Here is a 57671-nt window from a genome sequence, read left to right as displayed (position 1 = left end):
ACTAACAACCGTGGTGGTCGTAACCAACGTGGTCGTGGCGGTAAAGGTAAACTGGCTAAACCAACTTCAATGCAGCAAGGCTTCGATAAGACAGCATCTGTAGCGAAAGCTGACGTTGTTATCGGTGAAACTATCGTTGTTTCTGAGCTTGCGAGCAAAATGGCTGTTAAAGCAACAGAAGTTATCAAAGTAATGATGAAGATGGGCGCTATGGCGACTATCAACCAAGTGATCGACCAAGAAACAGCACAACTTGTTGCTGAAGAGATGGGTCACAAGGTAATCCTACGTAAAGAGAACGAGCTAGAAGAAGCGGTACTAAATGACCGTGACAACAACGCTGAAGCGGTTCCTCGTGCTCCTGTTGTAACTATCATGGGTCACGTTGACCACGGTAAAACGTCTACCCTTGACTACATCCGTAAAGCTCACGTTGCTTCAGGCGAAGCGGGTGGTATCACGCAGCACATCGGTGCATACCACGTTGAAACTGAAAACGGCATGATTACCTTCCTTGATACTCCTGGACACGCGGCGTTTACTGCTATGCGTGCTCGTGGTGCTCAAGCGACAGATATCGTAGTTCTAGTGGTAGCGGCAGACGATGGCGTAATGCCACAAACAATCGAAGCGATCCAGCACGCGAAAGCGGCAGGCGTTCCTTTGATTGTTGCTGTGAACAAGATCGATAAAGAAGACGCGAACCCAGATAACGTTAAGAACGAGCTAGCTCAGTACGACGTTATTCCTGAAGAGTGGGGCGGTGAGAACATGTTCGTTCACATCTCTGCGAAACAGGGCACAAACATCGACGGTCTTCTAGAGACTATCCTTCTACAATCTGAAGTTCTAGAACTGACTGCGGTTGAAGAAGGCATGGCATCTGGTGTTGTTGTTGAATCTCGTCTAGATAAAGGTCGTGGTCCAGTTGCAACAGTACTTGTTCAGTCAGGTACTCTAAACAAAGGCGACATCGTTCTTTGTGGTCAAGAGTACGGCCGTGTTCGTGCGATGCGCGATGAGAACGGTCAAGAAGTGACATCTGCTGGCCCATCAATTCCTGTAGAGATCCTAGGTCTTTCTGGTGTACCAGCATCTGGTGATGAAGCGACAGTGGTACGTGATGAGCGTAAAGCTCGTGAAGTAGCGAACTACCGTCAAGGTAAATTCCGTGAAGTGAAACTGGCTCGTCAGCAGAAAGCGAAACTAGAGAACATGTTCTCTAACATGGCTGCGGGTGAAGTTGCAGAGCTGAACGTTGTTCTTAAAGCTGACGTACAAGGTTCTGTAGAAGCAATCTCTGATTCTCTACTGAAACTTTCTACTGATGAAGTGAAAGTGAACATCGTTGGTTCTGGTGTTGGTGGTATTACTGAAACTGATGCAGTACTTGCAGCAGCGTCTAACGCTATCATCCTTGGCTTTAACGTTCGCGCTGATGCAACTGCACGTCGTACAGTTGAGAACGAAAACCTAGACCTACGTTACTACTCAATCATTTACCAATTGATTGACGAAGTTAAACAAGCAATGGGCGGTATGCTAGCTCCAGAATTCAAGCAAGAGATCATTGGTCTTGCTGAAGTACGTGACGTATTTAAGTCACCGAAGCTAGGTGCAATCGCTGGTTGTATGGTTACAGAAGGCACCATCAAGCGTAACAACCCAATCCGCGTACTACGCGATAACGTTGTTATCTACGAAGGTGAACTAGAGTCACTTCGTCGCTTTAAAGATGATGTTCAAGAAGTTAAGAACGGCTACGAATGTGGTATCGGCGTTAAGAACTATAATGATGTTCGCGTTGGTGACCAGATCGAAGTATTCGAAATCGTAGAAGTTAAACGTACTCTTGATTAATTGACTAGCATTACTGACTTACTCATTGATGAGTAAGTAGTAATTGGTTGTTGAATACGCCATGGGGGGCTGGAATTAATCCATCCCCCCATTCTTTCTAATAAGAGAAAAGATATGTCAAAAGAATTTAGCCGTACGCAGCGCGTTTCTCAGCAGCTGCAAAAAGAACTCGCGATGATCCTGCAGCGTGAAGTTCGTGATTCTCGCCTAGGCATGGTGACAATTTCTGATGTAGAAGTGTCACGTGACCTTGCATACGCAAAAGTGTTTGTTACTTTCCTATGTGTGGGTGAGCAAACGCCTGAGTCTTGCCTTGAAGCGCTTCGTGAGCATGAAGCTCACATCCGTATGATGCTAGGTAAGCGCATTCGTCTACGTCTAACACCTGAAGTTCGCTTCCATTACGACAATACCTTGGTTGAAGGTATGCGTATGTCGAACCTAGTTTCAGAAGTCGTGAGCGAAGATAAGCGTAAGCAGCAAGAATCTGGTCGCGAAGACGATCAAGCAGGGGAAGAGTAATGGCTCGTCGTCGTAAAGGTCGTCCAATTAATGGTGTTGTCCTTCTGGATAAACCAACAGGCATTTCATCTAATGATGCGCTGCAAAAAGTAAAACGCATTTACTTTGCAGAGAAAGCAGGTCATACCGGTGCTCTGGATCCCCTAGCGACGGGTATGCTGCCAATCTGTCTTGGTGAAGCAACCAAGTTCTCTCAGTTCCTATTGGATTCTGATAAGCGTTACCGAGTGATCGCTAAGCTGGGTGAGCGGACCGACACCTCTGATTCTGATGGTGAAGTAGTTGAAACGCGCCCGGTGGATGTGAACCTTAAAAAGCTGGAAGCGTGTATTGATAAGTTCCGTGGTGAGTCTGATCAAGTACCTTCAATGTTTTCAGCGTTGAAGTATCAGGGGAAGCCGCTGTATGAGTACGCACGTAAAGGCATCGAAGTACCGCGTGAGTCACGTAAAATCACGGTGTACGAAATTGTACTGCATCGCTTCGAAGGTGATGAAGTCGAGATGGAAGTTCACTGCTCGAAAGGCACTTACATCCGCACTATCGTTGATGATCTTGGCGAGATGCTTGGCTGTGGTGCTCACGTGACGATGCTTCGTCGTACTGGTGTTGCAAAATATCCTTACGAGAAAATGGTAACGCTTGAGCAACTCAATGAATTACTTGAGCAAGCACACCGTGATGAAGTGGCACCAAAAGAGTTGCTTGATCCGCTGCTATTACCAATGGACACTGCGGTAGAAGACCTACCAGAAGTGAACCTGAATGCTGAGCTAACTAATCTTGTTCAGCATGGTATGCCAGTGCAAGTGTTTGGCGCACCAGAGGGGACACCCCTTCGTATGACTTCCGGTGAAGAGAAACTGTTCATTGGCGTTGCTGAAGTGAATGACGATGGCAAGGTGGCTCCTAAGCGTCTTGTTGTTTTTCGCGAAGAAGCTGAGCAGTAATCTGCTTTCCAACTAAGAAAAAACCGAAGCCCAGTGTTTCGGTTTTTTGTTTTTTGAACCCTATGGCTATTGGATCAGATTATCCGCTTTTAGGAGTTCTCTTAGCTGCTCAGCACGTTTACGGTTGACGCCAAAGTCTGAATATCCAACGCGAGATTCAGATCGAACGAGCAGTCTATCGCCTTCGATTCTTAACTCTAAATCATCGACAAAGCGCATGATCTTAGAAGTGCACTCGATTCGTAGATAGTTGTCTTGTTTGACGGCAGTTTTTGCGCCCGAGAGTCGGAGTGCAGCAGCTTCAATTGAGTCTACGCTAGCGTTGCTTGTAATAACAAATAGCGACAGCTGATACTTTTCGCGATTGTCTTGCGTTGACACGCAGTTAGGTTTATCACCACAAGGTGAGGCAGTGCGATCCGTCATGGTTTGAACTCCTTGGCTACAGGCGGTTAAACCCAACATAGCAATGGAAAGGAGAGCGGCTTTCTTCATGTTGAATTCCTACTTTTTTATTTTGAGCTAATTATATGTAGAGAAAGAAAAAAGGATCCAGCAATTGGACCCTTTTGTGATATTGATAGAGCTTTGTGAGTTTCTTAAACCTCTAAGAAGTCCAAGATTCCCTCTGCGGCTTTACGGCCCTCATCGATAGCTGTCACGACGAGATCAGAGCCGCGAACGGCATCGCCACCGGCAAAGATCTTTTTGTTGCTCGTTTGGAACATAAACTCTTGATCGGATGGTGCTTTGATTCGCCCCCATTGATCAAGATCTACGCCGTAAGGTTCTAACCAACTCATTTGATGAGGTTGGAAGCCAAATGCCATGATGACTGCATCTGCTTCAAGAACGTGTTCGCTCCCTTCTACTGGCTGCGGACGACGACGTCCCGCTTCATCAGGCTCACCTAATGCCGTTTTCACCACTTTCACGCCTGACACGTTACCTGAACTATCCAGTTCAAGACCAAGAGGCTGAAGGTTGAACATGAAGTTAACCCCTTCCTCTTTGGCATTTTTTACTTCACGGCGTGAGCCCGGCATATTGGCTTCGTCACGGCGATAAGCACAGATGACATGGTCAGCATTTTGACGAATAGAAGTGCGAACACAGTCCATAGCGGTATCACCACCACCAAGCACTACGACTTTCTTACCTTTCATATCAATGAATGGCTTGTCGTCCTCTAAATCCATCACTTTATAGGTATTGGAAATGAGGAAAGGAAGCGCGTCGTAGACACCCGGTGCATCTTCGTTTTCGAGGCCGGCGCGCATATTCTTATAGGTTCCCACGCCAAGGAAGACCGCATCGTAGTCATCGATGAGTTGCTGCATTTGGATATCTTGACCGACTTCAGTATTAAGGCGGAACTCGACACCCATTTCGGAAAAGACTTTACGGCGGTTTTCCATCACCCCTTTTTCGAGCTTGAATGATGGAATACCGAAGGTGAGTAGGCCACCGATCTCTGGATAGCGATCAAATACCACGGGCTTAACGCCATTGCGGACAAGGATATCAGCAGCCGCTAACCCAGCAGGACCCGATCCAATGATCGCGACCTTTTTTTCCGTCCATTCAACCTTCGACATGTCTGGTTTCCAGCCCATTTCGAACGCTTTGTCGGTGATGTATTTTTCAATATTCCCAATCGTGACAGCGCCAAAGTCGTCGTTAAGCGTACAAGAGCCCTCACACAGTCGGTCTTGCGGACATACTCGTCCACAGACTTCAGGTAGGCTGTTGGTTTGGTGAGAAAGCTCTGCCGCTTCGATGATTCGACCTTCATTGGCTAGCTTTAACCACTGAGGGATATAGTTGTGAACTGGGCACTTCCATTCACAGTAAGGGTTACCACAATCTAAACAGCGATCCGCTTGGGCCGTTGCTTGTTGTTTGGTAAAAGGCTCGTAGATTTCAACAAACTCTATTTTACGAATCTTAATTGGCTTTTTCGCAGGGTCGACGCGTTGAACATCAATAAATTGGTATACGTTCTGGCTCATGATCTATACATCCTCCATGATTATTGGGCTTGAACGCGCAATTCTGCAGCGCTGCGACTTTGGTGGCCAAGGAGCGTGTTTAAATCCGCTGACTTTGGTTTCACCAAGTAGAACTTTGGAATCCATTCATCAAAGTTCGCCAAAATATCTTCAGCATGCGCTGAGCTGGTTTCTTCTAGGTGTTCGGCAATTAGACCACGTAGATGCTCTTGGTGAATATTGAGATCTGACAATGCGACAGCTTCGACAGACTCTTCGTTGACACGGCCTTGGAAGTCATCATTCTTATCGAGGACATAGGCGAAACCACCAGTCATGCCCGCACCAAAGTTAACGCCAGTAGCTCCAAGTATCGCAACAATACCACCGGTCATGTACTCACACGCGTTATCGCCAGCGCCTTCAATTACGGCAATCGTGCCTGAGTTACGTACACCGAAACGCTCACCAGCGGTACCTGAGGCAAATAACTTACCTCCGGTTGCACCGTATAGACAGGTGTTACCAATGATGGTCGCTTCATTACATTTAAACGTCGTGCCTTGGTGTGGCTTGATGACGATCTTGCCACCAGCCATACCTTTACCGACGTAGTCGTTTGCATCCCCAGTCAAGTAGAGCTCAACGCCTCCGGCGTTCCATACACCGAAAGATTGGCCTGCTGTGCCATCAAGGTGGAGCTTAATTGGTTTGGCAGCCATGCCTTGGTTGCCATAACGCTTGGCGATTTCACCAGATAGGCGAGCGCCAATTGAACGGTCGGTATTGATGACGTTATAGAAGAAGTCTGCGGATTGCTTCGCTTCCACAGCGGCTAGCGCGTCTTCAATAATCTGTTGGTTGAGCTCTGCTTTATCAAACGGTGCATTCGGCTCTGTCCAGTAAACGGGGTGGCCTTGCGGAGACACTGGTGCTTCCAAGATATTTGAAAGGTCGAGTTTACTTTGTTTAGCAGTCATCCCTTCTACCGCTTCTAGTAGATCGGTACGGCCAATCAGATCAGTGAGCTTTTCTACGCCCAGTTCAGCAAGGAGTTCACGCACTTCATCAGCAAGGCCGATAAAGTAGTTCATCACCATTTCAGGTAGGCCTTTGAAGTATTCTCTACGTAGAGTGTCATCTTGGGTTGCAACACCTGTCGCACAGTTATTTAGGTGACAGATACGTAAGAACTTACAGCCCATTGCCACCATGGGTGCCGTACCAAAGCCGAAGCTTTCCGCACCTAAAATAGCGGCTTTTACCACATCTAGACCGGTCTTTAAGCCGCCATCGACTTGCAGGCGAATCTTATGACGAAGCCCATTCGCGACTAGTGCTTGTTGAGTTTCCGCTAGGCCGAGCTCCCAAGGACTACCGGCATACTTGACTGAAGTGAGCGGGCTTGCCGCAGTACCGCCGTCATAACCTGAGATAGTAATCAAGTCGGCGTAGGCTTTGGCAACGCCAGTGGCTATGGTACCAACGCCCGGCTCAGAGACCAGTTTTACTGAGACGAGTGCTTTTGGATTGACTTGTTTAAGATCGAAGATTAGCTGGGCCAAATCCTCAATCGAATAGATATCATGGTGAGGAGGAGGGGAGATTAGTGTTACTCCTTGCACCGAATAACGCAGCTTAGCAATCTCAGCAGTCACTTTATGCCCCGGTAGCTGACCACCTTCACCAGGTTTAGCCCCTTGCGCCACTTTAATTTGCAGCACATCGGCATTGGTTAGGTAATGCGGTGTAACACCAAAGCGACCCGAAGCAATCTGCTTAATGCGTGAGTTGCGCTCGGTACCGAAGCGACGTGGGTCTTCGCCCCCTTCACCTGAGTTTGAGTAGCCACCTAAACGGTTCATCGCAGTAGCCAATGCTTCATGTGCCTCTGGGCTGAGGGCACCAATCGACATGGCTGCCGAGTCAAAACGCTTAAACAATTCTGTGCTCGGCTCAATCTTCTCAAGTGGAAGAGCTGTGTCAGCCTTTTTCAGTTGCATTAAGTCCCGCAGCATCGCAGTAGGACGTTCATTGACCTGCTTAGCAAAGCTCTTATAGTCTGATGACTCGCCCGACTTGACTGCTTGTTGCAGTGTACCGACGACGTCTGGGTTGTAGGCATGGTACTCGCCACCGTGCACATACTTAAGTAAACCGCCATGCTCGATAGGTTTGCGTTTTGCCCATGCTTTGCGTGACAGGTTGTAGATATCTTGCTCAAAGTCTTCGAAGTTGGCGCCTTGAATGCGTGTTGTGACACCTTTGAAGCATAGGTCAACAACGTCTTGGCTTAGACCGACCGCTTCGAATAGTTGCGAGCATCGGTAAGAGGCTACCGTCGAAATGCCCATTTTCGACATGATTTTGAACAGGCCTTTATTGATACCGTACTGGTAGTTTTGCATCACCTCACGGTAGCTTTTATCAATTGCGCCATCGTCGATTACTTTGCCAAGTGCTTCATAAGCGAGGTATGGGTAGACTGCCGTAGCACCAAACCCAAGCAGAACCGCAAATTGGTGAGGGTCACGTACAGTGCCTGTTTCGGCGATGATGTTTGCATCACAGCGCAAGTTCGCATCAATTAGGCGACTTTGTACCGCGCCCACTGCCATCGCTGCCGGAATGGGGAGCAAGCCTTTGGTCAAGTTTCTGTCCGAAAGTATGACAAGTACGGTTCCATCTTTGACGGCGTCAACGGCTTGCTCACACAGATCTTGGATCGCTTTTTCTAACCCTTTTTCTTCCGGATCGTAATTGATATCAATTGTGGTACTGCGGTAGTACTCGTCATTGAGCTCAAGCAGTTGCTGCATATCAGAGTAGAGTAGAACGGGTGACCCAAAGGTAACTCGGTGGGCGTGACCATCGGTCTCACAGAAGACATTCATCTCTTGGCCGATGCTGGTTGCAAGCGACATTACATGCTTCTCACGCAGTGGGTCGATTGGCGGGTTAGTGACCTGAGCAAACTTTTGGCGGAAATAATCAGTGATCAAACGCTCTTTTGAAGAGAGCACGGCCATTGGCGTATCATCCCCCATTGAACCTACCGCTTCTTGGCCCATATCACCTAGAACACGTAGCACTTGATCAACTTCTTCATTGCTCATTGCAAACTGTTTTTGATACGTTTTCAGTTGGTCGTCATCGAAGCTACGCTCGCCAACTTGATCATCCGGCAAATCGGAAAATGGGGTGAGTTTATGGACATTGTTTTCCATCCATTCTCGATATGGGTGGCGACCTTTTAGATCGTTATCAATTTCGCTCGATTGCCACAGTTTACCGCGGCGAGTATCGACAACGAGTAGTTCCCCAGGACCTACGCGGCCTTTTTCAGCCACTTCATCTGGCGCGTAATCCCAAATGCCCACTTCAGAGGCAAGCGTAATTAGCTTATCTTTAGTAATGACGTATCGAGCCGGACGTAAACCGTTTCGGTCTAGGTTACACGCTGCGTAGCGACCATCAGATAGAACAATGCCCGCAGGGCCGTCCCACGGTTCCATATGTTTGGAGTTAAAGTCGTAGAAGGCACGAAGATCTGGGTCCATATCTGGGTGATTCTGCCATGCTGGCGGAACCAACATACGCATTGCGCGGAAGATATCCATGCCTCCAGCCAAGAACAGATCCAGCATATTATCTAAGCTGGAAGAGTCCGAACCTGTTTCATTCACAAATGGCGCAGCTGTCTGTAAGTCTGGTAGTAGCGGTGAAGAAAACTTGTATGCGCGCGCACGAGCCCATTGGCGGTTGCCCTCGATGGTGTTGATCTCTCCGTTGTGAGCCAGATAACGGAATGGCTGAGCGAGAGGCCAACGTGGCTGAGTGTTTGTTGAAAAACGCTGGTGGAACAAACAGATTGCTGACTCCATACGAAGATCGGCTAGATCTAAGTAGAAGCGCGGAAGGTCGGCGGGCATACATAAGCCTTTGTAGACCATGACTTGGGTCGACAAACTACAAATATAGAAGTCACTATCATCAGTGATCTGTTTTTCAATACGTCGACGGGCAATATAAAGGCGGCGCTCGATATCTCGCTCGCGCCAGCCCGCAGGAGCTGAGATAAAGACTTGCTGAATGCTTGGCAGTGAATCTGCGGCAATTGGGCCTAATACTGCTGAGTTGGTTGGGACTTCTCGCCAACCTGAAACAGTAAGGGTTTCACGGGCAAGTTCTTGGTTTATAACATCTTTGGCTAATTGAGCTTTAGCCGGGTCTTGGTTGAAGAAAATCATACCTACGGCATATTGTTTGCCAAGGTTAAAGCCACTTTCTTTCGCGATTAAACGTAGGTAAGAGTCCGGCTTTTGTAGCAATAGGCCACAGCCATCACCGGTTTTACCATCTGCGGCAATACCGCCGCGGTGAGTCATTCGGTCTAGTGCTGAAATCGCGGTACGCACCAATTTATGGCTTGGTTCACCTTCCATGTGTGCAATCAAGCCAAATCCGCAGTTGTCTTTCTCAAGACTTGGATCATATAGAGCCATTGCAATTCTCCCTTTGCTTCACCTGTCTTCCCGACAGAACTACCAACATTTAAAGGGTTGGTATATATGACTAACTATGCGTTCTAATTGTTATATATCGAATAGATATGCGTTAAATGCCTATGGAGTATTTAACAAAAATTGAGGAATTCATTTTCATCGACTTCACAACGTATAGGTTATTATGAAAAAGGTCAAGTTCCTGGTGGAAAATCATGTCAATGTGCGATTTACCACGTAATACGCTGTGATTGTCTATATAATTCAGGAGGTTAAGGTTTTAGTTGTTACAATTTTGCAACAAGGCCCGTTTGGGGAAAATAAAAAAGACCAGCACAATGTACTGGTCAAATCATAAAGTTTGGAAGGAATGATTGTTTAATTAAGGCCACCTAGCATCTACTAAAACGCGTCACTAGGTGGTTTTACTTATGCTGATAGCATCAGCGAGTTGGCTTTTGCCTCTAAATTAGAGTTGCCCATGAGGTAGTTGTCGATCGCAATCGCACACTCACGGCCTTCGTTGATACAGCGTACGACCAAGGATTGACCCGTTCGCATATCACCTGCTGCAAAGACACCTTTTTGGTTAGTTGCGAAACCATCAGTCGCCACGTTACCACGCTCATCAAGTTTAATATCTAGCTGAGCAAGGACACCAGTTGGCTCAGGGTGTAAGAAGCCCATTGCTAGAAATGCCATATCACAAGGAATGACACGTTCGCTGCCTTCAACTTCTTTGAAGCTCGGTCGCTCACCTGGTTTCGCATCTTCCCATACGATATCAGCCAAACGTAGACCTGTGACTTCACCTTTATCGTTGCCGATGAACTCTTTAGTCAAGATATTCCAATGGCGATCAACCCCTTCTTCGTGAGATGTTGAGGTGCGCAGAATCATCGGGTACTGAGGCCAAGGCATATTAGCAGGGCGTTTTTCTGGTGGAATCGGCATGATTTCCACTTGAGTTACGCTTGCTGCCTTGTGGCGGTTTGATGTACCCACACAGTCAGAACCTGTATCACCACCACCGATAACCACAACATGTTTACCTTTAGCGTGAATCTCTTCAGTTTTAAGGTCCATGTTGTTTGCGCGGCGGTTGTTTTGACCTAGGAATTCCATTGCAAAGTGAACGCCTTTTAGCTCACGTCCTGGAACGGGTAGGTCACGAGGAACCGTTGAGCCGCCAGTCAGAAGTACCACATCAAACTCTTGACGAAGCTGCTGAGCATTTACATCCACACCGATGTGTTGATTCACTTTGAACTCAACACCCGCTTCAGCCATTAGGTTGATCTTACGATCAATCACATCCATACCCAGTTTGAAATCAGGAATACCGAAACGCAGTAGGCCACCGACCTTTTCATCACGTTCAAACACAGTCACAGAGTGACCAGCGCTGTTTAGCTGCTCAGCAGCTGCCAGACCTGCCGGGCCGCTGCCGATGATTGCAACCGTTTTACCTGTGCGAGAGCGAGGTGTTTTCGGTTTTGCGTACCCTTCACGGTACGCAGTTTCGACAATCGTTTTCTCGATGTTACAGATAGTGATTGGATCTTGGTTGATACCTAGCACACATGCGCTTTCACAAGGAGCAGGACAAACGCGACCTGTGAACTCTGGGAAGTTATTGGTTGAACTTAGGATGTTCCACGCTTCTTCCCAACTGTCGCGGTAAACCGCGTCGTTGAACTCAGGAATGATGTTACCAATCGGACAACCGTTGTGACAGAAAGGTACGCCACAGTCCATACAACGAGAAGCCTGAGTATTGATCTTCTCACCAAACTCTTCGTTCAGAACGAATTCTTTGTTGTTTTCAATACGAACGGATGGATCGATCTTCTGAGGAAGCTCGCGACCATGTTCTAAAAATCCAGTAGGCTTACCCATTATACTGCCTCCACTTGTTCCGTTTGTGCTTGCTCTGCTTCTGCCTTACGCTTTTGAAGTACCGCTTTGTAGTCACGCGGCATAACCTTAACCATCGAGGCTAAGCTTGCTTCAAAGTTGTCTAGGAAAGACTTAGCGACTTCACTTCCTGTGAATTCAACTTGCTTGGTTAGCATCTCTTTCAGTAGTTCGCGGTCTTCTGCTTCGATTGGATCGAGGTCGACCAGTTCAGGGTTGAGCTTGGTTTCAAAGTCACCAGACTTATCCCAAACATACGCCACACCGCCACTCATACCTGCCGCAAAGTTACGACCTGTTGAGCCAAGGATTACGGCGACACCACCTGTCATGTATTCACAACCGTGGTCACCTACACCCTCTACAACGACTTTCGCGCCCGAGTTACGTACACAGAAACGCTCACCAGCCATACCGCGAATGTAAGACTCACCCGAAGTCGCACCGTAGAAACATACGTTACCAACAACGATGTTATCTTCAGCTACGATGGTTGATTTCGCATCTGGGTAAAGCACAAGCGTACCGCCAGACAGACCTTTACCCCAGTAGTCGTTAGCGTCACCTTCGACTTCGAACTTCATGCCCTTAGCAAGGAAAGCACCGAATGATTGGCCAGCAGAACCGTTGAACTTGACGTTCATTGGCTGAGGCAGACCTTGGTCTTTGTAAACCTTAGAAATTTCGTTCGATAGCATGGTACCCGCAGAGCGGTCGGTGTTGATGATCGGGAACTCAGCGTTGACTGCTTCACCTCTCTCAAGTGCTGGGATAGCCGCTTGAATCAACTTACGGTCGAGAACGTCTTCTAGGTTATGGTTTTGCTCTGTCTGGTTGTAAACGCCATCGTCTTCACGAGCCTGTTCAATATGAAGGACAGGAGACAGATCGAGGTTTTTGTATTTCCAGTGTTTGATGTCTTCACGAACTTTCAGTTTGTGAGATTGACCAACCATCTCATCGATAGTGCGGTAGCCAAGCTCAGCCATCACTTCACGTAGACCTTCAGCCATGTACTGGAAGAAAGTAACAACGTCTTCTACGCGGCCATCGAAGCGCTCACGTAGCGTCTTGTTCTGAGTAGCGATACCAACAGGACAGGTGTTCTTATGACACTTACGCATCATGATACAGCCTTCAACAACGAGAGCGGCTGTAGCCACACCCCATTCCTCTGCACCTAGTAGTGTAGCTACTGCAAGGTCGCGCGGTGTTTTCATCTGACCATCAGACTGAACCACGATACGGTTACGTAGGCCGTTCTTTAGTAGAGTTTGGTGCGTTTCTGCTAGACCAAGCTCCCAAGGCAAACCTGTGTGACGAATAGATGACATTGGTGATGCACCTGTACCACCATCGAAACCTGCGATAAGTACAACGTCAGCTTTAGCCTTTGCTACACCAGAGGCGATGGTACCAACACCCGCTTCTGATACGAGCTTGACGTTGACACGGCCAGCTCGGTTAGCGTTTTTCAAGTCGTAGATTAGCTGAGCCAAATCTTCGATTGAGTAGATATCGTGGTGCGGCGGTGGCGAGATTAGACCCACGCCCGGAGTCGAGTGACGCGTTGCACCGATCCAGTCATCAACCTTATCACCTGGTAGCTGACCACCTTCACCTGGTTTCGCACCTTGAGCCATCTTGATCTGTAGCTCATCTGCGTTAGTTAGGTAGTAAGACGTCACACCAAAGCGGCCTGAAGCCACCTGTTTGATTGCAGAGCGTTCCCAATCACCGTTTTCTTTACGTTCGAAACGAGTTGGGTCTTCACCACCTTCACCAGAGTTCGATTTCGCGCCGATGCGGTTCATCGCAACGGCTAGTGTTGAGTGCGCTTCGTAAGAGATAGAACCGAATGACATTGCACCTGTTGCGAAACGCTTAAGGATGTTTTCGATTGGTTCTACTTCTTCTAGCGGGATGGAACCTGCTGGGTTCTTAACAAAGTCTAGCTGGCTACGTAGTGTTGCAGCGTTATCGCCTTGGTCATCCACCGCTTTCGCATATTTCTTGAACTGAGCGTAGTCTTTGTTACGAGTTGACTCTTGTAGCAGTGAGATAGTTTCAGGGTTAAACAGGTGCTTCTCACCACGCTGTTTCCACTGGTAAACACCACCAACATCAAGAACTTGTACTGGAATTTCACGAGTTGGGAAACCAACACGGTGACGGACAAGTACTTCCTTCGCGATGTCATCAATCGTTAGACCTTGGATACGTGAAACGGTACCTGTGAAGTATTTATCAACGACAGACTTGCTGATACCCAGTGCTTCAAAGATCTGTGCACCGTGGTAAGACTGCAGCGTTGAGATACCCATCTTCGAGAAAATCTTCAGAAGGCCGCCGTTGATCGACTTACGGTAGTTCTCAAATAGGTCACGGATATTGGTTTCAGGGTCAAGCTTCTTAGTGCGTTGCAGTTCTACCATAGTTTCGATCACTAGGTATGGGTTCACTGCGTTTGCGCCGTAACCAACTAGGGTTGCAAAGTGGTGCGTCTCACGCGCGTCACCGGTCTCTACCACGATGTCACACTTCGCACGTAAACCTTTACGGATTAGGTGGTGGTGAACTGCGCCAACCGCCAACATTGCTGGGATAGCGGCGTGGTTAGAGTTAACAGCACGGTCAGTTAGAAGGATGATTGAGTAACCATCGATCACTGCGTCTTCTGCATACTGACAGATACGCTTCAGTGCTCGCTCTAGTTTGCCTTCGTCTTCGCTTGCTTGGAATACGATGTCTAGCGTCTTCGCTTGAAGGTGCTCGTTATCGATAGCACGCAGTTTCTCAAGCTCAGAGTTAGAAAGAACTGGCGACTCAAGCTCTACTTTTTGACAGTGTTCTGGAGATTCAGCAAGAAGGTTCTGGTCCTTACCTAGGTAAGTGTTCAGAGACATAACCATACGCTCACGAATCGGGTCGATTGGCGGGTTGGTTACCTGAGCAAACAGCTGCTTAAAGTAGTTGGATAGATGTTGTGACTGGTGCGAAAGAATCGCTAGTGGCCAGTCGGCACCCATTGCAGAAAGCGGCTCTTTACCATCTTTCGCCATAGGTACGATGATTTCGTTCACTTCTTCAGAGCTGACACCGAACGCTTGCTGCTTATGCAGTAGCTTCTCAGGTGAAGGCTGGCTGAATTCGTTGCTAGCATCTGGCAGTTTCTTCAGGCTTAGTAGGTTTTCTTCAACCCACTTCTCGTATGGCTGCGCTGATGCAATGCCATCTTTCACTTCTTCATCAGAAATGATGCGGCCTTGCTCTAGGTCAGCTACGAAGATACGACCTGGTTGCAGACGACCACGGTACTCAACGTTCTCAGGTTCAATCTCAACAACACCAGATTCTGAAGCCATGACTAGGAAGTCATCTTTGGTCACTGTGTAGCGAGAAGGGCGCAGACCGTTACGGTCTAGAGTGGCGCCTACTTGAACACCATCAGTGAAACATACGGAAGCAGGACCATCCCACGGTTCCATTACGTTCGCATGGTATTGGTAGAACGCACGACGAGTTGGGTCCATGTTTTTGTTTTCTTGCCATGCTTCAGGGATCATCATCATCAACGCATGTGGCAGGCTACGACCAGATAGAACTAGGAGCTCTAACGCCATGTCGAAGTTAGATGAATCAGATGCGCCTTCCTGACAGATAGGCAGTAGCATGTCGATCTCTGCTTGAGTAAACAAGTCAGATTCGATGATTGCTTCACGGGCTTTCATCCAGTTCAGGTTACCGCGAACTGTGTTGATTTCACCGTTGTGCGCAATGTAACGGAAAGGCTGAGCTAGACGCCAGCGTGGGAATGTATTGGTAGAGAAACGAGAGTGAACTAGCGCAAGCGCACTCACCATCGTTGGATTCTGTAGATCTAAGAAGTATTGAGGTACTTGCTCTGTTGTTAGCTGACCTTTGTACACCACTGTCTTGTAAGACATTGAGTTGATGTAGAAGTCATCGCCAATGTTAGAGACGCTTTCTAGACATACGCGAACGGTGTAGTTACGTAAGACATACAGTTTACGCTCTAATTCTTCCGGTGTAATACCAGGACCACCAGAAACAAACACGTGCTCAAACTGAGGCTCAGTGCTCAGTGGATCGGCACCAATCATCGAGTTGTCGGTTGGTAGAACACGATAGCCAATAACGTCTAGTTCAAGACGCTGGGCATTGCGTTCTAAAATATCGCGACACTGTGCACGCTTGTGTTCATCTTTAGGGAAAAGTACAACACCAACACCGTACTTCTCAAAAGAAGGCAGCTTAATACCAAGCTTGACCGCTTCTTCTAAGAGAAATTCGTGAGGCTTTTGTAGCAAAATACCAGCACCGTCACCCGAGCATGGGTCACAACCTTGGCCGCCACGGTGTTCCATTCGTGCAAGCATATCAAGTGCTTGAGTAACTACTGCGTGTGATTTGCGGTTTTTTAGGTGAGCAACAAAACCGATACCACAAGCGTCATGCTCCAGTTCTGGAGTATAAAGACCTTGTGATCTTTGCTCTCTATCTACCATGGATACATCCTTCCAGTTCAAACAGGCGCAATTTGGCTAGTCGAAACTAGTTCTACGTCCTGTCCTTTATTTTTATGATTCGAAGTCAACTTAGGTTGGTGACTTTGATTCCATTCCGTATCTCGCAGGAAAAATATTGCGAGAAAAACAATCCTTGGTGATTTCCCTGTTTTTTGTATCACTATTTAGTGATTTATATAGGTGGGAGTGGGGAAATACCGACGTTTTAGTAATTAATTGTGTAATTAAATACACAAAAAAAACTAAAATCTGAAAGTATCCTACAATTTTGTCAGCTCGAAATGCAATCAAAAATCGTCTTTGTTGCTCAATTTTTTCGTAGTTTAAATGAATAATATGTTTAACTTTTACGTAACATTCGGCTTGAGGCACGTGTTTTGTGCATGTTTATTGACTTTGCTTAACTTGCAGCCTGTTTGAAAGCGATACATTTCACACTTCAATATTTTCAAAACTGTAATTTAATTACATTAAATCGCAATGATATTTATTATCATTATTTTCAGGGGCAAACATGCAGTTACATGAGTTAGTTAATACCATTGGTCAGGATCTCCAACGTCGGTACGGAGAAAAGGTCCATAAGCTGACTTTGCATGGTGGATTTAGCTGCCCCAATCGCGATGGTACGATTGGTCGAGGAGGCTGTACCTTTTGTAATGTTGCGTCGTTTGCAGACGAAGACGCTCAAATAAAAAGTATCCATGAGCAGTTAACCGATCGCGCTGGAGAAATCAGCCGCGCCAAGAAGTATCTGGCGTACTTTCAAGCGTACACAAGCACTTATGCAGAAGTGCAAGTTCTAAAGAACATGTATGAGGAAGCCCTTAAAGCCGCCGATATCGTCGGTTTGTGTGTCGGCACTCGTCCAGATTGCGTACCCGAAGCGGTATTAGAACTGCTATCAAATTACGTTCAGCAGGGGTATGAGATTTGGTTGGAGCTTGGACTTCAGACGGCAAACAACGACACGTTGAAGCGCATTAATCGAGGCCATGATTTTGAGTGTTACGCCGAGATCACTCAGCGAGCTCGAGCGCTTGGCATTAAGGTATGTACTCACTTGATTGTTGGTCTACCTAAGGAATCGCGCGAGGATAATATCAGCACCTTAGATAAGGTGCTTCAGGTCGGCACCGATGGGATTAAGCTTCACGGATTGCATATCGTTGAAGGAAGCACTATGGCAAAGGCATGGAAAGCGGGCCGTTTGCAAGCGCCAGAATTGGATGAGTATGTAGCCATTACGAGTGAAATGATTCGCTTAACCCCTCCAAACGTGATTTACCATCGCGTATCCTCTGCGGCACGACGGCCAACATTACTCGCTCCTTTGTGGTGTGAGAATCGATGGTTAGCAATGACGGAAATTGGTCGTCAATTGAATCGTGAAGGTGCGCAAGGTTCATTATTAAATCAACCATTTATATATACAAAACCATTATTAAAGGCAGATTAACTGCCACGAAGCTGATATCTTAGTATCCTTATATAACAAGTGTTAAATGGAAATGAGAGATCAGATGGATCAGTTGTTGGTATGGTTGTGGGAAACCTCTCAAGGTCATGGCGTTGATTTCATAGTTATTATCGTCTCGATCTCTATTCTTTGGTCCGTTTACACTCGTTTTCAGCGTCAGCTGGAGCAATTGATTTTGCAAACGCCCACCGCCGCGATTTTGATTGACGCAGAAAATGCACAACTTGTCATGGCCAACTCGCTAGCCAAGCAACTGCTTGGGATTCGCAAAATCGGCAAGTCTTACTTTCTCCCACAGAATGAAACCCAGCAGGAACTGCGATCGTTAATTGATGGGCTTGGCAGCGATAGTAACAACCAAGCGTATATGATCGAGTGGAGCATCTCACAACACACGAAAGTTAAACTGGATGTCTGCGGAAAACAAACCACTTTCCGAGGTCGCTCGGTTTGGTTTGTCAGCTTAATTACCCACCAGTCGACTTCTCATGAAAAGTTAGAAGAACTGCAGTCTCTTCGTATGTACAAAAGTGCTTTTGATCACTTATCTGAATTGGTTTTTATCAAAAATATAGACGGAGAGTTAGTGGCTGCTAATCGAGCGTTCGAGCGATTTTGGCAAGGGCGAGTCGAAGAGGGAGCTGCGGATATCCACGGTATTATTGAAGGGCGAGCGAGCAAACGAAGATGGACCACTACACCGGATGGTCGTAGTTGTTTGTTAGAGACGAACCAAACGGTGTTGCTTTCGCCTGAAGGCGATAAAGTTGGGTCGTTGGGCATCAGCCATGATGTTACTGACTGGCACAATATGCAGCGTAATCTACGTGATGAAATGGAAAAGCGTAAAGATACGGAAATTGCCTTGGCCCAAAGAGACACCATTTTACAAAATATTCTTGAATCTTCCCCAGACTCAATCGGCATATTTAATGAAAATATGGTTTATCAGGCATGCAACAAACCATTTGTGAAAGCCTTGGGGATTTCGGACGTTGACGACTTGCTCGGCAAGCGTCTGCAAGATGTGATTCCGGATGAAAGTTACAGTCGCTTGTCTGAGACTGACAATAAAGTTCTCTATGAAGGGAAATCGCTGCGCTATATCGACCGCGTTGTGAGCAGTAATGGTGAATGCACGTGGTACGACGTAGTGAAGTCGCCATTTAGAGATCCAGCTTCCGGAACCAACGGCGTTCTAATCATGGCGCGTGACGTCTCAGAACGTTACCTTGCTGAGCAGAGGTTAGAAGAGGCGAACCTAGAACTTGAGCGTTTGAGCTTCATTGATGGCTTAACACAAATATCCAACCGTCGCCGTTTTGATGAACAGTTAAAAACGTTGTGGAGTATTCATATCCGCGAAAAGCAACCTTTGACTGTCATGCTATGTGATATCGACTACTTCAAAGGGTTTAACGACTATTATGGCCACTTACGTGGTGATGAAGTGTTGATCAAGGTTGCGGAGGTCTTTGAGCGAGCCTTACCTCGTTCGAGTGATTGTGTTGCAAGATATGGTGGTGAAGAGTTTGGTTTTATTCTTCCTAATACGACGGTGGAAGGAGCCATTAAAGTGGCAGAACGGATCCACCAAGGCGTCATTGAGTTAGCCATTGAGCACAAGGCCTCGCAAGTCTCCTCGGTTGTTACCGCGAGCATTGGTTTGGTTTCCATTGTCCCTCAACCACATGATCGCAGTGACACCATTGTCGCCTTGGCAGACAGTGCGTTGTATCAAGCGAAAGCAAATGGTCGCAATCAAACTTGTGTGCATCACACATCCAATAATTAACTACAATCCGTTTTGGAATCTTTTCGCGGAACGCTAGGAAAACGGGTACTATTATTGTTCATCTATTCAATCTATTGATTAGATTATAGTTTGCCTTGTGTCCGTTCGGAGCGTTTGATGAAGCCGATAAAAAACCTCGCCCAGTATTACGTTGATCTACTTGTAAAGCTGGGCATCCTTCGTTTCTCCATTCTACTCGCTTTAGCTTTAGTGGCTTTAGCGGTCGTTGTTCAAGTGGGTATTACGCTCGTGTTGAGCGGACATGTTGATGATATAGATATCGTTCGCTCGGTATTTTTTGGTCTGCTGATTACCCCGTGGGCGGTTTACTTTCTTTCTGTGGTGGTTGATCAGCTAGAAGAGTCACGTCAACGGTTATCCAAACTTGTCTCGAAGCTCAAAGACATGCGCTCACGAGACCAAGAACTCAACATCAAATTGCAGCAAAACATTGCTAAGTTGAATCAAGAGATCGAGGAACGGATTAAAGCGGAAGAAGCGCGTGAAGAGGCAATGAAAGACCTTGAGAATGAGGTGTATCAGCGTGAACGCACTCAGCTTGAACTGGCAGAACGCACGGCATTGTTGCGCTCGTTTATCGATGCGTCGCCGGACTTAATTTACTACCGAAATGCAGACGGGGTGTTCTCTGGATGTAACCGCGCAATGGAAGAGCTGACAGGCAAAAAAGAGAGCCAACTTGTTGGATTGACACCTTGGGACGTGTACAGCAAAGAAGTCGCTCAGCAAATTGTGGATACAGACCAAAAAGTCTTTTCTGATAATCAGGCGTTGACCTATGAGCAGTGGCTTGAATATCCCGATGGTCACAAAAACTACTTTGAGCTGCGTAAAGTGCCTTTCTACAGTAAAGATGGGCGCCACCTTGGTCTGGTTGGGTTTGGACGAGACATCACCGAGCGCAAACGTCACGAAGAATCCCTCGAAAAAGCCAGTCGAGATAAAACAACCTTCATCTCAACCATCAGCCATGAATTGCGAACGCCGCTCAACGGCATTGTCGGCTTGAGTCGTATGCTGCTTGATACCCAATTAACCGAAGAGCAGCGCCATCACATGCAAACTATTAATGTGAGTGCGATTACGCTCGGCAATATCTTTAATGACATCATTGACATGGACAAGTTTGACAGACGCAAACTTGAGCTATACCCATCCGAATTGAACTTTGAAAACTTCGTCGCTGAAATCGAAAGTATTTCAGCGTTGATGGCGACACAAAAAGGGCTGCGTTTCGATCTCGAGCGATTGAGCAGTTTGCCCTCTGAGATTGAAGTCGATGCGACTCGCTTACGCCAAGTGCTTTGGAATCTGATTAGCAACGCCATGAAATTTACCAAAGAAGGTGGGGTTGTGATGACAGTAAGCGCTGAGATGGAGGACGCGTTTGCCACCATAACCATGGAAGTGGAAGACAGTGGTATCGGCATTCCAGAAGCAGAGCTGGAAAAAATCTTTGCCATGTATTATCAGGTTAAATCGGGTAAAGATAACCTTCATGCCGTTGGGACGGGGATTGGTCTCGCGGTGTCGAAGCAGCTCATTAATATGATGGATGGCGATATTACCGTCACCAGTGAAGAAGGGTTTGGCAGTACTTTCACGGTAACGATTCGTGTCCCATTGGCGGCAGAACAAGAGTCAGTTCTTGAAGCGCCTGCAACGCAACCTGAGCTGAATATTTTCATGGTTGAAGACATCGAGCTTAACATCACGGTCGCTCGCTCCTTACTGGAGAGTATGGGACATGAAGTGTCGGTCGCCATGACAGGTCAAGATGCAATTGAAATGTTCGATCCGGAGATCTACGACCTTGCGTTTTTAGATATTCAGTTGCCTGATATGACAGGGTTCGATGTTGCCGACTTCTTCCGCAAAACATACAAAGACCTTCCACCTCTCGTCGCTCTGACGGCAAACGTGTTGAAGAATAAAACGGAATATCTCGAAAAAGGTATGGATGATGCGATCAGCAAACCATTGTCGGTGACTGACGTGCACAATGTGATCGCCAAATTTACCCAACAGCCAGGGCACGTCTTCGAAGCCACCTCTAAGAGCGTAGAGGAAGAGTCTTCAGAAACCAGTGAGATCTACTCTCGTCTGCTGGATCTCGATATGTTGGAGTCTTATGTTGGCATTGTTGGAGCCGATCCGGTGCTAGATAGTATTGCCATGTTTGAAGAGATGATGCCAGGTTACTTGGAACTGTTGGACTCCAATATGACGGCGAAACACCAAGAGGGGATTGTCTCTGAAGCGCACAAAATAAAAGGTGCAGCGGGTTCAATAGGCTTGAAGCATATCCAGCAAATCGCGCAAAAAGCGCAATCGCCCGATTTACCTGCTTGGTGGGAAAACATCGACGATTGGGTTGAAGAGATGAAAAATGAATACCTCAACGACATAGAGGTACTCAAAGAGTGGTTAGGTAATCAAACTCAGCAACAAGGAAAATAAGATGAAAAAATTCGCTTTGCTGTCGCTAAGTGCAGCGCTATTGGCAGGATGTGCAAATGAACCTGTTGTTTGGGAACAAACAAACACGATCGAAGTGGCTCAAACGAGCATCGCGCTTAAAAGTAATCTTTGGGTAAACAAAATGCCAACGATAGGTTCGGTTCAAGACAGTACACTGCATGGTGCGCTCTATTTAGAGTCAGATAAAGTGCTGCCTGCCCAGCTGGTGGTTGAATCACTATCAATCAAACAGGGTGATGAGAGTTGGCAAATTGATGGCGACTTACTGGATTTACGTACTCACAACCAGAATCAATGGGAGTTGGCGTTTGTATGGCAGTTTGAGCTAGATGCTGAGAAACCGGTTGATGTTGCGCTGCAAGTTCGAGTTGATGATAAAACAGAGTGGCTTGTAGAAACGGGCGTAGTGATTGATACCGTTTACTAGAAGCAGAAGGCTTCGTTCAAACAAAAAAGAGCAGGCACATCAGGTGCCTGCTCTTTTACTATGGTTTGAGATTATTTCTTCGCGGTACGTAGACCTGCGTTGATATCCATAATGTCTTGTTCGCTGAGTGTGCCAATCGCTTGGCGAAGCTGCAATTCGCTGAGGATGTAATCGTAGCGAGCGTTCGACAGGTTTTTATTGGCATCATACAAGCGACGAGTTGAATCTAATACGTCTACGATAGTACGTGTGCCTACATCGAAACCGGCTTCTGTTGCTTCAAGCGCTGATTCTGCTGATACAACAGTTTGCTCGTATGCACGCAGAGCACCGATTGACGCACTGATGTTATTGTTAAACGCGCGAACATCTTTGACGACGCTGCGGTATTGTGCTTCTAGATCTTGGCTCGCCGCAACATAGCTGTACTCAGCTTGCTTAGTTTGAGAGCTAATATTACCACCCGTGTAGAGCGGGACTTCTAGGTTGATGCCTACGTTGAAGTTGTCGGCGTCGTAATCGTTACTGCTATTTGACACATCGGATAGTGAATAGCCACCATCAAGCGTCAGAGATGGTAAGTGGCCAGAGCTAGCAAGAGAAATCTTGTCTTTGGCAACATCTTGAGCGATACGAGAAGATAGCAAACTTAGGTTTTTCTCTTGTGCTTCTTCAATCAACTGAGTAATTGGCGTTGAGTTGCGGCTTGCAGAAAAACGCTTCGTGTCTAACACGTCGAGTTGTGCGTGCTCTTGACCTGTAATTTCTCGTAGCCCTTCGTAGCTATTAATCAAGCTGTTTTCTGCCAGTACTTCATCAGCAAGTACTGCATCGTACTGAGCTTGCGCATCGTGTACGTCGGTAATTGCAGAAAGACCAACTTCAAAACGCTGTTTGGTCTGTTCAAGCTGGCGACCAACGGCTGCTTTTTCCGCTTGAACAAACTCTAGATTGTCTTGCGCACGTAAAACGTCAAAATAGGCTTGTGCGACACGAAGAATTAATGCTTGTTGAACTGCAGCATAAGAGGCATCCGCTTGGCGTGCTGTTTTCTCTGCGATGTCGAGTGTTACCCAGCTTGAACGCTTGTAAAGCTCTTGACTAAAGCCAATAGACGCGCCGAATTGATTGCTATCGGTGTCTACCTTACCGCCCGAATTCAAATCTTGTTCACCACGATTAATGTCGTAGCTCGCTTTTAATGAAATTTGAGGGAGTAGCGTCGAGCGACTAGAAGTTACTGCTTCGAAAGCTGCATCGCGTTGAGCAGCCGCACTGAGGAGTGTTGGATCGTTTTCTTTCGCTTGGTTGTAGATTTCAGCGAGCGTATCAGCAAAAGCACTGGTGCTCATACTTCCTAGAGCTGCACTGATAAATAGTGGAAGCAGTTTCTTCATAGGTCCTATTCCTGCCAAAAGATGAAAAGGGTTACTCGTCAAGAGTTTAACCCATACTGATGTAAATTCATGCAAAACTTTGCAACTTTTTACACTTAACTATCCACTTGTGCAATATATTTTATTATTCAATTTAACTCAGAATATAAAAATTATATAAAAAGTTGAGCCATGTCCTTGGAAGTTAAGCTTTTGTCTGAGTAAACTATAAGATTCACTCAGCGAGGTGCCAAATGCAACCATCTGAAAAGCGACACGGGGAGTTTACACCCCAAGATGTGGAAATAATCTCAAAAGAGACACTGTTCAAGGGTTTCTTTAGCATGGTCAAATACCGCTTTCGACATAAGCTGTTCGAAGGGGGGTGGAGTCAGCCACTTGAGCGCGAGATGTTTGAGCGCGGCCATGCAGCGGCCATGCTGCCTTACGACCCGATTACAGACCAGGTCGTTATCATTGAGCAAATCCGTGTTGGAGCATTAGAGCATCCATCACCATGGCAGATGGAGATAGTCGCAGGGATCATTGACCATGGAGAAACGGCAGAAGATGTCGTTCGTCGTGAGGCGGTTGAAGAGGCAGGGATTGACGTCACCTTGTTAGAGAAAGTGACGTCTTACTACCCATCTTCAGGTGGTTGCTCTGAAATGCTCGATGTTTACGTTGGAAAGGTTGACGCAACAACCGCACATGGCGTTCATGGTTTAGACTATGAGGGTGAAGATATACGCGTCCATGTCATTAGTCGTGAAGAGGCTTATGATTGGGTAACAAATGGTAAGTTTGAAAATGGTGCTTCGATCATTGCGCTGCAATGGTTACAACTGAACCACCAACGTTTAAGAAGCGAATGGCACAAGTAGCAGTAAAAAAGCCGTATCATGTTGATTTATCAGAGCTGATGCGCACCTATGAAACCAATTATGCCAAACTCAACGCACTCATTCCGAGTAACGCGAGTGTTGGCGACATTCGCTGTTATCAAGCTGCTAATATGACGTATCAAATTCTAGTGGGCGAAGTCACAAAGTACACAACTTTGGTCGATATTTGTCAAAGCGATGACGTTCCAGTATTTCCATTGCCGAGAATGTCTGTCAGGCTCTACCACGATGCTCGCGTAGCAGAAGTCTCGGAATGTGAGCACTTACGGCGTGTCAATGCACGTTACGAATACCCAAATGACAAGATGGTTCAACAAGATGAAAAAGCACAATTGAACCGTTTTTTAGGCGATTGGTTAACATTTTGTCTGCGGCATGGTATCAGTCGGACACCGATCAATATTTAGGTTTGAAATTTTGAAAGTTACGTCAAACTCATCAGATAGCAGCATTAAGCTGCTCCAAATTACAGACACTCATCTGTTCGAAGCAACAGATGGCAGCTTATTAAGTGTCAACACTGGTGAGAGTTTTAAAGCTGTCGTCAATGCAATTGTCGAGCAAGAATGTCGTTTTGATGCTCTTTTAGCGACGGGCGATATCTCTCAGGATCATAGTGAAGCGTCTTATCAATGCTTTGAGCGTGGCATTGAGCCATTGCTGAAACCCTGTTTTTGGTTGCCTGGCAATCATGACTATAAACCGAATATGACGTCGGTGATCCCATCGCCACAAATTCAGCAGGTCGACCATGTTTTGCTGGGCGAACACTGGCAGATGATCCTGCTGGATTCTCAAGTTGTTGGTGTGCCACATGGCCGCTTGAGCGATCAGCAGTTGGCTTTACTGGATGAAAAACTCGCGCAGTATGCCGATCGTCACACTCTCGTTTTGCTTCACCATCACCCAATTTTGGTGGGTAGTGCTTGGCTAGATCAGCACACACTTAAAGATGCGGATGATTTTTGGCAAGTGGTACAAAAGCACGATAACGTCAATGCTGTGTTATGTGGTCATGTACACCAAGATATGAATGTCATGCATCACGGCGTTCGCGTCATGGCAACGCCCTCGACTTGCGTTCAGTTTAAACCTAACTCGGATGACTTTGCGTTGGACACCACCTCACCAGGTTGGCGAGAGCTTGTGCTTAAAGCCGATGGGCAATTAGAGACTTACGTAAAGCGTCTTCCTGCAGGATGCTTTCAACCTGATTTCAGCTCTGCCGGATATTAAGAGGATCGCATGAAGCCATCACTACTTCTATATATTCATGGTTTTAACAGCTCACCACTTTCACACAAAGCGAATGTAATGAAAGCGTACTGTGAGCAGTATCGGCCTGATATTAAAGTTTTGGTTCCTCAATTGCCTTGTTTTCCAGAGCTTGCTGCGAACTTGTTGCTCGACATTGTTGAACAGCATAAAGAGGATTACCGTATTGGTTTGGTCGGCAGTTCGCTGGGTGGGTACATGTCTATGTGGCTGAACAACCAGTTTGGCTTTCGAGCCGTGGTGGTTAACCCTGCGGTGAAACCTTATGAGCTGTTGGCTGATTACTTGGGTGAACAAGTTAACCCTTACACCAATGAAACGTATATGCTTGAAGAGCAGCATATCGATGAACTGATTGCTCTTGATACGCCGACGATTCGTGACCCGTCTGATTTTTGGTTGCTTCAGCAAGAAGAAGATGAAGTACTCGATTATCGGCAAGCGGTGAGCAAGTTTGTTGGAGCAAAACAGACCGTAGAATCCGGTGGTGATCATAGTTTTGTCGACTTCGAACGCTATCCAGAAAAAATCATCAAATTCTTACAACTCTAAAACCTTGTTGCTCAGCTCCTTATCATCTTGAACACAATTTGATAGGTTGATGAGGGAAGAGTCATAAATTTACCTGTTACTTACTTATCTCGCTTGACATCAATACGTCTCTTCCAGACTATGTTTCACTTATGCTTGGCAGGATGCAAAGCGATTAGAGTTTGCTCGCTTTTTCGATTCTCAATCAATTGCTAGAGCTTAATGTCCCGCCTGCTTGGCTACCCTTTTATTCTTTATATAGATATTCCGTATTATGACTGAACAATATAATGCGAAAGACCTTTCGGTTCTTGAAGGTCTCGACCCAGTACGACACCGTCCTGGTATGTATACCGAAACGGAGCGACCAAACCATCTCGCCCAAGAAGTTATCGACAACTCGGTGGATGAAGCGCTTGCGGGTCATGCGAAAAAAATCAAAGTCATTCTTCATGCAGACCAATCGCTCGAAGTAATCGATGATGGTCGTGGCATGCCCGTTGATATTCACCCGGAGAAAGGTATTTCGGGTGTTGAACTTATCATGACCAAGCTGCACGCTGGCGGTAAGTTCTCCAATGACAACTACAAGTTCTCTGGTGGTTTGCATGGGGTTGGTATTTCGGTGGTTAACGCGTTATCCAAACGTGTGGAAGTCACCGTAAAACGCCAAGGTCAAGTGCATGAAATCGCTTTTGAACACGGTAACGCCGTGACAGAACTGACCGTGACCGGAACTTGTGGTCATCGCAATACCGGAACGTCAGTCCACTTCTGGCCAGATGCTAAATACTTCGACAGCTACAAGTTCTCAGCGCTACGTTTGGTGAACAACCTGCGTGCCAAAGCCGTGCTCTGCCCAGGATTAGAAATCACGTTTAGCGATAAAGTTAACGATGAAGAGCACAAGTGGTACTACGAAGATGGCTTAAAAGACTATCTTGCTGAGGGCGTGAAAGGCTATGAAGTACTGCCAGCCGAGCCTTACATCGGAGAGTTCACTGCAGAAACGGAAATGGCAACGTGGGCGGTGATCTGGCAGCCTGAAGGTGGCGAGATGATCACCGAAAGCTACGTTAACTTAGTTCCAACTAAGCAAGGTGGTACGCACGTTAACGGTCTTCGCCAAGGTCTACTTGATGCGATGCGCGAGTTCTGTGAGTTCCGTAACTTGCTTCCTCGTGGGGTTAAGTTAACGGGTGACGACATCTTCGATCGCTGTTCTTACGTGTTGTCGGTCAAGATGCAAGACCCTCAGTTTGCCGGTCAAACTAAAGAGCGTCTTTCATCTCGTCAAACAGCAGCATTTGTTTCAGGCGTAGTAAAAGATGCCTTCAGCTTGTGGTTAAACGAAAAACCGCAACTTGCTGAACAGCTGGCAGAAGTGTGTATTGCCAATGCGCACCGCCGCATGCGCGCAAGTAAGAAAGTTGTGCGTAAGAAGGTGGCATCAGGTCCGGCACTACCGGGTAAGTTAACCGATTGTTCTGTACAAGATTTAAATCGTACTGAAATCTTCTTTGTCGAGGGTGATTCGGCAGGCGGCTCAGCGAAACAAGCCCGCGATCGTGAGTTTCAAGCTGTGATGCCGCTGCGCGGTAAGATCTTGAACACGTGGGAAGTCTCTGCTGATCAAGTCCTTGCTTCTCAAGAAGTGCATGATATTTCAGTTGCGCTGGGTATTGACCCTGACAACGACAACCTCGACGGCCTACGTTACGGCAAAATCTGTATCCTTGCCGACGCGGACTCGGATGGTCTTCATATTGCAACGCTACTGTGTGCTCTGTTTACTCGTCACTTCCGTGCTCTAGTTGAAGCAGGCCATATCTATGTCGCAATGCCTCCTCTCTATCGTATCGACTGTGGTAAAGAAGTGTTCTATGCCCTTGATGATGATGAGAAAGAGGGCGTATTAGAGCGCCTATCGAAGAAAAAAGCCAAAATCAACGTACAGCGATTCAAAGGTCTGGGTGAGATGAACCCACTCCAACTTCGCGAAACAACCATGGATCCTAATACCCGTCGCTTGGTTCAGCTAACCATCGATGATAACGAGCAGACCATGGAAATGATGGATATGTTGTTAGGTAAGAAACGTGCGGATGACCGCCGTAGCTGGCTACAAACCAACGGCGATATGGCAGAGGTTTAACGAATGTCTACAGAGATTACATACGATGGCGTTGAACAGTTGCCGATGCGCAAGTTCACTGAAGACGCTTATCTGAATTACTCAATGTACGTAATTATGGACCGCGCGTTGCCATACATTGGCGATGGTTTGAAGCCGGTTCAACGACGTATTATTTACGCAATGTCGGAGCTTGGTCTCTCGGCTGCAGCAAAATATAAGAAATCAGCACGTACTGTTGGTGACGTGTTAGGTAAATACCATCCACACGGCGACTCGGCGTGTTATGAAGCGATGGTATTAATGGCACAGCCATTCTCTTACCGTTACCCATTGGTGGACGGTCAAGGTAACTGGGGGGCGCCAGATGATCCTAAATCGTTCGCTGCAATGCGTTATACCGAAGCGAAGCTGTCTAAGTTTGCGGAAGTCCTGTTAGGTGAACTTGGTCAAGGCACGGTCGAATGGCAGCCTAACTTTGACGGCACAATGAAAGAGCCGCAAATGCTACCTGCGCGGCTGCCACATATTCTATTGAATGGCGTTACTGGTATCGCGGTGGGTATGGCAACGGATATTCCGCCTCACAACGTCCGTGAAGTGGCAAATGCAGCGATTCACTTGATCGATCATCCAAAAGCAGAACTGCCGGATGTGATGAACTTTGTTCAAGGTCCTGATTACCCGACCGAAGCAGAAATCATTTCGCCAAAAGCGGATCTTGAGAAGATCTATCGCACTGGTCGCGGCAGTATTAAGATGCGTGCGGTTTGGCACAAAGAAGGCTCTGATATCGTGATTACAGCGTTGCCACACCAAGTGTCTGGCGCGAAATTGCTAGAGCAAATTGCTAACCAAATGCGTGCGAAAAAGCTGCCTATGGTTGACGATCTGCGCGATGAATCCGATCACGAGAACCCTACGCGAATCGTTGTCGTTCCGCGTTCAAATCGCGTTGATTGCGACCAGTTGATGAATCATCTGTTTGCCTCAACCGATCTAGAAAAGAATTTCCGCGTTAACCTCAATATGATTGGTCTAGACAATCGCCCGCAGGTTAAAGGTTTAGTTCAAATTCTGTCTGAATGGATCGAATTCCGCCGCACCACGGTTCGTCGTCGCCTACAGCACCGTCTTGATAAAGTGATGGCTCGTTTGCACATCCTTGAAGGTTTGTTGGTTGCCTACTTAAACCTTGATGAAGTTATTGAAATCATCCGTACCGAAGACGATCCTAAAGCGGTATTAATGGCGCGCTTTGGTATTACCGAAATTCAAGCAGATGCGATCTTAGATACCAAACTTCGTCATCTAGCCAAGCTAGAAGAGATGAAGATCCGCGGTGAGCAAGATGAGCTAGAGAAAGAGCGCGAGAAGTTAGAGTTGCTGCTAGGTTCTGAGCGTCGCATGAATACCTTGCTTAAGAAAGAGATCCAAGCGGACGCCGATAAATACGGTGATGAGCGCCGTTCACCGCTGGTGGAGCGTGCAGAAGCGAAAGCACTGACTGAACGTGACCTAGTACCAAGTGAGCCGATTACCGTTGTTCTGTCTGAGAAAGGTTGGATTCGTCACGCTAAAGGTCATGATGTCGACGCTGAGGGGCTAAACTACAAGTCTGGTGATAAGTATCTCGCTCATGCTCGAGGGAAGAGTAATCAACAGGCAGTCTTCCTAGGTAGCGATGGTCGCAGTTATTCACTCGAGTCTCACTCGCTGCCATCTGCAAGGAGTCAAGGCGAGCCGATTACTGGACGCTTGAACATCACAGCGGGCAGTGCGATTCGCCAAGTGATTATGGGTGAAGAAGAGCAATTATGGTTAGTGGGCTCTGATGCTGGCTACGGCTTTGTTTGTAAAGGCAGCGATCTGCTTTCTAAGAACAAAAGTGGTAAAGCATTGGTGACGTTGCCAGTGAACTCGGAAGTGATGACTCCTGATGCGATAGCGGATCTCGATTCAGACGAGATTGTTGCGATTACGAACCAAGGTCGAATGTTGCTGTTCCCGATTAAAGATCTGCCTCAGCTTGCAAAAGGTAAGGGCAACAAGATCATTAATATTCCTGCGGCAAAAGCCAAAGAGCGTGAAGAGATACTCTCTCACTTAATTGCGGTGCCTAAAGGCGCAACATTGACGCTTTATGCGGGCAAACGCAAGTTAGGCTTGAAGCCGAGTGATTTAGATAATTTCCGCGGTGAGCGTGGGCGACGAGGTAGTTTGCTGCCGCGTGGTTTGCAACGTGTCACTCGAATAGAGATTGAATCTGGCTCAGCCTCGGTTGAAGAGAACGCTGAATAACAAAAAATCCCATGCCAAGGCATGGGATTTTTTATTTCAGTGCAGAGATAATTAGCGTGTGTCTTCTGCTATGGTTACTTGAAGCGTTTTCTCTTCGCCTTTTCTAAGAATAAGTACATCAACCACAGTGCCGGGTCTTAGCTCGGTCACGATATCAAGTACGCTTTGACGGCCATTTATTTTCTTGTCGTCGATCTTCAAAATAATGTCTTGCGCTTCAAATCCTGCCGCTGCCCCTGGACCATTTGGATCAACCCCTAAGACAACAATACCACCTAGATGCTCATTGCCGAGCAATCTTGATGTGACGGAATTGATGTCTTGACCATCAATACCAATGTAGCCACGAATGACCCGTCCATCTGCGATGATCTTCTGCATGATTTTGTCGGCAAGGGTAAATGGAATTGCGAATGAAATCCCGTAGGTCTCTAGCTCTGTCGCTTGTTGGAACGAAGCTGTGTTGATTCCAACGAGTTCTCCGCGGGTGTTAACAAGAGCACCGCCTGAGTTGCCTTCGTTGATGGCGGCGTCGGTTTGAATAAACGCTTGTCGCCCGTCAGCACTGATTGACGAGCGCCCCGTTGCAGAAATAATGCCGAACGTCGTTGTTTGACCAAGGTTATATGGGTTACCGATCGCTAAGACAACATCGCCCACTTTAGGTGTGTAGTTTGGATTTAATGGAATCACCGGAAGGTTGGAGCCTTCTACACGGAGTATTGCGATATCAGTACGGCGATCTTTACCTACTAGTTGTGCAGCAGCGACTCGACCGTCTTGTAAGGCGACAATGATTTGATCAGCTTGGGCTACGACGTGGTAATTGGTGATGATGTAGCCTTTTTCGCTGACAATCACTCCAGAACCAAGGCCTTGTGTGAGTAGCTTTGAACGGTCAGCCTCGGTGTATTTACGGCTATAGATGTTCACCACGGCGGGTGCTGCGTTACGGACCGCTTGGTTGAACGAGATTTGTAACTGGCCGCTACCTTTTTCCTGATCTAATGGAGTATGTGGAAGGATATTGCTTCGTAGTGAAGGCAACGCGAGCAGCAATAGCGCTGCAGTGGCAAGCCCTAAGCCTACGGAACGCAATATAAATTGCAGCATACTGTCCTCGTCTAGCGTTTGGTAGAGATAAGTTGCTGAAGAATAGCACTAGATGAGTCAATAATAAAAGGACAGCGGAATTTCCCACTGTCCTTTCAGGCTGAGTTCGCGTTTTTATGATGAACTTATCATCAGTGAAGTGACGCTATCGAATGACTAAGTAGAGCGTACGGTCGCCACGCTGGATGTTAAGCGCTAGTACGCCAGGTTGCTTCTCTACGATTTTACGGAACTGAGCTAAGTTTTTCACACGCTTACGGTTAACGCCGATGATGATGTCACCTTCTTCGAGTTTGTAGGCGTCTGCGCTTGAGCCTTTCTCCACTGCAGTCACTTTCACCCCTTGTACCGCATCACTCGCATTGGTGTTGGATAGTTGGGCGCCCGATAAGCCTTCATGAAGTTTCTCAGCTGGCGCTTTTGCGTTTTGCATTTCACCAAGGGTTACTTCAAACGTCTTCTCTTTGCCGTCTCGAATAACTCCAAGTTCGATGGTTTTGCCTGCACCCAATGTCGCTACCTTCGCGCGCAGCTCACTGAACGAAGTGATGGATTTACCATTAATGGAGACGATAACATCACCTGCTTCAAGGCCTGCTTTGTCAGCGGCACTATCCGCAACCACTTGGCTGACAAACGCGCCCTTACTTGACTCATACCCAAGCGCTTCTGCGAGTTCAGAGGTGATTTCTCCACCTTGCACTCCTAGCATGCCGCGTTTGACTTCCCCAAACTCGAGGATTTGGTCTGTCAAATTGGTCATCATATTGGATGGGATGGCAAAGCCGATGCCCACATTCCCGCCATTGGGCCCTAAGATAGCGGTATTAATACCAATCAATTCACCGTTTAAGTTAACCAGTGCGCCACCCGAGTTGCCGCTGTTGATCGCGGCATCGGTTTGAATGAAGTTCTCGAAGTTTTCAAGATTGAGGCCACTGCGTCCCAACGCAGAAACAATCCCTGAAGTGACGGTCTGACCTAAGCCAAACGGGTTACCAATCGCAACAGTAAAGTCGCCGACTCGTAGCTTGTCTGAATCTGCAATCTTAACTTCCGTTAAATTTTTAGCTTTCTCTAACTTGAGTAGTGCAACGTCAGACATTTGGTCGCCGCCAACAAGCTCTGCATCGTACTCTCGGCCATCATGCAGTTTGACACGGATTTTTTCGGCGCCATTAATGACGTGGTAGTTGGTCACAATGTAACCTTTGTCTGCATTGATTATGACGCCAGAACCTAAGCCGCGGAATGGGCGCTCTTGCAATTGTTCGGTTGGAAAGTCAGGACCGAAGAAGAAGCGGAATTGCTCAGGGATATGTTGTCTTGATACTTGCGTGCCTTCGACTGAAATACTAACGACGGCTGGGGTCACTTTTTCGAGCATGGGAGCCAGACTAGGGAGCTGCTCACCGTTAACAGATAGAGGCAATGCCGCCGTTGCGGGCATTGGGGTGATGATTGAACTTAAGCTTAATGATAGGACGGTTAATGCAAGCAAAGGTTTTTTCATCTGATAACTCCTATTTAGTTAAGGCCTTAACTCTTATATTTGATTGAAAAATATAAGATCAAGTGGCGCTTGTGAGAGTTATGACTCAAAAACCTATGCAAAGTTCAGCAAATTTTCTGCCTTAAGACGCTTTAGCTGTCACGACTTGTTCAGAGTCGAGGATTTCTTTCTTCTCTTCTTTCAATAGACCTGTCGCACCTGAGGCGTAATCTTTCGGGGCTTCATTCGGGCTTTCGTCAGTCTCTTCGTTGACGACTAACTCAGGCTTAGATTGTTCGGCAACCTTTTTATTAAAAGGGTTGTCTTGAACTGGAATATTAGGAAGTAGCTCTGATGAAGTCTTCGTCATGTGTTGGTAGAGTTTTGTGTACTCTTTACCTAGTGAATCCAACATATCGGCCGTTTGTGCAAAGTGGTCAGCCAGATCTTGCTTTTGTTGTTCCAACTCAAACTTTGCGGTTTCTAATTCTTTTTGGGTGCTTTTTTGTTTCTTGTATCCTGGTGTCGTTAAACGAGAAACGATGACACCAAACAGAGTTCCAACAAGCAAACCAACTAGGGCGTAAATCCAAGGCATATTAGCTCCTTATTGTTGTTATTTAACATGTTTATTACCACTTAGTTACACATGTTCAGTCGACATGGTACTATGAGAACTTCAGCCAATAAAGAAAAATGCATGTGCTCTACATAGCAGTTTCCACTCTTCTTCTGTAGGTCCTTGAAGTCATGACGCCCTTAGATAGCTATAAAAAAGACATAAAAGAGCATGGTTTTCAGCAAGATGACGCTCAGCTGCAAGCCGTAACCGCCTTAGATACGCTTTACCATCAATTCGTTCAATATGTGAATAGGCCTGTTGAGAAGGTTACTGGGTGGAAAAGTTGGTTTGCAAAGAAACCTGAGCCGCCGACCGCACCAAAAGGACTCTATTTTTGGGGTGGTGTCGGTCGCGGGAAAACCTATTTAATGGATACCTTCTTCGATGCTTTGCCATCAGAGAAAAAAATGCGAGTGCACTTTCATCGCTTTATGTATCGGGTTCATGATGAGCTCAATGCATTGGGCGATGTCAACGATCCCCTCGAGTTAGTGGCAGATACTTTTAAAGCCGAAGCGGAAATTATCTGCTTCGATGAGTTCTTTGTTTCTGATATTACCGATGCGATGATCTTGGGCACTTTATTTCAAGCCTTGTTTGCTCGCGGAGTTGTATTGGTGGCGACATCGAACATTCCGCCGCATGACTTATATCGCAATGGGTTGCAAAGGGCTCGATTCCTCCCCGCAATAAAGCTAATAGAAGAAAATTGCATTGTGCTGAATGTCGATAGTGGTATTGACTATCGCTTACGCACATTAGAGCAAGCGGAAATCTATCATTATCCGTTGGATGAACAAGCGAACAAAAATCTGCACCACTATTTTGAGCAGCTTGTCGGAGAAGCGCGAAAAGGAGATCGAGTGATTGACATTAATCATCGCCAGATTGATGTGGTTGAGACTTCTGAGGGCGTGTTGCATGCAACGTTTGGGCAATTATGCCAGACAGCGCGTAGCCAAAATGACTATATTGAGCTCTCACGGATTTATCACACCGTGCTGCTAGCGGATGTAAAACAGATGGACAGAACCATTGATGATGCAGCTCGCCGCTTTATTGCCTTGGTGGATGAGTTTTACGAGCGCAACGTAAAGCTGATTATTTCTGCTGAGGTCGCGTTAGAGGATCTATATACCAGTGGACAACTGGAGTTTGAATTCAAGCGCTGCCAGTCTCGTTTGATCGAAATGCAGAGCCATGACTACTTGGCGAGAGAGCATTTGGCATAACGTTTTGATTAAATAGTAGCGGTTTGAAAAAAAATCGATTTTTTCCTCAAAAAAAGGTGATTTTTTCTACTGACTTCTCTATAATCCTGCGACCCACCGTTACTGCAGACCTTGATTATCGAAGGTATTTCGACATAACGGGTCGAGAGTGCCAACCACTCGAAGGGGTGTTGACTGGACTCTTAGTCAGTGGGAGCTTTTGGCTCCTTTAAGTGTAAATTTAAATAATTAACGGGTTATTATTAGCATGAAAACTTTCGTTGCTAAACCAGAAACTGTAAAACGCGACTGGTACGTTGTAGACGCTGAAGGTAAAACTCTTGGTCGTCTAGCAAGTGAAATTGCATCTCGCCTACGTGGCAAACACAAAGCTGAATACACTCCACACTGTGACACTGGTGATTACATCATCGTTGTTAACGCGGAGAAAGTTACTGTAACTGGTAACAAAGCTAAAGGTAAGATTTACTACCGTCACTCTGAATTCCCAGGTGGTCTTAAGTCAATCAGCTTCGAGAAGCTAATTGATCGTAAGCCTGAGATGGCTCTTGAGCTAGCAGTTAAAGGTATGCTACCACGTGGTCCTCTAGGCCGTGCTATGTACCGTAAGCTGAAAGTTTACGCTGGCGCTGAGCACAACCATGTTGCTCAACAACCACAAGTACTAGACATCTAATCGGGGATTTCGAAAATGGCAGAGAATCAATACTACGGCACTGGCCGTCGCAAAAGCTCAGCTGCACGTGTTTTCATTAAACCAGGCAGCGGCAACATCGTAATCAACAAGCGTAGCCTTGATGAATACTTCGGTCGTCCAACTTCTCGCATGGTTGTTAAACAACCTCTAGAGCTAGTTGAACTAACTGAGAAACTAGACCTATACGTTACTGTTAAAGGTGGCGGTATTTCAGGTCAAGCAGGTGCTATCCGTCACGGTATCACTCGCGCTCTAATGGAATACGATGAGTCTCTACGTCCTACTCTACGTGCAGCTGGTTACGTTACTCGTGACGCTCGTTGCGTTGAACGTAAGAAAGTTGGTCTACGTAAAGCACGTCGTCGTCCACAGTTCTCTAAGCGTTAATTTCCTCTACAGGAAATTTACCGCTCCAGTTTTATTACTGGAATTGTGGTTCAAAGCTCGGCTCTATGCCGAGCTTTTTGTTTTTCTTCGCAAAAAAAATCCCTTCTAACCTCACGCTTTTCCTAAGTTTTGTTTTAGTTATGTCCCTTTTGTGACCTCACTGGCGATTCGCCTCACAAATGTTACAAAAAGGTAGCTTTATCTTGTCAAAAAGTAGGGTTTTATTTATCATTTGCCATCAAATAAATACAACTAAATTCGTATTTTGTTAGCCATGCTCTTTAAGCGGAATAACAATAGTCCACAAGGAGCAAATGGGAGAATGTTTGGATGAGCAATGCGCCTTTAAATAACGGTCGCAGACGTTTTCTAACTGCTACAACAGCTGTTGTTGGTGGGTTAGGAGCCGCTGCTGTCGCCGTTCCTTTTATTAAATCTTGGAACCCAAGTGAAAAAGCAAAAGCTGCGGGTGCCCCTGTCGAAGTTGATATTGGTAAACTCGAGGAAGGGCAGATGGTACGTGTTGAATGGCGTGGTAAACCTGTTTGGGTTGTCCGTCGTGCACAATCTGTCGTAGACACGCTTAAAGAACTGGATGGTCAACTCCGTGACCCTTCATCTGGTGAAGAACAACAACCGACTTATGCTCAAAACGCTTACCGCTCAATTAAGCCTGAGTATTTCGTTGCTGTTGGTATCTGTACACACCTTGGTTGTTCACCGACTTATTTGCCTGACAGTTTTAGCGAACAAGTTCAGGGTGTGAAATCAGGTTTCTTCTGTCCATGTCATGGCTCTAAGTTTGATATGGCGGGTCGTGTATTCCAAGGCGTTCCTGCGCCGTTGAACCTAGTTGTACCTAAACACATGTACCTGAGCGATACCAAGATTCTAATTGGTGTTGACGAAGGAGGGGAGGCATAATGCAAGCTCTACTTGATTGGGTAGAAAAACGCATACCCGCAATGAATGCGTACAAAAAGCACCTTTCTGAGTACCCAATGCCAAAGAACTTCAACTTTTGGTATTTATTCGGCTCACTGGCAATGCTTGTTTTGGTTAACCAAATCCTAACGGGTATTTGGCTAACCATGAACTACGTTCCATCTGGTGATGGCGCTTTTGCGTCAATTGAATATATCATGCGTGATGTTGAGTATGGTTGGCTACTGCGTTACATGCACTCAACGGGCGCGTCTGCCTTCTTTGTTGTTGTATACCTTCACATGTTCCGCGGGCTGATCTATGGCTCTTACCAGAAGCCGCGTGAGCTGCTTTGGATCTTCGGTATGCTTATCTTCCTAGTGCTGATGGCAGAAGCATTCATGGGCTACCTACTACCTTGGGGACAGATGTCTTACTGGGGTGCTCAGGTAATCATTTCACTATTCGGTGCAATTCCTGTTATTGGTGATGATCTAACACTATGGATTCGTGGTGACTACGTAATCTCTGGTGCGACACTAAACCGTTTCTTCGCTCTACACGTTATCGCACTACCAATCGTGCTTCTGCTGCTTATCGTTCTACACGTACTAGCACTACACGAAGTGGGTTCAAATAACCCAGACGGTATTGAAACCAAACTGCCAAAAGGCACGATGGGCGATGACTACAAGACGCAGTTCAAGTTCCACGATTACTACTCTAAGAAGTATGACATCATTGATTCAGTACCTTTCCATCCTTACGGTACGGTGAAAGACCTGATTGGTGTGGCTGGTTTCTTGTTCTTGTTCTGTTACGTGTTGTTCTTCAACCCTGAAATGGGTGGATACTTCCTTGAGCCACCTAACTTTGAAGCAGCAAACCCACTGAAAACACCAGAGCATATTGCTCCAGTATGGTACTTCACACCGTTCTACGCGATTCTACGTGCCGTTCCAGATAAGCTACTCGGTGTTATCGCTATGGGCGCGTCGATTGCGGTTCTGTTTGTTCTACCTTGGTTAGATCGTTGTCGCGTTCGTTCTTACCGCTACCGCAGTAAGTTCCATTTATTCAATATCATCCAGTTCACGATCAGCTTTATCGCGTTGGGTATTCTTGGTGCGCTTCCAGCAACGCCAACATACACGCTATTAGCTCAGATCTTCAGCTTAGCTTACTTCATGTTCTTCGTATTGCTGTTCTTCTACAGTAAGAACGAAGCGACTAAGCCTCTACCAGAAAGGGTGACATTCAAATGAAAAAATGGATTGTAATTTTATTTGCAATGCTGCCGTCTCTGGCGATGGCAGCGGGTGCGAACGTACCACTGGACAAAGCAAACAATGACTTGAGTGACCAAGCTTCGCTTCAAAACGGTGCCAAACTGTTTATGAACTATTGTTTTGGTTGTCACTCTGCCCAGTATCAGCGCTATGAGCGTGTTGCTCGTGATATCGGTATCCCTGTTGAGCTTCTAAAAGATAACCTAATCTTCGATCCTGAAGCGAAAGTGGGTGATTTGATGGTTAACTCAATTCCACAGGATTCAGCGGCGAAATGGTTTGGTGCTCCACCACCAGATCTAACGCTGGTAGCCCGTGTTCGTGGTACTGACTGGCTATACACGTACCTTCGTTCATTTTATGCGGACCCAAGCCGTCCGTTTGGTGTGAACAACGTTGTTTTCCCTAGCGTTGGTATGCCACACGTATTGGAAGAGCTACAAGGTATTCCGACACCAGTGTATGAAACACACGTGGTTGATGGCGAAGAAGTGACAAAAGTTGTTGGCATTGAAAGCGATGGCACAGGTGAACTAAACGATGAAGAATACGACAATGCAGTTCGCGACCTCGTTAACTTCCTTGAGTATTCTGGTGATCCTGTAAAACTAGAGCGTCACGCTTTAGGCTGGTGGGTAATGGGCTTCTTGGTCATCTTCACCATCGTTGTGGTTCTACTTAAGAAAGAGTATTGGCGTGATGTGCACTAATTGTGCTACGATACCGTGCTAATTCCCTTTACAATGGAGGCTTGGCCTCCATTGTTTTTATCGTTGTAAGTGTGCTGGAGGGCTCCATGGCTGTAGCTGCCAATAAACGTTCTGTGATGACTCTATTTTCAAGTGCATCTGATATGTATAGCCATCAGGTACGTATTGTTCTGGCTGAGAAAGGTGTAAGTGTTGAAGTAGAGCTTGTTGATGAGACAAATCTACCTGCCGAGCTTATCGAACTTAACCCATATAAAACAGTACCAACTCTAGTTGATCGTGAGCTAGCGCTTTACGACTCAAAGATCATCATGGAATACCTAGATGAGCGTTTTCCTCATCCTCCGTTGATGCCTGTATACCCAGTTGCTCGTGGTAACAGCCGTCTGATGATTTATCGTATTGAGAGAAACTGGTACACATTGGCTGAAAAAGTAGTGAAAGGTTCTGCTGAAGAAGCGGAAGCTGCACGTAACAAGTTACGTAATGATCTACTGACGCTTGCTCCAGTATTCGCTGAGTACGAGTACTTCATGAGCGAAGAGTTCAGCCTTATCGATTGTTACCTAGCACCATTATTGTGGCGTCTTCCTCAACTTGGTATTGAGCTGACAGGCCCTGGTTCAAAAGAGCTAAAAGTGTACATGAACCGAGTGTTTGAACGTGATTCATTCCTAGCTTCTCTTACTGAAGCTGAGCGTGAAATGCGTCTAGCTCGTTAATCAGTTACTGATGGATATTTCAAACATGACTCCACGTCGACCGTACATGCTTCGCGCATTTTACGATTGGCTCGTGGATAATGATTTAACGCCGCATTTGGTTGTAGCGGCGACATTACCGGGTGTTCGTGTCCCTGATGAGTTTGTTCAAGATGGTCAAATCATTTTGAACATCGCTCCTCGCGCGGTGGGCAATCTTGAGCTCGGTAATGAAGCGATTACGTTTAATGCGCGTTTTGGTGGGCGACCACATTCAGTTATTGTTCCGTTGTATGCTGTTCAAGCGATCTATGCTCGTGAAAATGGTGCCGGAACGATGTTTGAACCTGAAGACGCTTACATTGGCGAGTTTGAAGAAGACGACGAGATGATTGTGGAAGAAGACCTTTCTCCATTATCTGTCGCGTCTGAATCGGAAGATAACGACACTGGCGAAGAGGAACCACCTCGACCTAAAGGCCGTCCGAGTTTACGTGTTGTAAAATGAGCGTAAGAATATTAAAAAGCAGCGAGTTTTCGCTGCTTTTTTTGTGCCTGTTATTCATTGTCTACTTGAAAGGCTTTTATCACTTGCTTCACGCCAGAGGTATTACGCGCAATTTCTGTGGCGATATTTGCGTGCTGCTCTGACACATAACCCAAAAGATACACCTCTTTGTCTTCTGTAATGACTTTTATCTTTACGCCGTTTAGCTCAGCATTGGCTAAAAGTGCAGACTTCACCTTAGTGGTAATCCAGCTGTCGTTACTAATTTCACTGATAGACAATGGTTCTTTGATTTTGAGTTGATTGTGAATGGTTTTGACTCCTTTCACTTTACGAGCTTGCTGCGCAAATTGCTCGCTTAATTGAGGAGTATTGGCTTGACCAAGTAATATAACCGTCCCATTGTACGAACTTGCTGTGACACGAGCGTTACCACGAAATGGCGCTTTATTGCCTAATCCGGTGATTTCGAACTCGATGTTATTGTCGTTCCAAATTTCTTGAGTAGTACGCGGGTCAATAACGATACTGGCTGTTGTCGCCGCGCCTGCTACAAGTAGACCTGCACACCCTGTGATATTGAGTGCGAGTACAGCCACTAATAAACCTTTTAATAGCTTCATAAATTTACTCTTCGTGAGCTGGAAACAATACTTGGTCGATAAGATCGCATAAGCAATGCAGTGTCACCATATGCACTTCGTGAATTCTCGCCGTTCTGTGAGAAGGAATACGAATTTCGACGTCATTTTCGCCGAGTAAGCCAGCCATTTCGCCACCGTCTTTACCTGTAAAGGCGATAATGGTCATGTCGCGTGTCACTGCGGCTTCCATAGCTTTAATGATGTTTTTGCTGTTACCGCTAGTGGAAATCGCTAGCAGGATATCGCCAGCTTGACCGAATGCACGAACTTGCTTGGAGAAAATCTCCTCATAGTGATAATCGTTGGCGACGGCTGTAAGCGTTGTGATATCCGCAGTTAACGCCATGGCAGGTAAACTAGGGCGTTCTGTCTCGAAGCGATTGAGTAGGCAAGAGACAAACTGCTGGGCATTTGACGAAGAGCCGCCATTTCCGCAGCATAGGATCTTGTTTCCGTTCAGTAAGCTTGCAACCATGGCTTGTGCGGCATGAGTAATGGCGTCAGGCAGTGCTTCAGCCGCTGCGATTTGAATTTGAATGCTCTCTGTAAAGCTGTCTTTAATGCTATCTAGCATTGATTATCCTTGAGTAATTGCGTTTTTAATCCACTCGACCTGTTTTCCATGCTGATGGATGGCAACGAGATCAAAGCGAAAGTCAGTTGAATAGACGGACAGGCCATTTTTCATCAACCACACGTTAGCCGCTTTCAAAATTCTTTGTATTTTACTTCGTGTGACGGTCTCAGCAGCGTGGCCAAAAGTTTGTTGGGCTCGATAGCGAACTTCGACAAACACGATGGTGTTGCCATCGCGCATAATAAGGTCGAGCTCTCCGCCCTTAGCGTGAAAGTTTCTCTCAATTAATGAGAAGCCGCAACTGATTAGATGCTTTTCAGCAACGGCTTCGTAGTGTTGCCCTTTACTACGCTTACTTAGCAGCACCGTGCTCAGCCCAGCTGATTTCACGTTGGACTACACAGTTTTCATCGATGGTGAGTATGCCTGTGTTGCCGTCGATGGCGTAGCCAGGAACAACTTTCATCTGAGGTAATTGTTCCATTAGGCGATACGCGTCCATACCAAGCGCTTGTAGGCGTTTCTTGGCGTTTGAATTGCGAGGCCAAAGTTGATCCATTTGTGCTTTGAGTTCAGCGTTCGGGTGCACAAGTAGGGGAATATCACCATAGCTTACACCGGTCAGGTCTTCATATTGCTGACGACCGCTGTTGCTGCGAGAGTTTGAGTACAGTTTTGGCGGTTGAGTATCAGGGTTAATAGCCACTTCGATAAATGGTTTGATCAGCGTGAGCTCTGAACTGCTTGCGACGATGTATACCGCATCAATATCACGGCGGCTGCGTGGCTGGCTTTCTAGAGGAACACTGAGCAGAGAGTCCATTTGAGCGATATGTTGTTGGCTGTCTTGTAGACCAAACACTTGGTTGATATTACGCTGTAGCTGACGCTTATCGCCAAATAGATTGACGGCGACTTTGTTACTACTGTGTTTCTTCCACTCTGCTTCAAACGCTTCGATGACGCGATCACCGAATCGACCTTGAGGAGCAAGAATTAACGGGAACTGATAGCCTTGTTTCGCAAGATGTTTTGCTGCTTGAGCGACTTCTTGTTCGGGAGAAAGCGCGAGATAACAGGTGCTTGTACTCGCTTCAATTTCCTCAGGAATGTTTAACGCCAGCATTGGCATCGGCTTGGCAAAATTTTCCTCAGCGCGCTGCAGTTTTTCGATGTTGTCTTTGACCAGAGGGCCGACGACAAAATCGATGTTCTTCTCGATGAGTTCCTTTTCAAGCTCTTCGATGGATACGGCATTGGTATCAATGACGGTTAAGGTTGCATTTTCATCACGATCGTCATCATTCATCATTTCCAGAATGAAGCCGTCACGGATTAACTGAGACTGAGTAGCAAACTTGCCAGTTAAAGGCAGTAGAAGCGCGGTATTAACGGGTTTAGTGATCTCTAAAGAGAGAATGTCTTTAATCGATTGTGGCGTGTAAGTTGCCGCTGGGTGGCTAGGGTTATCGGCTAGCCATTGTTCGATAGAAGATTGAAGCTCAGCCAATGAACCCGAGAGAGTTTGGCTGTAGTTGGCCAACGCTAACCAGCCGGAAAATACAGCATCGTTGCTTTGTGGTGACAGCGAAACTTGGGGAGTGGTTGAAACACGCGCTAGATTTGCCCAAATGCTGTCAGCAATAAACTGTTGTTCTGCAATGGCTGCGTAACGACTTTCAAGGCTGAGCTCACGAGCTGCAGCGTAGTACTCTCCCTGTTTCACAAACAATGAGGCGCGAACCTGATGGTATTCCTTCCATTGCTCATCTGCTAGTTGCCAGTTTGTACGGAAGTTGAGCAGTGCAAGCGCTTCATCATTCTGCCCTTGTTTAACCAACAGCTCAGCACGGGCTAATTGCCATTCGGCTTGTTGCATGTTCGTCAAGTTCTGGCGGGAGAGCCGCTTAATTAGCAATTCCGACTGAGTTGTGTCGCCTGCCGCAATAGAAGCTTTCAGAGCCATGATTAACCAATCATTTTGTAAACTGCCAGTGCTGCTGTCTGCACGCATTAGGTAAGTTTGCAGCGGTTGATTTGGATCTAAGGTGATATCAACGGATTGAGGCGTTGATGGACCTGAGCTACAAGCTGTTAATGCAACAGCAAGGGCTACAGGAGTGAGTAAGCGTGTTACACTGAGTCGCTTATGGTTTTTCATGGCCATGAGTTCTTAGTTAATTCCGTATAAAATTGTGTCTATATTAATCGTTGAAGTGATGGTAAACAAATGACAGATAACAAAACCTTACCAACCGAGGTCCCAACTCTCTATATTGTCCCGACTCCCATAGGCAATCTAGGTGATATCACTCAACGCGCAATAGACGTTTTATCTAGTGTGGACCTGATTGCAGCAGAAGATACACGCCATACTGGCAAGCTGTTGTCTCATTTTGCAATCTCGACCAAAACTTTTGCTCTCCATGATCATAATGAACAGCAAAAAGCGCAAGTACTGGTTGAGAAACTTTTAGCGGGCCACTCAATTGCATTGGTTTCTGATGCAGGTACACCATTAATCAGTGACCCAGGGTATCACTTGGTGACAAAGTGTCGTCAAGCGGGCGTTAAAGTTGTTCCTCTACCTGGAGCATGTGCGGTGATTACGGCACTAAGTGCATCTGGTCTGCCGTCTGACCGTTTTAGTTTCGAAGGGTTCTTGCCAGCCAAAAGCAAAGGGCGCAAGGATAAGTTTCTCGAGATTGCGAAAGCAGAGCGCACTTGTGTCTTCTACGAGTCGCCACATCGAATCCTCGATTCTTTAGATGATATGCTAGAGATTCTTGGACCTGATCGCGAAGTGGTTTTGGCGCGTGAGTTGACCAAAACCTTTGAAACTATTCAAGGTATGCCATTGGCTGAGTTGGTTGAATGGGTAAGAGCGGATGAAAACCAACAGCGTGGAGAAATGGCGTTGTTGATTCACGGATACCGTGCGGCGATTGATGATTCGTTACCGGAAGAAGCGACCCGTGCGCTTGGTATTTTAGTGAAAGAGCTCCCGCTTAAGAAAGCGGCTGCAATGGCAGCGGAAATCTACAATCTAAAGAAAAATGCGCTCTACAAATGGGGTCTAGAGAATCTCGACTAATTGAGCGAGATAATGTGAGTCGAGCTCAAAGGTCTCGGCTCATTTTCCTTTAACGACTGCGCTCGTTTTCTGTTCACTTAGCTCTCAGATTTCATCTAATCTGTGATCTCGCTAGACACTTCACTCTGAACTCTATACAATCCGCCCTCGGAGCTGACTGGGTAGCCGCTGCTTTGTTGATGTCCTTCGGGAGACTGACGTTGAGGTCCTTTGGGAGACTGACGTTGACGTCCTTCGGGAGACTGACAAGGGGGAGGAAAGTCCGGGCTTCATAGAGCAAGGTGCCAGGTAACGCCTGGGGGGCGCAAGCCTACGACAAGTGCAGCAGAGAGAAGACCGCCGATGGCCCCTATTTTCGAATAGCGGTGCACAGGTAAGGGTGAAAGGGTGCGGTAAGAGCGCACCGGACGACTAGTAATAGTTCGTAGCAGGGTAAACTCCACCTGAAGCAAGACCAAATAGGCCTCCACATTGCGTTGCTCGCGTAAGGAGGCGGGTAGGTTGCTCGAGCCAGTGAGTGATTGCTGGCCTAGACGAATGGCTACCGCCGCGCAAGCGGAGACAGAACCCGGCTTATGTGTCGGCTCCACCTATTCGAGACCCATCGTAACTTTGTTGTTATGATGGGTTTTTTGCTTTTAATTGACCGATTTTATTTTCGAACCATTAAACTTAGCGCAAAATCACGTGTTCTCGCTTGCTAGTGGTGGCGATACGCCATTAAATCAGTACACTGGAAAGTCCGAATTCGTCAATGCGTCAGCCACATGAGATAACTATGACCGAAGCATTTAAACACATATCTGTACTCCTCCATGAATCCATCGATGGTTTAGCGATTAAACCAGACGGTATTTACATTGATGGTACATTCGGTCGAGGTGGTCACAGCCGTACAATTCTGTCTCAACTGGGTGACAATGGCCGCCTTTACAGTATTGATAGAGATCCTCAGGCCATCGCTGAAGCAGCAAAAATTGATGATCCTCGTTTTACCATCATTCATGGTCCATTTTCTGGAATGGCAGAGTATGCCGCTGAGTACGGACTTGTGGGTCAAGTTGATGGCGTATTGCTTGATCTCGGTGTCTCGTCTCCTCAGCTTGATGATGCAGAGCGTGGCTTTAGCTTTATGAAAGATGGCCCGCTTGATATGCGAATGGACCCGACGTCGGGGATTCCGGTTTCACAGTGGCTGATGGAAGCGGATCTTGATGATATCACTTGGGTAATCCGTGAGTTTGGTGAAGACAAGCATGCTCGACGTATTGCTAAAGCGGTCGTGGCGTACCGTGAAAACGAAGAAAATGAGCCGCTCACGCGTACAGGTCAATTAGCGAAATTAATCTCTGACGCTGCACCAAAGAGTTTTAAAGAGAAAAAGCATCCAGCGACTCGCGCATTCCAAGCGTTTCGTATTTACATCAACAGTGAGCTAGAAGAAATTGATACCGCGCTAAAAGGGGCGGCAAGCATTTTGGCTCCTGAAGGTCGTTTATCGGTGATCAGTTTCCATTCTCTGGAAGACCGTATGGTGAAGCGTTTTATTCGAAAAGAGAGCAAAGGTCCTGAAGTGCCACACGGCATTCCAATGACCGAAGAACAAATCAAAGCACTCGGCAGCGCCAACATGAAGCCGATCGGCAAAGCCATCAAACCATCCAAGAATGAAGTGGAAGTGAATGCACGCTCACGAAGCTCTGTGTTACGTATTGCTGAAAAACTGTAATTTCCAATGAGCAAGCCTGCGCCTAATCTCGCTAAAATTATCGCACTCGATCTGATTACGGTAGGTCGGGTGCCGTTGGTTTTGTTGGTGCTTATTTTTGCCAGTGCAATGGGGGTTGTTTTTACCACTCACCACACCCGTCAGGCGATCACAGAAAAAGACCAAGCGTTAATGGAGCGGGAACGTTTAGACAATGAGTGGCGCAACCTGTTGTTAGAGGAAACCGCTCTAGCTGAACATAGCCGAGTTCAAGCGGTTGCTAAGCAGGAGCTCGAAATGATGCGTCCTGAATCAGACAAAGAAGTCATTATTCAACTCCCATGAGCAAAAAGAAAGTCACCCCCGCTAAAACTTCAGAAGTGAGTCAACCTCCAACGCTTATACGTTGGCGATTTAACCTTGTGCTTTGCTGTGTTTTTATCGCGTTTTCGGCTTTGGTGGGGCGCATTGCTTATATCCAAATTATCGAACCAGACAATTTGATCAAGCAGGGTGACTTACGCTCTGTTCGTGCAAAAACGTTGCACTCAGCCCGTGGTATTATTTCCGATCGCAATGATGAACCACTTGCTGTCAGTGTGCCCGTTGAAGCGGTTTGGGCCGATCCTGTGACCATCTTTAAAGAAGGTGGATTGAGTGACATCGACCGTTGGCATGCACTTGCCGACGTTCTTGGCATTAAACGCGGTGAATTGATCGAGAAAATCAATCGCAACAAGAAGCGTCGCTTTATTTATCTTCAGCGTCAGGTGAGTCCCGCGATGGCGCACTATATTCGAGAACTGAGACTCGCAGGGGTTGGCTTAAAAGCAGAATCTCGTCGCTATTATCCTGCCGGTGAAGTTAGTGCCCACCTTGTCGGAGTGACGGGTATTGATGGTCATGGTCTTGAAGGGGTAGAGAGAAGTTACGACAAGTGGCTCACCGGAGAGGCGGGCAAGCGCATTATCCGTAAAGATCGCTATGGACGCGTTGTTGAAAACATCTCACTGGAAGAACGTGAAGAGGGTAAACCTCTAAAATTGACCATCGATCAACGTATCCAAGCCATCGCTTATCGAGCGATTAAGCAGGCGGTTGCGGATTATCGCGCGACTTCTGGCTCTGTGGTTATCCTCGATGTGAAAACTGGCGCTGTATTAGCCATGGTTAACGCACCTTCCTATAACCCTAACAATCGTTCTGATTTGCAATCGGCAAAAATGCGCAACCGTGTTATCACCGATGCCTTCGAGCCGGGCTCCACGATTAAGCCTTTTGTTGTGTTGGCGGCGCTTGAAAATGGTGTTGCAGACGATGATACCGTGATTGATACCGGGAATGGCATCATGCAAATTGGTGGCAGCCGCGTACGTGATACTTCTAAGGTGGGCAAAGCCGATCTGACCACTATCCTTAAAAAGTCGAGTAACATTGGTGTCGCGAAACTGGCGCTTGATATGCCGTTAGAGGCTTTATTAGGAATGTACAGCTCGGTGGGTTTTGGTGAAGTATCGGGTCTTAACTTGGTTGGTGAGACTCAGGGTATTTTCCCTAATCGCCGCCGCTGGTCTAAATTTGAAATCGCGACGCTCTCGTTCGGTTATGGTCTCACCATCACTCCACTTCAGCTTGCCCACGCTTATGCGACATTAGGCAACTTTGGTAAATACCAGCCTATTCACATTATTGAAAATAACGACCAAGACTTCTCAAGACAGGTGATTGACAGTGACAATGCCCACAAGGTTCTTGCTATGCTTGAGACGGTCACTCAACCTGGCGGTACCGCAACCAAAGCGGCAGTACCAGGGTATCGAGTCGCAGCTAAAACTGGTACCTCAAGAAAAGCGATAGCGGGCGGCTATGGTGATGAATACTTTGCCTATACCGCAGGAGTCGCTCCTGCAAGTGACCCGAGAGTGGCACTGGTTGTCGTGGTTAATGAACCACAAGGTGACAACTATTACGGTGGCTCGGTGGCTGGCCCCGTTTTTTCAGAGATTTTAAAAGGCACGCTGCAAATATTGAATGTGGCGCCTGACGAAAACAGATTTAAAGAAAATTAATAGAGACGCTTTATGTCAAAACCGATCGCATTATCGACATTACTTGCGCCTTGGGTGGATATCTCAGCCCATGAGTTCCATGACATGGTTATTTCAAACCTAGAGTTGGATAGCCGTAAAATCACCGAGGGCACAACGTTTGTTGCCATCAAAGGTCACGCTGTAGATGGTCGACGTTTTATTGAGTCAGCCATCAATCGCGGTGCTAACGCTGTGATTGCACAATCGTGTGAACGTCATCCTCAAGGTGTTTGCTCTACAGAAAGCCGCGTGCCTGTCATTTATATTGATCAGCTCGATCGCAATCTTTCTGCGCTAGCGTCACGCTTGTATACGCTTGGTGACATGAAACTCGTCGGTGTGACGGGGACAAACGGTAAAACAACGATTACGCAAATTATTGCGCAGTGGCTAAATCTAGTCGGTAAGCGAGCAGCCGTATTAGGTACTGCGGGTAATGGTTTTTTAGATGCACTTCAACCTGCGGTTAATACGACAGGGAGCGCAATTGAAATTCAACACACATTGGTGTCGATAGAGTCTCAAGGTGCAGACTATACGGCGATGGAAATCTCTTCGCATGGTTTGGTTCAAGGTCGCGTAAAAACACTGCCTTTTGCCGCTGGTGTGTTTACCAATTTAAGCCGAGATCATCTTGATTACCACGGCACGATGGAAGAGTACGAGCTAGCTAAACGCTCTCTATTTACCGAGCATCAGTGTGGTAAAGCGATCATTAACGTTGATGATCAAGTGGGTGCTAAGTGGGCAGAGCAATTACTGGATGCGATTCAAGTCTCTCTTCAACCATTGTCGAGCACTAATGCCGTCTTTGCTTCCCAAGTTGATTACTCAGAGTCGGGTATCTCACTCGCATTTTCTGGCTGTTTTGGTGATGGTCAGTTTAGCGTGCCGCTAATCGGTGAATTCAATGCGAATAATGTACTAGTCGCCTTTACCACGTTGCTGGCGTTGGGAATCGATAAACAGCAACTCATCGAGACGGCAAAACAACTCACTCCCGTCATCGGACGTATGGAGTTATTCCACAACGAAGGTAAAGCTAAGGTCGTCGTAGATTATGCGCATACGCCTGATGCTCTAGAAAAAGCACTGAAGGCGCTGAGAGTACATTGTCACGGCAAACTATGGGCGATCTTTGGTTGTGGTGGCGACCGCGATACCGGAAAGCGTCCAATGATGGCTGAGATTGGTGAGCGACTTGCTGATCATGTTGTATTAGCTGACGACAATCCACGTAGTGAATCGCCGAGTGCGATTGTGGATGACATGCTCGCAGGCATGCGCAATCCGGAGCGAGCAATCGTTGAACACGATAGATTTAAAGCGCTGCAATATGCGCTAGCCAATAGCGAGGTTCACGATATTATCTTGCTTGCGGGGAAAGGTCATGAAGACTACCAAGTGCTCGCCAATGAAACCGTTCACTATTCTGATCGCGAATCAGCTCAGCAACTTTTGGAGCTTAACCAATGATTAGTTTGATGTTATCTCAGTTGGCAGATGAATTAGATGCGCAGTTGGTTGGCAATGATGCAGCCATCAATGCGGTCTCAACAGATACGCGTACGATTGAACCTGGAGCACTATTTGTGGCCTTGGTCGGAGAGCGTTTTGATGCTCACGATTTTGCGTTGAATGCGGTAGAAGCGGGAGCGACCGCTTTATTAGTGAGCCGAGCGCTAGACACGCAAACACCGCAGCTGCTTGTCAAAGACACGAAGGCCGCTCTTGGTCAGTTGGGCAAATTTGTTCACCACGTCTGTCAAACTCCGACCGTTGCCATCACCGGCAGTTGCGGCAAAACCACGGTCAAAGAGATGGTTGCCAGCATTATGATGAACAAGGGCCAAGTCTTGTTTACGGCTGGCAATTTCAATAATGACATCGGGGTTCCACTCACACTCCTGCGCTCCACTCCAGAAGACGATTTTGCTGTCATCGAGTTGGGTGCGAACCATATTGGTGAAATTGCCTACACTACTCAGCTAGTTAAACCTGATGTGGCTTTAGTGAATAACGTTGCTGCGGCGCACCTAGAAGGCTTTGGCTCAATGGATGGGGTGAAGCAAGCCAAGGGTGAGATCTATCAAGGGCTAGCCCCAGGTTCCGTCGCCATTGTCAATTTAGACAGTAACGGTGGAGAGTACTGGCAAGCGGTTCTCGCGGATAAGCAGGTCAAAACATTTTCTGTGTTAGATTCTTCTGCTGATTATTTTGCTCATAAGATTACGATGAACAACGCTGGTGAGGCGTCATTTGAGCTCGTCAGTCCGATGGGGGGCTTTGAGGTTGAGCTAGGCATTATCGGTCAACACAATGTGGCGAATGCGCTGGCAGCAACGGCACTGGCGTTTGAGTTGGGAGCGTCAATTGAGATGGTTCAGTCTGGGTTACGCCATCTGGCAAAAGTGAAAGGCCGTGTCGAATCTATCGCTTTAACGGAAAAAATAACGCTGATTGATGACAGTTACAATGCCAGCGTACCCGCTATGAAAGCCGCTGCAGACTTGTTAGGCAGCTTTACAGGTGTTCGTTGGTTAATTTTAGGCAATATGGCTGAGTTGGGGGACGAAAGTCTTGCACTTCATCGCCAAGTCGGGGAACATGCTGCCCCATTCAAATTTGAACATGTGCTGACTTATGGCGCTGATGCGAGAGCAATCAGTCAACAATGCCAAGGGACGCACTTCGATACTCATGACGCTATGATTGAGTTTATTAAGCAGCAGCTACCGTTGCACGATTGCGCGCAAACCTTGTTGGTTAAAGGTGCGAACAGTGCCGGAATGAGTAAGATTGCCGCTGCTTTAAAGGAGATGTATTCATGATCATTTGGCTTGCAGAGCTGCTCCAGCCATATTTTTCGTTTTTCCGCTTGTTCGAATACCTGTCGTTTCGAGCCATTGTCAGTGTCTTGACGGCTCTGGGTATCTCTTTATGGATGGGACCGAAAATGATTCGCCGCTTGCAGATGCTGCAAATTGGTCAGGTTGTTCGCAATGAAGGACCAGAGTCGCACTTTAGTAAGCGCGGTACACCGACAATGGGCGGTATCATGATTCTGGCAGCGATTGTGACCACTGTTCTACTTTGGACCGATTTATCTAACCCTTACGTATGGGCAGTGTTGGCGGTATTAATTGGCTATGGTGCTGTCGGCTTTGTTGATGATTACCGCAAGGTCGTGCGAAAGAACACTGATGGCTTAATTGCTCGTTGGAAATACTTCTGGCAGTCGGCAATTGCGTTAGTTGTTGCGTTTGCTCTGTACGCACATGGGAAAGATACCGCTGCAACTCAACTTGTGGTTCCCTTTTTCAAAGAGATCATGCCGCAACTCGGTTTGATGTATATCGTACTGACTTACTTTGTCATCGTGGGTACCAGTAATGCGGTTAACTTGACGGATGGCTTAGATGGTTTAGCGATTATGCCTACAGTCCTAGTATCAGCAGGCTTTGCCGCTATTGCTTGGGCGACGGGCAATGTCCAGTTCGCCAATTATCTTCATATTCCCTACATCCCTCAAGCGTCAGAGTTAGTTGTGGTGTGTACTGCCATTGTGGGTGCTGGTCTTGGTTTCTTATGGTTCAACACCTACCCAGCGCAAGTGTTCATGGGCGATGTCGGCTCACTAGCATTGGGCGGAGCGTTGGGCACGATTGCGGTGTTAGTACGTCAAGAGTTTGTTCTTGTTATCATGGGCGGTGTTTTTGTGATGGAGACATTGTCGGTGATTCTGCAAGTGGGCTCTTATAAACTGCGTGGTCAACGCATTTTCCGCATGGCACCGATTCATCATCACTACGAGTTAAAAGGTTGGCCGGAGCCGCGTGTTATCGTGCGTTTTTGGATCATCTCCATTGTGCTTGTTTTGGTTGGTTTGGCGACGCTAAAAGTACGTTAAGGATAGAAACACGATATGACCATGGACCGCTGGCAAAATATTGAAAGTGTCGTCGTAGTAGGGCTCGGTATTACCGGGCTCTCTGTCGTTAAATACCTCGACAAATTGCCTCACTCTTTAACGATCAAAGTCATCGATACTCGCGATAACCCACCCGGTCAGGAATCACTTCCTAGTGGCGTGGAGTTACATTCAGGCAGTTGGAACACTGACTGGCTCGTTGATGCCGATTTGGTTGTTGCTAACCCAGGGATTGCGTTAGCAACACCTGAAATTCAGTTGGCGCTAGCTGCTGGTGTACCAGTTGTCGGTGATATCGAGCTTTTTGCATGGCAGGTGGATAAACCTGTGATTGCGATTACTGGCTCAAATGGTAAGAGCACGGTCACAGACTTAACCGGCGTCGTTGCGAAAGCGGCGGGGTTAAAAGTCGGTGTAGGAGGCAATATTGGCGTTCCTGCATTGGATTTATTAGCGCAAGAGGCGGATTTATACGTCCTTGAACTGTCGAGCTTCCAACTTGAAACGACGTCTAGTTTATCGCTGAAGGCCGCTGCGTTTTTGAATCTCTCCGAAGACCATATGGATCGCTATGATGGTATGGAGGGTTATCGCCAAGCGAAGTTGAGAATCTTCGATCATGCTGACGCGTGCATTGTAAACGCGGATGATAAAGCGACATACCCGGATGTGGGCGATAAAAAACTTATTGAGTTCAGTCTCAACGGTTCGGCTGACTATCATTTGGCTGAGCATCAGGGGCAAGAGTTCTTGTTTCAAGGTTCGGCACCGATTATGCCATCCAGTGATTTGACGTTAGTTGGCCGACACAACATAGCGAACGCGTTAGTGGTGTTAGCTTTGCTCTCTCAAGTCAACGTTGACCTCTCCTCAGGTTTAGATGCGCTAAAGTCTTACAACGGTCTGACACATCGCTGCCAAGTTGTTGCTGATAATCAAGGCATTAAATGGGTCAATGATTCGAAAGCGACGAATGTAGCCAGCACACTGGCTGCGCTTTCTGGTCTTTCGCTGCAAGGTAAACTCTATTTGTTGGTTGGCGGTGTCGGTAAAGGAGCAGACTTTTCTGAACTGGCACTGGTACTAGAATCACTTAATGTTCAACTATGTTGCTTTGGCGAAGATGGTTCCCAGTTTATGCCGTTGCACCCTAGCGCAAAAGATTTTGACAACATGGAAGCGATCGTGGCGTGGATTAAGCCTCAACTGCAAGCTGGTGATATGGTATTGCTGTCTCCGGCATGTGCGAGTTTTGATCAGTTTAGTAATTTTATGGCTAGAGGTGATGCATTCACTGAGCTAGCGCTTCGTTACTCGTAAGCATTACCCTGAGCGATTAAGTCGACACATTAAATGATATGCAGATAAACAACCCTTTTGCCAGCATCAAACGCTGGATTACCACAGCATCACCGGAAGTCTTGTACGACAGGCAGTTGGTCTGGATCTCGTTGGGCCTGATGCTGACTGGGTTGGTGATGGTGACATCTGCGTCATTTCCGATCAGTTCTCGCTTAACTGATCAGCCGTTTCATTTCATGTTCCGACATGCGATCTTTTTGTCTTTGGCTTTGTGTGTCGCGACCGTTGTCATACAGGTCCCTCTAGAGCGATGGCTGAAGTTCAGTATGGCATTGCTGCTTATCTCCGTGGGTTTGCTGTTTGTGGTGCTTGTCGCGGGTAAATCAGTCAACGGCGCTTCACGTTGGATTCCTTTAGGGTTATTTAACCTCCAGCCTGCCGAGGTCGCTAAGCTCTCATTGTTCATCTTTATGTCCGGCTATCTGGTACGTAAGAATGACGAGGTGCGTTCGAGCTTTTTTGGTGGCTTTATAAAACCGATCATTGTCTTTGGCACGTTAGCGGTTCTATTACTGCTCCAGCCTGACTTGGGCACAGTGGTCGTCATGCTTGTCACCTTATTCGGCATGCTCTTTATCGCTGGCGCGAAAATGACTCAGTTCCTCGCGTTAATGGTCGTTGGTCTAGCCTCGGTTGCTGCACTGATCTATTTCGAACCTTATCGTTGGCGGCGGGTAACGTCCTTTGCCGATCCATGGGAAGACCCGTTCGGTAGCGGCTACCAGTTGACGCAATCACTGATGGCATTTGGACGAGGAGAATGGTTCGGTCAAGGCCTCGGTAATTCAATCCAAAAGCTGGAATATCTACCGGAAGCGCATACCGACTTCGTGTTTGCCGTACTCGCGGAAGAGATGGGTTTTGTTGGTGTCGTCCTTGCTTTAGTACTGATCTTTAGCTTGGTCACCAAAGCGATTTTGATTGGCCGCAAAGCATTCGAATGCCAGCAATTGTTCGGTGGTTATTTAGCATTTGGTATTGGAATTTGGTTTGCTTTTCAAACCTTAGTCAATGTTGGCGCCGCTGCGGGCATGGTTCCTACCAAGGGATTAACACTACCTTTAATTAGTTATGGTGGTTCGAGTTTGATCGTCATGTCCGTTGCCGTATCGATATTGTTGCGCATTGACCATGAATGTCGATTGATTAGCCAAGGCAATGATGAAAAACAGTTAGAGAATGATGAAAAAGAATAAACGTTTAATGGTGATGGCGGGTGGAACCGGGGGGCATGTCTTCCCTGGACTGGCTGTTGCCAAACAGCTGCAGTTGCAAGGATGGGAAATTCGCTGGCTTGGCACTGCGGACCGGATGGAGGCTGATCTGGTCCCCAAACATGGCATTGAGATCGATTTTATCCAAGTAAAAGGTCTACGAGGTCAAGGTATTGGTCGGCTGATTAAAGCACCATTTCAAATCATAAACGCGATTATGCAAGCCAAGGCGCATATGAAACGATGGAAGCCTGACGCTGTGCTCGGTATGGGTGGATATGTCAGCGGTCCTGGTGGCGTCGCTGCTTGGTTACTTGGTATTCCAGTTGTTTTGCATGAGCAAAATGCGGTCGCAGGATTGACAAACCAATGGTTGTCTAAGATCGCAAAGCGCGTCTTTCAGGCTTTCCCTGGGGCTTTTCCTAAGGCTCCGGTTGTTGGCAATCCCGTACGCGAAGATGTTGTCGCGATAGATCCACCAACGAAGCGCATGGTTGAGCGTGATGACGACATTCGGATATTGGTCATGGGGGGAAGCCAAGGTGCTCAGATCCTCAATCGCACCATGCCTGAAGTGATGGCCAAGCTTGGAGATGGTTATCAAATTCGTCATCAGGCGGGGAAAAACAATCATCAAGAGGTATCTCAAGCTTATCAGCAGCAGAGCGTTACACATGCGCAAGTGGTTGAGTTCATCGATGATGTCGCCGAGGCTTATGAGTGGGCAGACCTTCTCGTTTGTCGTTCAGGCGCGCTGACCGTTTCAGAAGTTTCTGCGGCGGGAGTGGGTGCCATTTTTATCCCGTTTATGCACAAAGACAGACAACAAGCTTTAAATGCTGACCACTTAGTAGAATGTGGCGCAGCAAAAATGATTGAGCAGCCAGAGCTCACCGTCGAAAAGCTAGCTATGCAGATCCGCTCTTTGGATCGAGATGCGTTAGTGACGATGGCGACAAAAGCTCGTGAGGCCGCTAAGTTAGATGCAGACAAAGTGGTTGCTGAGGCCATTGTCGCACTAACAAAATAACGAGAAATATTCATGACAGTTCAACATACACAAGATTTGGCTCAGATTAGAGCAATGGTGCCAGAGATGCGCCGCGTTAAATGCATCCACTTTATCGGCATTGGTGGCGCGGGGATGAGTGGAATTGCTGAAGTTTTGCTAAACGAAGGCTATCAAATCTCAGGTTCAGACATCGCAGAGAATCCGGTCACTGACCGACTTACTCAGAAAGGCGCAACGGTATACATTGGTCACGCAGAAAAAAACGTGGCACAAGCCAGTGTTGTCGTCGTATCGACCGCGATTAACGAAGAAAATCCTGAAGTCATTGCGGCACGCGCTGCACGTATCCCTATTGTCCGCCGAGCTGAAATGCTTGCCGAGTTGATGCGCTTTCGTCACGGCATCGCTGTTGCTGGTACACACGGAAAAACCACAACAACGGCACTCGTGACACAAATCTACTCAGAAGCAGGCTTAGATCCTACGTTTGTGAATGGCGGGCTTGTAAAGAGTGCGGGAACGAATGCGCGTCTGGGCTCTAGTCGTATTCTGATTGCTGAAGCGGATGAGAGTGACGCTTCGTTTCTCCACTTGCAGCCGATGGTCAGTATCGTAACCAATATTGAAGCTGATCATATGGACACTTACGGCGGCGATTTCGAAACGCTCAAGCAAACCTTTATCGACTTCCTACATAACTTGCCATTTTATGGCCAAGCCATTGTGTGTATCGACGATCCCGTTGTGAGAGAATTAGTACCTCGCATTAGCCGACAAGTGATTACCTATGGTTTCTCAGAAGATGCGGACGTGCGTATCGACAATTATCGCCAAGAAGGTCAGCAAGGGAAATTTACCGTCATTCGTGAAGGAAAGGCGGACCTTGAGATTACTCTCAATATTCCAGGTCGTCATAATGCATTAAATGCTTCAGCAGCAATTGCTGTGGCAACGGAAGATGATATTTCTGATGAAGCAATCTTAAATGCGATGGCTGGAACACAAGGTACGGGGCGTCGCTTCGATCACTTAGGCGAATTCGAAACGGGTAACGGTAATGCGATGCTGGTGGACGATTACGGGCATCACCCAACAGAAGTCGACGTTACGATCCAAGCTGCACGTAATGGGTGGGAAGACAAGCGCCTAGTGATGATTTTTCAGCCTCATAGATACAGTCGTACTCGTGACCTCTATGATGACTTTGCCAACGTGTTGGAGCAGGTTGATGTGTTGATCATGTTGGATGTCTACTCTGCCGGCGAGAAACCCATTGCGGGCGCGGATGGCCGTGCGTTATGTCGAACGATTCGTGGACGTGGAAAACTCGACCCAATATTTGT

At 47.0% G+C, this 57671-nt stretch carries 45 protein-coding genes and 1 other RNA gene (2 of these 46 running past the window's edge); 33 read left to right on the top strand and 13 right to left on the bottom strand.

All coding sequences use genetic code 11. The features are described from left to right. The 3 genes from infB to truB all read left to right on the top strand — a co-directional run. Positions 1–1860: the 3' portion of a translation initiation factor IF-2 gene (infB, locus tag OH458_RS03985; protein ID WP_269977338.1), read on the top strand. 825 nt of this gene lie to the left of the window's left edge; the window shows 1860 of its 2685 coding nt (coding positions 826–2685); the start codon falls outside the window, past its left edge; the stop codon is at positions 1858–1860. Positions 1861–1974: 114 nt separating this feature from the next. Then, on the top strand, positions 1975–2382 hold the full coding sequence (rbfA, locus tag OH458_RS03980; protein ID WP_038139735.1) for a 30S ribosome-binding factor RbfA: 408 nt from the start codon (positions 1975–1977) through the stop codon (positions 2380–2382). After that, positions 2382–3332, top strand: a complete 951-nt coding sequence (gene truB / locus OH458_RS03975; RefSeq protein ID WP_269977337.1) for a tRNA pseudouridine(55) synthase TruB — start codon at positions 2382–2384, stop codon at positions 3330–3332. Before rbfA ends, truB begins: the two co-directional genes overlap by 1 nt. 66 nt (positions 3333–3398) lie before the next feature. Here the strand turns inward: truB and OH458_RS03970 are convergent, their stop codons facing one another. The 5 genes from OH458_RS03970 to gltB (OH458_RS03950) form a co-directional block, all read right to left on the bottom strand. Further along, entirely contained in the window at positions 3399–3827 is a 429-nt protein-coding gene (locus OH458_RS03970; RefSeq protein WP_269977336.1) for a DUF1499 domain-containing protein, read from the bottom strand. A gap of 104 nt (positions 3828–3931) precedes the next feature. After that, positions 3932–5344 (bottom strand): FAD-dependent oxidoreductase, encoded by a 1413-nt coding sequence (locus OH458_RS03965; RefSeq protein WP_269977335.1) that lies wholly within the window; start codon positions 5342–5344, stop codon positions 3932–3934. Positions 5345–5364: 20 nt separating this feature from the next. Beyond that, positions 5365–9828 carry a glutamate synthase large subunit gene (gene gltB / locus OH458_RS03960; RefSeq protein WP_269977334.1) on the bottom strand — a complete coding sequence of 1488 codons (4464 nt, stop codon included), beginning with the start codon at positions 9826–9828 and terminating at the stop codon, positions 5365–5367. Positions 9829–10257: 429 nt separating this feature from the next. Continuing rightward, positions 10258–11727 carry a glutamate synthase subunit beta gene (locus OH458_RS03955; RefSeq protein ID WP_269977333.1) on the bottom strand — a complete coding sequence of 490 codons (1470 nt, stop codon included), beginning with the start codon at positions 11725–11727 and terminating at the stop codon, positions 10258–10260. Beyond that, a complete protein-coding gene (gene gltB, locus OH458_RS03950; RefSeq protein ID WP_269977332.1) occupies positions 11727–16274 on the bottom strand; it encodes a glutamate synthase large subunit in 4548 nt (1515 codons plus the stop codon). Before gltB (OH458_RS03950) ends, OH458_RS03955 begins: the two co-directional genes overlap by 1 nt. A 535-nt stretch (positions 16275–16809) precedes the next feature. Here gltB (OH458_RS03950) and OH458_RS03945 point away from each other — a divergent pair. From OH458_RS03945 to OH458_RS03930, 4 genes are all read left to right on the top strand, one after another. Then, positions 16810–17754 (top strand): TIGR01212 family radical SAM protein, encoded by a 945-nt coding sequence (locus tag OH458_RS03945; RefSeq protein ID WP_269977331.1) that lies wholly within the window; start codon positions 16810–16812, stop codon positions 17752–17754. Positions 17755–17818: 64 nt separating this feature from the next. Further along, positions 17819–19570: a GGDEF domain-containing protein gene (locus tag OH458_RS03940; protein WP_038190876.1), complete on the top strand. Its 1752-nt coding sequence runs from the start codon at positions 17819–17821 to the stop codon at positions 19568–19570. Between the two features lie 117 nt (positions 19571–19687). Next, on the top strand, positions 19688–22051 hold the full coding sequence (gene arcB / locus OH458_RS03935) for an aerobic respiration two-component sensor histidine kinase ArcB (RefSeq protein ID WP_269977330.1): 2364 nt from the start codon (positions 19688–19690) through the stop codon (positions 22049–22051). 1 nt (position 22052) lies between these two features. After that, on the top strand, positions 22053–22499 hold the full coding sequence (locus tag OH458_RS03930; RefSeq protein ID WP_269977329.1) for a hypothetical protein: 447 nt from the start codon (positions 22053–22055) through the stop codon (positions 22497–22499). Between the two features lie 71 nt (positions 22500–22570). On the opposite strand, the gene tolC is transcribed toward OH458_RS03930, so the two are convergent. Then, positions 22571–23896 (bottom strand): outer membrane channel protein TolC, encoded by a 1326-nt coding sequence (tolC, locus tag OH458_RS03925; RefSeq protein ID WP_005472844.1) that lies wholly within the window; start codon positions 23894–23896, stop codon positions 22571–22573. A gap of 233 nt (positions 23897–24129) precedes the next feature. Here tolC and nudF point away from each other — a divergent pair, with 233 nt between their 5' ends. The 6 genes from nudF to parC all read left to right on the top strand — a co-directional run bounded on the left by nudF (position 24130) and on the right by parC (position 31021). Beyond that, entirely contained in the window at positions 24130–24759 is a 630-nt protein-coding gene (gene nudF / locus OH458_RS03920; RefSeq protein ID WP_269977328.1) for an ADP-ribose diphosphatase, read from the top strand. Beyond that, the gene (locus OH458_RS03915) at positions 24747–25187 is read left to right on the top strand and encodes a DUF1249 family protein (protein ID WP_269977327.1); all 441 of its coding nucleotides are present in this window, start codon (positions 24747–24749) and stop codon (positions 25185–25187) included. The genes nudF and OH458_RS03915 overlap by 13 nt, the downstream gene beginning before the upstream one ends. A gap of 10 nt (positions 25188–25197) precedes the next feature. Continuing rightward, positions 25198–26016, top strand: coding sequence for a 3',5'-cyclic-AMP phosphodiesterase (gene cpdA / locus OH458_RS03910; protein WP_269977326.1), 819 nt, complete (start codon positions 25198–25200; stop codon positions 26014–26016). Between the two features lie 9 nt (positions 26017–26025). Continuing rightward, complete coding sequence (gene yqiA / locus OH458_RS03905) at positions 26026–26607, top strand: esterase YqiA (protein WP_269977325.1); 582 nt, start codon at positions 26026–26028, stop codon at positions 26605–26607. Between the two features lie 253 nt (positions 26608–26860). After that, positions 26861–28741 carry a DNA topoisomerase IV subunit B gene (parE, locus tag OH458_RS03900; RefSeq protein WP_038139715.1) on the top strand — a complete coding sequence of 627 codons (1881 nt, stop codon included), beginning with the start codon at positions 26861–26863 and terminating at the stop codon, positions 28739–28741. Positions 28742–28744: 3 nt separating this feature from the next. Further along, on the top strand, positions 28745–31021 hold the full coding sequence (gene parC / locus OH458_RS03895) for a DNA topoisomerase IV subunit A (protein WP_269977324.1): 2277 nt from the start codon (positions 28745–28747) through the stop codon (positions 31019–31021). 51 nt (positions 31022–31072) lie between these two features. On the opposite strand, the gene degS is transcribed toward parC, so the two are convergent. The 3 genes from degS to zapG all read right to left on the bottom strand — a co-directional run bounded on the left by degS (position 31073) and on the right by zapG (position 34224). Continuing rightward, entirely contained in the window at positions 31073–32134 is a 1062-nt protein-coding gene (degS, locus tag OH458_RS03890; protein ID WP_269977323.1) for an outer membrane-stress sensor serine endopeptidase DegS, read from the bottom strand. Between the two features lie 145 nt (positions 32135–32279). After that, positions 32280–33647 (bottom strand): DegQ family serine endoprotease, encoded by a 1368-nt coding sequence (locus tag OH458_RS03885; RefSeq protein WP_038139711.1) that lies wholly within the window; start codon positions 33645–33647, stop codon positions 32280–32282. A gap of 121 nt (positions 33648–33768) precedes the next feature. Next, on the bottom strand, positions 33769–34224 hold the full coding sequence (gene zapG / locus OH458_RS03880) for a Z-ring associated protein ZapG (protein WP_269977322.1): 456 nt from the start codon (positions 34222–34224) through the stop codon (positions 33769–33771). 152 nt (positions 34225–34376) lie between these two features. On the opposite strand from zapG, the gene zapE reads away from it, so the two are divergent. From zapE to sspB, 8 genes are all read left to right on the top strand, one after another. Beyond that, positions 34377–35480 (top strand): cell division protein ZapE, encoded by a 1104-nt coding sequence (gene zapE / locus OH458_RS03875; RefSeq protein ID WP_269977321.1) that lies wholly within the window; start codon positions 34377–34379, stop codon positions 35478–35480. Between the two features lie 247 nt (positions 35481–35727). Further along, positions 35728–36156, top strand: a complete 429-nt coding sequence (gene rplM / locus OH458_RS03870; protein WP_038139704.1) for a 50S ribosomal protein L13 — start codon at positions 35728–35730, stop codon at positions 36154–36156. A gap of 15 nt (positions 36157–36171) precedes the next feature. Further along, a complete protein-coding gene (gene rpsI / locus OH458_RS03865; RefSeq protein ID WP_005436094.1) occupies positions 36172–36564 on the top strand; it encodes a 30S ribosomal protein S9 in 393 nt (130 codons plus the stop codon). A 330-nt stretch (positions 36565–36894) separates the two neighbouring features. Further along, a complete protein-coding gene (gene petA, locus OH458_RS03860; RefSeq protein WP_038139701.1) occupies positions 36895–37488 on the top strand; it encodes a ubiquinol-cytochrome c reductase iron-sulfur subunit in 594 nt (197 codons plus the stop codon). After that, complete coding sequence (locus tag OH458_RS03855; protein WP_005476328.1) at positions 37488–38753, top strand: cytochrome b; 1266 nt, start codon at positions 37488–37490, stop codon at positions 38751–38753. The genes petA and OH458_RS03855 overlap by 1 nt, the downstream gene beginning before the upstream one ends. Beyond that, positions 38750–39487, top strand: a complete 738-nt coding sequence (locus OH458_RS03850; protein ID WP_038190850.1) for a cytochrome c1 — start codon at positions 38750–38752, stop codon at positions 39485–39487. Before OH458_RS03855 ends, OH458_RS03850 begins: the two co-directional genes overlap by 4 nt. An 86-nt stretch (positions 39488–39573) precedes the next feature. Further along, positions 39574–40209, top strand: coding sequence for a stringent starvation protein SspA (sspA, locus tag OH458_RS03845; RefSeq protein WP_038139696.1), 636 nt, complete (start codon positions 39574–39576; stop codon positions 40207–40209). Between the two features lie 10 nt (positions 40210–40219). Then, on the top strand, positions 40220–40696 hold the full coding sequence (gene sspB / locus OH458_RS03840; RefSeq protein ID WP_038190848.1) for a ClpXP protease specificity-enhancing factor: 477 nt from the start codon (positions 40220–40222) through the stop codon (positions 40694–40696). A gap of 50 nt (positions 40697–40746) precedes the next feature. Here sspB and OH458_RS03835 read toward each other — a convergent pair whose 3' ends face one another. From OH458_RS03835 to OH458_RS03820, 4 genes are read right to left on the bottom strand one after another with little or no spacing between them, the layout of a single operon-like run. After that, positions 40747–41319: a BON domain-containing protein gene (locus OH458_RS03835; RefSeq protein ID WP_269977320.1), complete on the bottom strand. Its 573-nt coding sequence runs from the start codon at positions 41317–41319 to the stop codon at positions 40747–40749. 4 nt (positions 41320–41323) lie between these two features. Beyond that, a complete protein-coding gene (locus tag OH458_RS03830) occupies positions 41324–41914 on the bottom strand; it encodes a phosphoheptose isomerase (protein ID WP_005476318.1) in 591 nt (196 codons plus the stop codon). A 3-nt stretch (positions 41915–41917) separates the two neighbouring features. Then, on the bottom strand, positions 41918–42283 hold the full coding sequence (locus OH458_RS03825) for a YraN family protein (RefSeq protein ID WP_081980393.1): 366 nt from the start codon (positions 42281–42283) through the stop codon (positions 41918–41920). Then, a complete protein-coding gene (locus OH458_RS03820; protein WP_269977319.1) occupies positions 42270–44084 on the bottom strand; it encodes a penicillin-binding protein activator in 1815 nt (604 codons plus the stop codon). The genes OH458_RS03825 and OH458_RS03820 overlap by 14 nt, the downstream gene beginning before the upstream one ends. A 63-nt stretch (positions 44085–44147) precedes the next feature. On the opposite strand from OH458_RS03820, the gene rsmI reads away from it, so the two are divergent. The 12 genes from rsmI to murC all read left to right on the top strand — a co-directional run. After that, positions 44148–45011 carry a 16S rRNA (cytidine(1402)-2'-O)-methyltransferase gene (gene rsmI, locus OH458_RS03815; RefSeq protein ID WP_038139690.1) on the top strand — a complete coding sequence of 288 codons (864 nt, stop codon included), beginning with the start codon at positions 44148–44150 and terminating at the stop codon, positions 45009–45011. A gap of 149 nt (positions 45012–45160) precedes the next feature. Beyond that, positions 45161–45603: RNase P RNA component class A (rnpB, locus tag OH458_RS03810), an RNA gene on the top strand. Between the two features lie 186 nt (positions 45604–45789). Then, positions 45790–46740, top strand: coding sequence for a 16S rRNA (cytosine(1402)-N(4))-methyltransferase RsmH (rsmH, locus tag OH458_RS03805; protein WP_269977318.1), 951 nt, complete (start codon positions 45790–45792; stop codon positions 46738–46740). A 6-nt stretch (positions 46741–46746) separates the two neighbouring features. Next, entirely contained in the window at positions 46747–47064 is a 318-nt protein-coding gene (gene ftsL, locus OH458_RS03800; protein WP_039483530.1) for a cell division protein FtsL, read from the top strand. Next, positions 47061–48788 (top strand): penicillin-binding transpeptidase domain-containing protein, encoded by a 1728-nt coding sequence (locus tag OH458_RS03795; RefSeq protein WP_269977317.1) that lies wholly within the window; start codon positions 47061–47063, stop codon positions 48786–48788. Before ftsL ends, OH458_RS03795 begins: the two co-directional genes overlap by 4 nt. 12 nt (positions 48789–48800) lie before the next feature. Beyond that, complete coding sequence (gene murE / locus OH458_RS03790) at positions 48801–50285, top strand: UDP-N-acetylmuramoyl-L-alanyl-D-glutamate--2,6-diaminopimelate ligase (protein ID WP_269977316.1); 1485 nt, start codon at positions 48801–48803, stop codon at positions 50283–50285. Next, positions 50282–51640 (top strand): UDP-N-acetylmuramoyl-tripeptide--D-alanyl-D-alanine ligase, encoded by a 1359-nt coding sequence (locus OH458_RS03785; protein WP_269977315.1) that lies wholly within the window; start codon positions 50282–50284, stop codon positions 51638–51640. Before murE ends, OH458_RS03785 begins: the two co-directional genes overlap by 4 nt. Beyond that, positions 51637–52719 (top strand): phospho-N-acetylmuramoyl-pentapeptide-transferase, encoded by a 1083-nt coding sequence (mraY, locus tag OH458_RS03780; RefSeq protein ID WP_005476334.1) that lies wholly within the window; start codon positions 51637–51639, stop codon positions 52717–52719. Before OH458_RS03785 ends, mraY begins: the two co-directional genes overlap by 4 nt. A gap of 15 nt (positions 52720–52734) precedes the next feature. Then, positions 52735–54060, top strand: a complete 1326-nt coding sequence (gene murD / locus OH458_RS03775) for a UDP-N-acetylmuramoyl-L-alanine--D-glutamate ligase (RefSeq protein ID WP_269977314.1) — start codon at positions 52735–52737, stop codon at positions 54058–54060. Between the two features lie 38 nt (positions 54061–54098). Beyond that, positions 54099–55298 carry a cell division protein FtsW gene (gene ftsW, locus OH458_RS03770; RefSeq protein WP_269977313.1) on the top strand — a complete coding sequence of 400 codons (1200 nt, stop codon included), beginning with the start codon at positions 54099–54101 and terminating at the stop codon, positions 55296–55298. Continuing rightward, positions 55285–56346 (top strand): undecaprenyldiphospho-muramoylpentapeptide beta-N-acetylglucosaminyltransferase, encoded by a 1062-nt coding sequence (gene murG / locus OH458_RS03765; protein WP_269977312.1) that lies wholly within the window; start codon positions 55285–55287, stop codon positions 56344–56346. Before ftsW ends, murG begins: the two co-directional genes overlap by 14 nt. A gap of 12 nt (positions 56347–56358) precedes the next feature. Then, positions 56359–57671, top strand: partial view of a UDP-N-acetylmuramate--L-alanine ligase gene (gene murC, locus OH458_RS03760; protein WP_038190823.1) — the 5' portion only. 148 nt of this gene lie beyond the right edge of the window; 1313 of the gene's 1461 nt are visible here — the first part of the coding sequence; it begins with the start codon at positions 56359–56361; its stop codon lies off the right edge, out of view.

Origin of the sequence: Vibrio sp. MarTm2 (assembly GCF_027587055.1) — a bacterium.
Taxonomy (GTDB): Bacteria; Pseudomonadota; Gammaproteobacteria; order Enterobacterales; family Vibrionaceae; genus Vibrio; species Vibrio sinaloensis_D.
Note: the sequence above shows the minus strand (reverse complement) of the source record. Positions and strands in the feature narration are given on the sequence as shown.

Bases quoted from the DNA above. Each gene is read 5' to 3' on its own strand.
- zapE (WP_269977321.1), top strand. From the start codon at position 34,377: ATGACGCCCTTAGATAGCTATAAAAAAGACATAAAAGAGCATGGTTTT.
- OH458_RS03855 (WP_005476328.1), top strand. From the start codon at position 37,488: ATGCAAGCTCTACTTGATTGGGTAGAAAAACGCATACCCGCAATGAAT.
- sspA (WP_038139696.1), top strand. From the start codon at position 39,574: ATGGCTGTAGCTGCCAATAAACGTTCTGTGATGACTCTATTTTCAAGT.
- OH458_RS03955 (WP_269977333.1), bottom strand. From the start codon at position 11,727: ATGGGTAAGCCTACTGGATTTTTAGAACATGGTCGCGAGCTTCCTCAG.
- rsmH (WP_269977318.1), top strand. From the start codon at position 45,790: ATGACCGAAGCATTTAAACACATATCTGTACTCCTCCATGAATCCATC.
- zapG (WP_269977322.1), bottom strand. From the start codon at position 34,224: ATGCCTTGGATTTACGCCCTAGTTGGTTTGCTTGTTGGAACTCTGTTT.
- ftsW (WP_269977313.1), top strand. From the start codon at position 54,099: ATGCAGATAAACAACCCTTTTGCCAGCATCAAACGCTGGATTACCACA.
- parC (WP_269977324.1), top strand. From the start codon at position 28,745: ATGTCTACAGAGATTACATACGATGGCGTTGAACAGTTGCCGATGCGC.
- rbfA (WP_038139735.1), top strand. From the start codon at position 1,975: ATGTCAAAAGAATTTAGCCGTACGCAGCGCGTTTCTCAGCAGCTGCAA.
- murE (WP_269977316.1), top strand. From the start codon at position 48,801: ATGTCAAAACCGATCGCATTATCGACATTACTTGCGCCTTGGGTGGAT.
- OH458_RS03830 (WP_005476318.1), bottom strand. From the start codon at position 41,914: ATGCTAGATAGCATTAAAGACAGCTTTACAGAGAGCATTCAAATTCAA.
- rpsI (WP_005436094.1), top strand. From the start codon at position 36,172: ATGGCAGAGAATCAATACTACGGCACTGGCCGTCGCAAAAGCTCAGCT.
- parE (WP_038139715.1), top strand. From the start codon at position 26,861: ATGACTGAACAATATAATGCGAAAGACCTTTCGGTTCTTGAAGGTCTC.
- yqiA (WP_269977325.1), top strand. From the start codon at position 26,026: ATGAAGCCATCACTACTTCTATATATTCATGGTTTTAACAGCTCACCA.
- nudF (WP_269977328.1), top strand. From the start codon at position 24,130: ATGCAACCATCTGAAAAGCGACACGGGGAGTTTACACCCCAAGATGTG.
- rsmI (WP_038139690.1), top strand. From the start codon at position 44,148: ATGACAGATAACAAAACCTTACCAACCGAGGTCCCAACTCTCTATATT.
- OH458_RS03835 (WP_269977320.1), bottom strand. From the start codon at position 41,319: ATGAAGCTATTAAAAGGTTTATTAGTGGCTGTACTCGCACTCAATATC.
- ftsL (WP_039483530.1), top strand. From the start codon at position 46,747: ATGAGCAAGCCTGCGCCTAATCTCGCTAAAATTATCGCACTCGATCTG.
- murD (WP_269977314.1), top strand. From the start codon at position 52,735: ATGACCATGGACCGCTGGCAAAATATTGAAAGTGTCGTCGTAGTAGGG.
- OH458_RS03820 (WP_269977319.1), bottom strand. From the start codon at position 44,084: ATGGCCATGAAAAACCATAAGCGACTCAGTGTAACACGCTTACTCACT.
- OH458_RS03945 (WP_269977331.1), top strand. From the start codon at position 16,810: ATGCAGTTACATGAGTTAGTTAATACCATTGGTCAGGATCTCCAACGT.
- OH458_RS03970 (WP_269977336.1), bottom strand. From the start codon at position 3,827: ATGAAGAAAGCCGCTCTCCTTTCCATTGCTATGTTGGGTTTAACCGCC.
- truB (WP_269977337.1), top strand. From the start codon at position 2,382: ATGGCTCGTCGTCGTAAAGGTCGTCCAATTAATGGTGTTGTCCTTCTG.
- OH458_RS03785 (WP_269977315.1), top strand. From the start codon at position 50,282: ATGATTAGTTTGATGTTATCTCAGTTGGCAGATGAATTAGATGCGCAG.
- tolC (WP_005472844.1), bottom strand. From the start codon at position 23,896: ATGAAGAAACTGCTTCCACTATTTATCAGTGCAGCTCTAGGAAGTATG.
- degS (WP_269977323.1), bottom strand. From the start codon at position 32,134: ATGCTGCAATTTATATTGCGTTCCGTAGGCTTAGGGCTTGCCACTGCA.
- OH458_RS03930 (WP_269977329.1), top strand. From the start codon at position 22,053: ATGAAAAAATTCGCTTTGCTGTCGCTAAGTGCAGCGCTATTGGCAGGA.
- OH458_RS03885 (WP_038139711.1), bottom strand. From the start codon at position 33,647: ATGAAAAAACCTTTGCTTGCATTAACCGTCCTATCATTAAGCTTAAGT.
- sspB (WP_038190848.1), top strand. From the start codon at position 40,220: ATGGATATTTCAAACATGACTCCACGTCGACCGTACATGCTTCGCGCA.
- gltB (WP_269977334.1), bottom strand. From the start codon at position 9,828: ATGGCTCTATATGATCCAAGTCTTGAGAAAGACAACTGCGGATTTGGC.
- OH458_RS03965 (WP_269977335.1), bottom strand. From the start codon at position 5,344: ATGAGCCAGAACGTATACCAATTTATTGATGTTCAACGCGTCGACCCT.
- murG (WP_269977312.1), top strand. From the start codon at position 55,285: ATGAAAAAGAATAAACGTTTAATGGTGATGGCGGGTGGAACCGGGGGG.
- petA (WP_038139701.1), top strand. From the start codon at position 36,895: ATGAGCAATGCGCCTTTAAATAACGGTCGCAGACGTTTTCTAACTGCT.
- OH458_RS03940 (WP_038190876.1), top strand. From the start codon at position 17,819: ATGGATCAGTTGTTGGTATGGTTGTGGGAAACCTCTCAAGGTCATGGC.
- arcB (WP_269977330.1), top strand. From the start codon at position 19,688: ATGAAGCCGATAAAAAACCTCGCCCAGTATTACGTTGATCTACTTGTA.
- OH458_RS03850 (WP_038190850.1), top strand. From the start codon at position 38,750: ATGAAAAAATGGATTGTAATTTTATTTGCAATGCTGCCGTCTCTGGCG.
- gltB (WP_269977332.1), bottom strand. From the start codon at position 16,274: ATGGTAGATAGAGAGCAAAGATCACAAGGTCTTTATACTCCAGAACTG.
- OH458_RS03915 (WP_269977327.1), top strand. From the start codon at position 24,747: ATGGCACAAGTAGCAGTAAAAAAGCCGTATCATGTTGATTTATCAGAG.
- rplM (WP_038139704.1), top strand. From the start codon at position 35,728: ATGAAAACTTTCGTTGCTAAACCAGAAACTGTAAAACGCGACTGGTAC.
- mraY (WP_005476334.1), top strand. From the start codon at position 51,637: ATGATCATTTGGCTTGCAGAGCTGCTCCAGCCATATTTTTCGTTTTTC.
- OH458_RS03795 (WP_269977317.1), top strand. From the start codon at position 47,061: ATGAGCAAAAAGAAAGTCACCCCCGCTAAAACTTCAGAAGTGAGTCAA.